Origin of the sequence: Rahnella sp. ATs2, from assembly GCF_051851855.1 — a bacterium.
Taxonomy (GTDB): domain Bacteria; phylum Pseudomonadota; class Gammaproteobacteria; order Enterobacterales; family Enterobacteriaceae; genus Rahnella; species Rahnella variigena.
This window is the reverse complement of record NZ_JBLYPL010000020.1, coordinates 57,672-99,267: the sequence shown is the minus strand read 5'-3', so window position 1 is coordinate 99,267 and position 41,596 is coordinate 57,672. Positions and strand designations below refer to the sequence as shown.

The window sequence follows — 41,596 nt, the reverse complement described above, 5'->3', positions numbered from 1 at the left end:
GACATCGATAAATTCGCCTTCAACCCGGCGGATAAGAGTCCAACCGGTTTCGGTCCATTCAATATCTTCCCAGTTGTAATCTTTTTCACCCGTTTCTGGGTCTGACCAGTTACTGCGTCTGATGCCCTGAGATGCAAGAACCGGCTGCCCAAAGTCCTCGGAAATAAACCGGGCTGCTGCAAATTTAATATCCGGAAGATAGAAGCCTGTTTGTTCGGGATTCTGTCCTATTTCTATTCTTACGGAAGGATCAAGTTTATAACAAGGTATTTTTGCTGGGAGTTCAATGTTTGAATATAAGCTTCCACAACCGGTATAGGTCAAATCCCCATCATCCCATGACCCTCGCAGCGTCATTGATAATCGCCTGTCAAGTTTTTTAGCCACAGATTCAAGAGCAGAAATTTTATTTATTTCATATTCAGTCATCCATCCATTCCAAAACTCAACAATACCTTTGCTAATATTGCTCATAGCATGACCGATATCGAATGCTTTGATGTCGTTATGTGTTCGTAGAATATAAGCTTTCATGTAACGTTCTTTCATCGGTCTGATATTAGGCATCACGCGAGTTTCCCATACTATATCTGCCTGCTGCCATTGTGGGAGTTTGCGGGTATTGAGAGGCATCTCCCGTTTATATCTTGCCAGGGCTTCTTCATGTGCATCGATATAAGCAATAATGGCATCACGGGTTTCGGCAAAATGTTCTGCTGAGATAAATTTTTCTAAAAAGTAACATTCCTGCGGATGTAAAATACCCATTATTCTTTTCCTTTTGGTTCATACCAGTTGTTTTTATTCTCTAGCTTCGGTAGCCCCAGATAAGGGCTGACAGGGTCACCGGCCACATCACCATAGCCCCAGCCGGTTTTACGCCGCTCACCGGTAAACTCTTTTCTAAGCTGCGACGGGTCCAGTACGATTTGTACCGCTCCGCCTTCAAGCGAATATTCTTTGGCATTCTCATTGATTTGTGTTGCAGCCCGGCCTTCCCAGACCTTGAGGGACTGTCCCGGCGGAACGGTGTAAACGACATATTCTCCGTTTTCATTCCAGCTTTTCCATACGGCAAAGTTTTTACGCCAGTCACTTTTCGACGTCAGCTTTTCAAACTCTGCCTTTCGCATCCAGCAGATGCTGTTGTCTGAAGAATTAGGGTCAATGACCCGATAGAGAATCTCACCAGGAGGAATTTCAACACCTATCAAGGAATTATCGAAAGTATCAAACTTGCCTTTTAAAACTACATTATTTGAATTTTCACTAATATCAGGCCAACCCTCAGCAATTTTCTTTGATTGCACAGTCGAAAGCTTACCTAGCGGTTTAAATTTTTCTGTTGGTGCCCCAACATCCACCCAATCCGGCTTTTCCTGCTTAAACATCTCCACTTCTTTTGCCGCCCGTTCACCGCCGTAGAGGTGTGCGTTGCTGCCCACATGCGCGCGGTAGGCATTGTCACCTTCAACACGCAGGCGGTTTGCCAGTTTTTCCAGTAAATCCGTGACGGGGGCGAGGGCTTTACTTAGCATCCGGTCCGCGTTGCGACGTACTGCCATCAGCATGTTCCACAAGGCGGCCACGGGTTGCTTTAACGATGCCGGGCCCCAGGCCGTGACTTTATCGAGAAGTTTTTTGGTGACGGAGAGGAGTTCATCAAAAACACTTAACAGATCGAAGACGTCCAGGCTGTCGATCACGCCGCGTAATTTTTCCTCGAGGAAACGGTAAGGGTTATAAATTTTCAGATACTTCAGCGCGCTGCGCGTGGCGGGCATATTCAGAAAATCGTTCAATAAGCCGATGGCGCCTTCAAGTGCACGGTAAAGCTGGCCGGGGTTGTTTAGCTGATCCAGATGACTTTTGCGCAAATACAAAAACAGGACTTTAAATCCGCCCTTGCACAGCGACCCTAACACCGGGAAGCAGCCGATCAATGTCAGGCATAACGCAACCCATGCCCAGGTGTCGCTGTCGTCTTCATTAATTTTTTTGCAGTTAGCCACCAGATCGCGGATATCGCAGAGCTGATCCACAAAAGGGATCATGGAAATCACCGTCCCTGTGACGACCTGTCCGGTAGTTTGTTCTGTATTGAAATCTCCCTGCAGGGTTTCCCAAATCCATTGGCCTGCGGCCTCAATTTTTCTTTGTCCGCTGTAGACCCAGCTGTCAGGTGGCGGAGTGAAAAATGCCAGCGCCTTTTCGAAATCGTCATCCATTGGTGATTGTCCCTGTTATTTCGTTAAAAGGCTGTCCGTTGCCGCATCAAGTGAGGTGTAGCGTTCCCAGTCCGGATCCGGTAAGGGTTCGGGCAGAACGTATTCCACGCTGGCTGATTCAAACGGCACATTTTTATGCAGTGCATATCCCTGTTCATCAAGCTTGCCAGCCAGTACTGAGCCGCTTTCAAATGTGATGCGGTAACCCGCGTTCGCTATGGCATTTAAGTCTTGATCCCTGAAATCCAGCGCCAGGTCGTATTTTCCGCCTCCAGGCAGATAGGGCATTTTCAGCCGTACAGGATTCGCCACCGTCAGCACCGTGTGCGGCGTTTTCCTGAAATATTCACCGGCCGTGCCGTACTCAATTTTGCCGTCCTGCAGGATGAGGTAGCTGCCGCCACCAATCAACGTGATGCGCTTTTTCGCGCTGAACAGGATATCGCCGTCCACCGCCGTGATGCTCACTTTTTTGCCCGCCGCAAGCGCCAGCCGGTTGTTCTGCGTCTGAACGTCGACCCTGCCTTCGCTGGCCTTCAGGCTCATTTCGCCCTTCAGCGCAAAGAGGCCCATTTCCTCACCGGTGTTGACGGTCAGGTTCTTAATCACCCCGATATCCGCATTGTTACCGGCGTTCAGTATCATGTTTTTGGCGGCGGCCAGCTGCATATGTTCGCCGCTGGTCAGTGCAATCCCTTGTGGCGCGCTGGCCAGCACCACCTGATTTATCGGCTTCAGCCGTTCGCTGAACATGGCGATTTGCGCCGCGATGTCGGCCTCCAGCGCGCTGGCTTCGGCGGCGGCCTGGCTGAGGGCTTTCACCTGACGCTGCAGGTAGTCGATTTCAGCCATCGCCGCGCTGTTATCCAGCACCTGACCCTGCGCCTGCGGCTGGGCGTCCGCGCTGAGAAAGACGCCCCTGCCGCCGCGCAGGACGCCGTGTTCGTCGGTGCGCAGCTCAAAACCTTCGCCGCGCGGCGCGTTTTGCGCATCGACGATATGCCCGCTATTCAGCTGGGTTTTGCCGTATTCGGTGGCGAGCTTGATGTGCTCCTCACCGCGCCGGTCCTCCATCCGCAGCTTGTTATTTGACGGGGTGCGCAGGACGTTGCGGGTGTGGTTCCTTTCGGTCACGTGGTCGGGATGTTCGGAGTCGTGCAGCGCGGCGGCGATGTACGGCCGGTCGGGATCGCCGCCGTCAAAGGCAATCGCCACTTCGGTGCCGTCGGTCAGCGGCATATGCCAGCCGTAGCCGTCGCCGCCGTAGGGTTTGGCGAGGCGCACCCACAGGTACGCGTAACCGGCATCCGCCGGGGCACGGTCGCCGTCAATGCGCACGCGGTAACGCCCCTGATTATCCAGCCACGCGTAGGTGTCGCCCCGGGTCGGGCTTTCCACCCGCGCCGGTATCGTGCCGCTGAGCACCGGCCGCGCCGGTGGTTCGGGGCGAAAGCCAATCGTTTCGCGGTAGGCCATGCCCCAGATATTGAGGCGGAAGTGGTCGGTGCGCGAGCCTTTGGCGACGATGCGGGTAATGAGGATGCCGTCCGGCAGGTCGCTGAACGGATAGGCCTGCGGCTCCAGCACCTGACCCGGCGCCAGCCCGCTGCCGGTGGTGCGGGCAAAGATGCGGCACTGATGATTGAGTTTACGTTCATGGCGGATGCGGGCGTAGAACGCGCCGGTTTCAGCGGCGGCGTCCACGTCCTCACCGGCCTCGCGGTAGGGTCGGGCATAAAGGTAGCTTTCTCCGGTCACCGGCGCGGCGCTGCGCACCTGCGCGCTGGCGTCAAGCGGCGTGGTCGCTTCGCGGTAGTTATAATCGCGTTTGAAGATTTTGCCGGTCACGGCGTTCCAGTGGATTTTCAGCCCCCAGACGCTTTCGGCGTGGCCGTCGCTCATCCCCGACGGCTCGCAGTACGGCAGAGTCACGCCAAACTGGTACTGCTCCGGCCCGTCGCCGAACAGCACCTTTTCACACGTCAGGCGGGTGTCCGCCTCAAAGCGAAACCAGATACCGACCTCGGCCAGAATGCGTTTTATAAACTGCAGGTCGGTCTCGCCCCACTGGGTGATGAGCTCGCGGTCGGGGTAGGTCTGGCTGAGGCGAAACTCAAAATCCTGCCCCTCCAGCCCGTGCTTGCGCAGGATAAACTCCGCCACTTCAGGCACCGACTGGTTCTGAAAAATAAAGCTGTTGGTGCTGTTTTCCAGCAGCCGCAGGCGCGGCACCAGCTCAAGGCGGTACAGGGTTTCGTCGGCGGAGGTCGACAGGCGCTGAAAGTCACGGATAACGCCGTACACGGCGCGTTCGGGCTGGAAAGGCGTGCCCATAGTGAAGCTGGCGAACTGGCGCAGCATCTGCGCGGCGTCGATATCCGGTTCGGGGCAGGTGACGTCAACGGTGTAGGAAAAGGTCTCGCTGAGCTGTTCCTCGCCGCGAAAGTTCAGCACGTCCAGACTGTAAGGGCTGTTCCAGATATCAAGTGAGTAGCGGGACAGACCTGTCGCATCAGGGAGAAGATTTTTCAGGATATCAACCACAGAAACCTCCATTTAATCTTTGAGTGGTAACAACGTAAGCTGCCCGTTACTGAGTTCCAGCGTGCGGGGCTTGTCGGGATCAAGCTCTTCCCGTTTCAGGACCACCCGCCAGGTATCGTGTTGTCTGTCCGGGTTGCGAAACAACGCCACCACGGCGACAAACTGAGCATCGGGTTCCATGGGCATATCCAGTGATACATCACCGCCCGGCATCACCAGCACTTCCTTAGAGGCCAGGGCATCGGCTTTTAACAGGTTGTCGGCCTGAAGCAGCAGCTTTTCATAATCCGCGGCGTCAAAGGCTTTGCGATCTTTAAGCTGATAAACACGCACCATGGTGGCAAGTGATGACTGATCGCCTTCATCTGTGTTCATAGAAGTGCGCGAGGAAAAATCGAGATGCAGTGTTTTAATTTGCTTATAGAAAATCGCTTTGGTCACGCCTTTGGTGCCATCGACCACTTTCTGAGTCAGGCCACATCCGCTAAGCAGAACCGCGAGCAGAAACAGGCTGAAATACTGCCATCTTATAGGTGAGGAAATTATTTTTGCCATCAGGGCATCCTTTTTCTTCATTCGCAAAAAATACTGTGTCCCTGCAATGTCTTGATTGCAGGGTTAACGGAACCGGTATTCTCCCGACTCAGCGGGTAGCAAAGGTTCTTCATGTACACCCTGATAGGTGCCGAGGCTGACGGTCATACTTTGCGGCAGGCTGTCACGTTTGCTTTCCTGTAAACCCAGCACACCGGTACGCCCGAGCTGTATCCGTCGGGACCCACCGAGCCGGGGTTCCGGCAGCAAGCGGGTAGGGACGGTGAGTTGCAGACGGGCATTGCACCGGTAGCCGAGATATACCCGCATCAACACGAGTAAATCGGTATGCAAATGGCCGCCGGGTAGTGCCGGACAGCAGCGGTAACAAGGGATCGGGAAAAGGCAGAGTTGCCACGCTCTCTGATTGCAAGGGCATCAGCGCATTCAGTGTGGTACGCCGCGTCAATGCTGCAGACCAAAGGTTATCGGGCACACCCGACACGGCGTCAAACCTGACACCCACGGCCACGGGAAGAACCGGCGTGCTCAGGGTTTGAGGATGCTGCATTTCATTAAGCACAACGTCCCGAAGCCATGAACAGGCTGCTTCAAGACAGATAGCCTGAGACTGGCGAGCGGGCTGCATATTGATGTCTGACGAACTCAACCAGTCACTCAGCCGTGTTGCGCCTTCATCGTCGTCCCTGACGATCATTTTTCCGTCGGCAGCGCCCACAAACCAGGGCGACGCCGTTCCGTTCAGCCGGCAACTGACCAGCACGGGAATGCGGCATCCGATGCGCTTTTGCAAACGATAAAACTGCTGACGCCAGCTTTTAATTGCGGCACGGCAGACAGCTTCATCGGCATGAATTTCCGGCGAAACGCTGTACAGTACGGCCATCTGGCGGATCCAGCCGGGACGTTGTGATAGCACCGCATCAACGAAAATGGATAACGGTTTTGCGATGTCTGTTTTGACATAACAGGCAAGTGGGGTAATCCGTACCGTAGTTTCACCAAACAGCGCATCCAGCTTGTCCCCGCAAACAAGAACGACCGGCTGCGAAAACGATATCTCTGGCAGGTTTTCCAGTCGTGTCGTCTCATCGATGAACACATCATGGCGCCTTCCCCACAGCATCAGTCCAGCCATTAAGATCACTGTGATGAGGGTAATGACTGATTTTGTAGAGGTGTCAAATGGGCTGAATCCCCAGCACAACAGAAGTGCCAGACATCCTGTCATCCCGGTCAGGCAGTAAACTGATAAACGAGAACCGATGCGCATATCAGAACTGCCCCGGCAATTGCTGATTAATCAGATGTTGCAGCCAGACATGCCCGCCCCACCAGACACCGGACACGATCACAATAGCAACCAGAACCCAGAACCAGAGTGAGCGTAATAATGCCCCGCCACGTACCCGTCCTGTTTTACTGAGCAATGCACCTGGGAGCACCACGTTGAAGGGAGTGACCCGCCCGGCAAGGGCGGCGAGGGTTTGCTCACGTTGCTGAGGGTTGATGGTTTGAGCGCTATATTGCCCCTGAAAGCCCAGCAATAAGACCCGATGAAAACAGCTCAGCACAGTGATATCGGGAGCCGGTTGACGCAGCACAGAGCGGATCCGTTCATATAACGCTTCACCTGCCTGAAGAGAGCCAAAGAAACGCGCCTGTAACGGTGCCCGCTGCCAGGCAATATGTCCGTTATCAGGCGCCTTGTCCTCATCCTGTCGACCGAGTGCGGTTTCATCCAGCAATGCACATTGGGCATAAGTGATATGTTCAACGCTTTCGCTATCGTAACCGGCCAGCTGTAATTGGTCCTGAACTCGCTCTACCTGTGCGCGGCAGCGCTCGTATAAAGCCTCGCCTTCTTCTGCAACCACTCCATTACGTAACTGCACAACGGACAGCCAGGTATCGGCCAGCAACTCATCAATATCTATTTCATTTCTCATGACCGAAGCACCGCATAGAGTTCCAGTTGCAGTTCACCGAGAAGTTCCGGTACATAGAACATGCACGTACCCGAATCCAGCATGGCCTGTGCAGAAGGATGTTTGAGATCCAGGGCGAAATATTGATTTTCCAGCCGAAGAGGGATTGCCGCAGGGACATGGCTTAAAGCGATCAGTGGCACGCCATTAAGTGCGACGTTAACAATATTATTGACATCGTCCGGAGCCCCGACTTTACATAAAGCAGGGAACTGGGAAATCAGCTGATAAGCGGGCAGTGTTGAGCGCACTGACAGGTAGAAGTCTGCGTCTTCACGCAGGCGACTGTCATTAAGAGGCGCTTTCCACTGCTGGCCATTGATCCTGTGCATTTCCAGCGAGATAACGCGCGAGGGAAGGCTGGCTTCCAGTAACTCCCCGATCAGGTCAAGTAAAGGCGGGAAAACGGTCTCTGGGGACGCATGGTCGTAAGCCGGTATCGCTTCGATATCATGTTCCAGGGAAAACGTCAGCAGGCTCCCCGCCAGTTTCGATAATTCAAACCAGACTTGTTCAGGGTGTCGCGCCGGATTTTTAACCAGTTCAGATAATGCTGAAACATGCGTATTGAGGGCATTAAGCAGCCAGAACAATGACACATCTGCGACGGCGAAATCGGCCATACGCTGATTGCTCTCACGACGCATCCCCATCAGGCGGCGGCGTTTAGCCTGCAATTGTGTGAGAATTTGCTCCATGTCCAGGACCAGGCCGTGATGAGCGGACATTGCCAGCAACGGAGGAATAAATGTACTGTCATTTCTCCAGCCGCCTTGACCGTCGCGAACCAGACGTAATACAGGACAGATCAGGTATTCCTCGTTTTGTTCTGTGTCAAAACGCAGAGACAAAGCGTAACGGGCCACAGCCATGGACTCTTCTTCCTGACCGAATGCATCCTGAACATTTACCCATTCCTGACGATAACGGAGCGGGCGATCCCCCGCATTGTCAGTGAGTTGTACGTTGCTGCTGTTTGCCTGCAATAACGGCATTGCCAGCATCACCGTAAGCTCATTGACTTGTGCCGGAATATCCTGAGATAAATCCCGGGCAGGGGGGAGAAGATCGCTGCTCCCGGTATCTATCAGAGAACCGTCAGGCAGACGCACGGTCAGCTGTAGTGCCTGCAGACGTCTGACACTTAGCAAGCCTTCATCAAATTCAGCTGTGGCTACGCCCCAGGGATTAACAACGGACAGGTGGGCAACACATTGATTACTATGTGCTTCCCATAAAGCCTGCTGCTGGAACTGCTGAGGGGACAGCAATGCCCCCTCACTCCATAGTGGTCGATAAATTTTCATTACCACTCCGGCCTCTTACGCTTTCGCTTTAGGCATCTGAGAAACCAGTGACAGATTCACGTCCATCCCTTCCACCTGGAAGTGCGGTACGGCGTACAGTTTTACGCGGAAGAAGCCCGGGTTGTCTTCGATATCTTCTACGGTCACTTTGGCATCACGCAGCGGGTGAGAGGCTTGCAGGTCATCGCCCGGATCGGTCATTTCAGTGACCAGCGTGCGGATCCAGGTGTTCAGTTCCAGTTCCAGCAGGCGGCGATCTTTAGTGGTGCCGATGTTTTCACGCTGGATCAGCTTCAGATAATGCGCGATACGTGACAGCAGGAAGATGTACGGCAGACGCGCATTGATGCGGCTGTTTGCAGTGGCATTCGCGGTGTCATACAGCGCCGGTTTCTGTGCGGAGTTGGCAGAGAAGAAGCAGGAGTAATCGCGGTTTTTGTAGTAAGACAGCGGGATGAAGCCCAGGTTGGCAAACTCAAACTCGCGGGTTTCAGGGATCATCACTTCTGACGGGATTTTCACCTGATTGCCGGTGCCGAGGTCATACAGGTGGATCGGCAGGTCAGTCACCGCACCGCCAGCCTGCGGGCCACGGATTTGCACGCACCAGCCATTTTTGATGAAGCTTTTCACCATGTTGGCGGCAAAGGAGAACGCTGCGTTGGTCCAGAGATATTTCTCGTGATCCGGACCTTTCACTTCTTCAACGTAGTTGAAGCTGCGAACAGGAACGGTATCCGGACCATACGGCAGACGACCCAGCACGCGTGGCATAGTCAGACCGATATAGCGGGAGTCGTCAGAATCACGGAAGGATTTCCACTTGATGTATTCCGCGCGGTCAAAGTAGTTACCGATGTCTTTAATCGCAGCCACTTCTTCCATGGAATCTTTCAGGAAGAATTTAGGACCGACGGCGCCAACGAACGGCATGTGCGCGGCAGCGGAGACTTTAGAAATGTTACGCAGCAGCGCAACATCCTGGGCTGACGCGTCAAACTCGTAGTTGGAAATCACAGAACCGATGGGTTCGCCGCCCGGTGTGTCATATTCCTGAATGTAGGTGTGGCGGTACAGGCCGCTCTGGATGATTTCAGGGCAATCTTCGAAGTCCTGACGCAGGTCGTCTTTAGAAACGTCCAGCACTTCAATTTTGACGTTCTGGCGGAAATCGGTGCGGTCAACCAGGAACTTCAGACCACGCCAGCCGGATTCCACGCGCTGAAAATCAGGGTGATGCATCACAGCGTCGAGCTGACGGCTGATCTGATTGTCCAGTTCTGCAATATGGTGATCGAGCAGCGTTTTATCCAGACGCTCAACGGTCTGGCCAGATTGCTTCAGACGCTCAAGGAAGACCTGAACGGCTGCCGTCACACGCTGATCGGCGGTCACATCAGCCAGGGCAGCGGTGTCCTGGAAATCATTCAGGTCGCCCAGTGAAGTCACCGGCGTCAGATTAATTTTATCAAACAGGGAAGCGTAAACGGTACCCGCTTCAGGGCGTTCAAGAACAGTAGTCTGGCTTGAAGAAGAGTTTTCAGTATTGACTGACATAAGCATTTTCTCGCATTAATCCGTTAAGTGGAGGCTGTTATGCCTTGGGTGCCAGAGCGTTCAGTTCACTGCGAAGCTCATTGCTCAGGGACGGATCTTTAAGAATGGTTTCGAGTTCTTTGCGGAACGTCGCGTTGTCCAGAAGATTGGATTTGAGATCACGCAGCAAATTGCGCATGGCCAGCATGGCGCGCAGTTGAGGGATCTGGCGTGCAACCTGCTCGGGTTCGAAATCTTTCATTTCGTTGAAGTTCAGAGAGATGTTTTCTTCGCTATGATCGCCAGCCAGCGTATTTTCAACGGTCAGATTAAGTGAAGGGCTGAACTCAGCCAGAACGCTGTTAAAGTTATTTTTATTGATGTTAACTTTTTCGCGTTCAGACAAAGGTCGGTCTTCTTTGCCATTGCTGTAGTCTCCCATTACCATTAATTTTAAAGGTAATTCGACTTTCTTCTGTGCGCCGCCCGTGTGGAGATCTAATTTAATATTAACGCGGGCTTTGGGGATTTCTTCCTGAAAACTATTAGACATGCCTATCCCTTACTGTGGAGTGATAAACGCTGCCAATGAATCTGAAAAATACATTGAGGCTGGCAACCCTGCCATAAAAATTTGTCCATGCCGCATCATAATAACGTGCGAATAACTTCAGGGTCACAAGCGAGCTGATATTTTTCGGAGCATTTCGCAGTGTGTATTGAATTTATCTGAAAAAGTAAAATTTCAGATAAGTACCTGTCGCTGGCATTTTAGAAACATTAGTGATTCTATTGAAAATCATAATTTGTAACTAAGTATTACATCGCTTGGATCGCAGGATAACGGATCATCATATTGAAATATAGGAATTTTCTCTTAATACCCTCGCAGGCAGCATGTGATAAGGCATTGAGGCTGATCGGTTTGTAGAAAAAAATAGAAAAGTGAAAACTCCATCAGGATTATTAATGAAAAAACGCAGGAAATATCTGAGAAAATTTTTCTTTCATGAAAAAATTTTCATTTCATTGCGACGGTTAATTCATAGGAATTTTCATGTTTTCCTATGGGAATATTCATATGCCGAATGAATATTCTATTTGTAAAACGAAGGTGACACACGCATGGCATAATTTTATTTGATGTTTATTAGGATCTTTCCTGCAGGAATAAATACCTATGCAGGTTCTGTGTAAGAGATTTGAATGCGATTTTCATTAACGTAAAAGTGTAAAGAAATTTTTTAGTTTTGCGCTGTGTCGGCAGTTGAAGCTGCCTTTAAGTGGAGAGCGGTATCAGATATAGCTAAAAATTTGATGGCGGGCCGATCATCGTCTGTTAAATTCCTGATAGGGTGAAGCAGTCATTAAACCTTTTAAGCCAAATGCCGATAAACAGATCCTTGCTCTGTTTTGAGAATCTACCGATGTCGCTTAAAAAGTCCTCTTTACTCGTTCTTGTAGTCCTTTTCGCTCTTTTTTTCACCAGTATGTTATCAAATATCTGGTTGCTAACCCAAAGTAATCATTCCCTTGATGACGTCAACAAAGAAATCCGTGTCGTCCTGTCCGTGATTGACCCCATTAATCATAGCCGTACCTCACGTGTACGCGTTATGGAGTACATGAAGGAAATCGAGAGCAGCAATGGTCAGCAAAACGGCGCTGCACTTGACGGCGTCAATGAAGTTATCGTGAAGGCCGATGCCGCATTTCAGGCCTATATAGATGCACCTAAACTGCCGGGTGAGGATGAACTGGCCCAGGCATATCGCGCCACTTATCTGGAATATCGTCAGAACGGAATACAGCCGCTGATCGATGCCGCGAAAGCGGGTGACCAGGCGCGGTTTAAAGCAAAGATCCCGACAGTCATAAAACTCGATCGACAGTATGAAATCGTCCTGGATAGAGTGCTGGCGCTGCACGAGCAGTACGCCAGAAATCTCAACAATGATGCGCAGGATAATTTCAAATTTGGCATCGGGTTGACCATAGGTTTTGGTCTGCTATTCCTGATCATCATTATTGGCGTGGTGATTTTGCTTAAACGTTTCGTTCTGACGCCGCTTCTGAATTCACGTGATCATTGCCGGCAGATTGCAGAAGGTTATCTTGATACCCCGGTGCCGGTTAATGCCCGTTCACGCAGCGAAATTGAAGAACTGATGCAGTCTATTGAGCATATGCGACAGTCGCTGACCCGCATTATCGGCCAGGTGCGCGACACCAGTCATACCGTTGCTCATGCATCGCAGGAAATTTCGGCTGGGAACATTGATCTGGCTTCCCGCACAGAACAACAGGCGGCTGCACTGACACAAACCGCGGCCAGCATGGAAGAACTTGGGGCGACCGTAAAACAGAATACCGAGAATGTCACCCGTGCGAGTGGCCTGACACGTGAAGCCGTTAAAAATGCGCGTGCAGGTGAAAAGGTGGCACAGGATGTGATCGGAACGATGAGTCGTATTAACAGCAGCTCTAAGAAAATCGAAGACATAACAGGCGTCATCAACAGCATTGCGTTCCAGACCAACATTCTGGCGCTCAATGCCGCCGTTGAAGCCGCACGTGCCGGCGAACAGGGGCGTGGATTTGCGGTGGTCGCCAGCGAAGTGCGCAGTCTGGCGCAGCGCAGTGCTGTCGCAGCGAAGGAAATTGAAAGTCTGATCTCTGAATCCGTTGCCAATATAAAGGAAGGATCTGAACAGGTATCGCGTACCGGGGATTCTATCTCGGCAATTATTTCTTCCGTGACTCAGGTTGATGTGCTGATGGAACATATCTCGACCGCATCTGATGAGCAAAGCCGTGGGATAAGCCAGATTGAGCAGGCTGTGACCGAAATCGACGGCGTAACTCAGCAGAATGCGGCGCTGGTGCAAGAATCCGCAGCAGCAGCGGCCTCACTTGAAGAGCAGGTGTTATATCTGACGCAGTCTGTCTCGGCCTTCAGGTTGGCGACAGCGTAACATAGCCCATCAGTTCAGGGTGTTTGCACGCAAATACCCTGACGACTAATTTGGTTATTATATTTTTATGGCCGAGTATATTTTGAATGTTATTAGGAGAACTTTTTATATAAATAACTATTAATTAACCCTCCCCAAAATTAAACTCTGCCTATTCAAGTAACTTGTATTGCTTATCATAATTTTCGGTATATGATGCGTGACGTTAATAATGAACTTCTGTATATATTTATCTGTCGGATTGATGAAAGACTTATTATATATTGATGCCATCATTATTAGCTAGTGATCAATCCTTACGTATATAGGGAAGTGCATATGTATAATACTAAACACGTCATACCCATGCTTGCGTTAGTCATAACATCTACGTTTGCTGCGTCGGCAATGGCGGTCGATGGAACTATTACTATTAATGGCAAGGTAACAGATACTACCTGTTCAATTGCTGTTAATGGTGGAAGTGAGGATGCGACCGTGACATTACCTACTGTTTCAGCAAACAGTTTGAAAGCGCCGGGGGAAACTGCCGGTGCGACACCTTTTAATATCTCACTGACAAGTTGTTCAGGTACGGCTTTAGGCACGGCAAGCACTTATTATGAACCCGGTACTTATGTTGATAGTGCCACCGGCCGTCTTAATATAGATACCACCGCGTCGGATGCAGCAAAAAATGTTCAGGTTGAATTACTAAATGCCAGTATGGAGTCAATAGTCGCCGGATCTCCGGTAACCGATGGCCAAAATGATATTCCGGTTGATATCAGCGCCGGCAGCGGGACATTGAATTATTTCGCCCGCTATTATGCCACCGGAGTTTCTGTGGCAGGAACGGTCACCACGCAAGTTGATTACACCATGACATACGAGTAACCGATAAAAAGGGGTGAAGCAGGAATTTCACCCCTGTTTCAATAAAGAGGAACTCAGGGATGTGTAAGTCTATATTCATCAGTATTATTTTAACCTGCTTCTTTTCCTGTAAAGCGTATCCGGAAGTTGTCATTAACGGAACGCGGATTGTGTTCCATGCTCAAGATAAAGAGTCAGTAATACAATTAATGAATAAGGGTAAAAAACCCTATCTGGTACAAATGTGGCTGGATGATGGCAATCCGAAAGCCCGGCCCGGTGAAGTCAATGTCCCATTTATTGTCAATCTTCCTGTCATTCGCATCGATCCAGAGAAAGGTCAGGCGATACGGCTGATGGCACTGAACGAGCATTTACCACAGGATCGGGAATCGCTGTTCTGGTTTAATCTTTTGGAAGTGCCTCCAAAGCCGACACAGAGGATTCAGGCAGGTGATAATGTATTGCAAATGGCATTTCGTACCCGGGTTAAGTTGTTATACCGACCAGATAACTTAGTACCTTCGCCACTTCAGGCTTATAAACAGTTAAAAGTATCAGTGATTGGCAACAAACTAACAATTATCAATCCTTCACCTTACTTTATCACTTTCAGTAAGCTGGAAGTCAGACACTCAAAAACATCACCGGTACTTTCCCGTGTGGAAAATTTTACGAAGAGAATGGTTGAGCCTGAAAGTGAAATAGAATTCAATCTGAAGTCGAATGAGAATAAAGATATACGGGGCGAAAAGTTATTCTATAGCATCATAAATGATTATGGCGGGGAATCAGTCAATGAACAGATATTATGAAATGATATCTGGCTCGCTTAAAAATTCATTCACCATGGCGATATTAAGAACAACAGCTTGGTCTGCACTGCTGTTCTCTCACGTCGTCTGTTATGCAGGTTCTGATACGGTTATTTTTAACAGTGCATTTATGCGGTCAGCAATAGACGTTAATGATTATGCGCAAGGAAACCCTGTACTACCCGGAATACATCGGGTGGATCTGTATGTAAATGAGAGGTGGAAAGGGCGTACAGACGTTAATTTTTCACTTCCTGATAATCAATCAAAAATAGCCCATGCGTGTTTCAATATAAAATTGCTATCAGATTTGGGTATTGATAGTGAAAGACTCGATGAAAATGTCGTTTATCAGCTTAAAGATCCCCATCAATGTGCTGATATTAATAAATTGCTTCCCGGACTCGATGCCAGTTATGACGTTACCACTCAACATCTTAATGTGACAGCGCCGCAGATCTATTTACTTCGCCATGCCAGAGGGTATGTCAGCCCCGAACTTTGGGATAAAGGTATCACAGCGGCAACATTAGAATATGACTATAACGCCTATCATTCAGAAATGTCAGAAACGCAAAGTATCTCTACTCAATATCTCGGACTTCTCGGTGGTATAAACTGGGATGTTTGGCGTTTGCGATATAAAGGGTCTTTTAACCAGAGCGATGAAAATGGATGGGAATATGATAACGCCAGCACTTATCTCGAACGTGCGATAGTGCCGATACGCAGTAAGCTGGTGATCGGTGAGTCTATGACGGAAGGACAGGTCTTTGATAGCGTGGGTTTTCGCGGGGCCATGCTGGCATCCGATGACCGGATGTATATGGACTCGCAGCGCGGATACGCACCGGTGATCAGTGGCGTGGCGAATACTAATGCATTAGTTCAGATTTCACAGCGCGGCACGCGTATTTATGAAACCACGGTTCCACCTGGCCCGTTCGTCATAGATGAACTGTATCCGACGGGCACTGGAGGAGATTTGCTGGTCACAGTGAAAGAAGCGGATGGCAGCGAGCGTAGTTTCACTGTGACCTATGCGTCGATCGCTGAACTATTAAGGCCAGGGACAACCCGCTACACACTGATGAGCGGGACTTATCGTAATTCGACCGTGAATGAAAAACCCCTGATTGCGATGGGCACTATACGGCACGGTTTTACCAATCTGATCACGGGTTACGGAGGTGTATTAGGAGGAGGAGAGTATCAGTCGGTGGCCGGGGGGATTGCACTGAATACTTCGCTGGGTGCGATATCTTCGGATATCACTCATGCCCGTACTCAGCTACATAACGAAATCTCAAAAGAGGGGCAAAGTTACAGTCTGGCTTTCTCAAAAATACTGCCAGTGGTGAACACGAATATCACGCTGGCGAATTATCGTTATTCAAGCGCCGGTTACTACAGTATTGATGATGCAATGTTGATACGGGACCAGCAAACCTCTGCCGGAAACGCTTTTTATTCCAGCAGTATCAATCGTAAAAATCGCGTGCAGATCAGCGCAACACAGGATTTGTCGGAGGTCTGGGGAACATTGAATATCAGTGCAAGCACCCAGGATTACTGGAACAGAGGCGGGCGTGATACTGAATACCAAATGGGATACACCAACACTTTCTCATGGTTCAATTTGAATATTAATGCCAGCCGTACCCGGGATCTGGTGAAAAATATCTGGGACAACAAAATTGCCGTAGGGATTTCACTACCTCTGGGTAGCAGCGCAAATTCGGCTTATTTCAATTCCACCTATGTACAGGAACGTGATCATCAGGGGATTCAGAATTCGGTCTCGGGTTCCGCTGGCGATGAGCGTCAATATACTTACAGTGCTTTCGGCAATGCAGATCATTATTCATCGATGGGTAACCGCAATACCGCAGGCGCCAGTGGGAACTGGAATTCACCTTATACCCGGTTAGGAGGAAGCTTTTCAGCCGGACAAGGCTACCAGCAGTATGGGGCAACGCTTTCGGGCGGCGCAATTGCATACGGAAATGGTGTAGTGTTCACGCCGATAATGGGCGACACCATGGCAGTTGTGGAAGCGAACCATGCCAGCGGCGCGAAAGTGGCGAATAATTCAAGCCTGGCTTTGGATAAATCAGGTAAAGCCGCGGTGCCTTATTTAACACCGTATCGGCAGAATAGCATCGAACTGGATCCAAAAGGGCTTTCCAATGATATTGCTCTCGACGTCACCCGCCAGAATAGCGTTCCGACGGCCGGTGCGGTGGTGTTATTGAAATATGAAACAGATTTTGGTTATTCCGCTTTGTTGCAAATCAGCTCGGTTCGTAACGAGGAAATTCCGTTTGGCACACCTGTTACAGATGAGAAGAACGAGAGGGTTGGATATATCGCACAAGGAAGCCAGAGTTATATTCGGGTAAAAAATAGCGAAGGAAAACTCAATGTGAAATGGGGAAGTTCGCCGTCGCAACAATGTGAATTATTGTACCAGCTGCCCGCTGATAATCTGTCAGAGGAAGATAGTTTCAGGCGTGCAAACGTGGTGTGCCAGTAAACAGGGAAGAAATGTTATGGCAAAAATTTTCAGGTCAATTCTCTTTATCGCGTTCGCTGGTATAAGTCATCCGGTATGGGCGGATGGTACGTGGGTTAATTGCAACCGGACAAGTTCCTATTACCAGTATTTCTCTTCAACCACCATTCAGATTGGGAAAGATGCTGTTGTGGGAGACCTGTTGGGCGGGTGGGTAACATCATCAGATCCGACCGCGTGGACCTGTGCGCAAAGGAACACCTATCAGACGATTTCACCGCAACTCGCGGTTCAGGGTTATCCTCCTTACACCATCTGGAATACGACGACGACAGAAGGCCAGGCCTACAGTGTTTATAATACTGCGGTGAAAACCGGGCTTGGTTACATCGCCCGCTGGCGTTATACCGTGAAAGGGCAAACCAGTGCCTGGTATCCGCTGACTGTAGCTGGTGGTATTTATCAAACACCAGCAGAACTCTTCCCTGTCACCTACGACAGCGGACGTTCATTTAATATCGGGGTTGATGTACAAATTCGTTTTGTAAAGACAGCAAATACGCTGACTGCGGGTACTACGCCTGTTTTTGATCCGATGTATACGCGGCATTATCAGTTTTACAACGGCGCTTCCAGCACAGGTGGGGGTACTTATATGATTGCGGAGTTCCTTGCGGGGGGGCTGGTCATTAATACCACGGGAGGCACCTGTACAACACCCAATGTGGATGTGACACTCCCGCCAGCCGCGCGGTCTGACTTTAGCGGTCCAGGCTACACAACATCCAGAACAGACTTTAAGCTCAATTTCACGCAATGTCCTGCTGGGCTGGCCAGCATCAGTTATTCGTTTATGCCAACAACAACGATTAAAAATAATTCACAGGGAGTGTTTGCGCCGGACAGTACTTCAACGGCAAGCGGCGTCGCGTTGCAAATGCTCACGGATCAGGATATTCCCGTGACGTTCAATACGGATTATCTGCTGACCAGTTATGATTCAGGAACGGCCAATACAAATTACTCTGTTCCTCTCAGGGCAGGTTTGTATCAAACAGAGAATACTGTATCTTCCGGCAATGTGAGTGGTTCAGTAACTTTTACGCTGAAATACAAATAACTAACAAAAATATTTTTTCTATGAAAATCCTATCATCATTACCCTGTTTTATTTTAGCTTCAGTATTATTTTGGACAATGACTACAGAACAGGGAATAGGTGAAACTTACATTAACCGAACACGGTTAATATTCAGCCAAAAAGCAAATGATGAGTCCATAAGCATTATCAATGAAGGGTCGAAACCTGCACTGATGCAATTATGGATTGATAAAGAAGAGCCTGAAGAAAAACCTGAGCATATTTATGTACCCTTTGTTGTCTTGCCGCCAGTAGCAAGGCTTGAGCCAAAAAGTTCGCTGGGTATACGTGTATTGTTTACCGGTAAAGGGCCTTCCCTTACGGCTGATTCGGAGTCCTTGTTTTGGCTGAATGTTCTTGAAGTTCCGCCGAAAATGCCAGTGTCGGAGGATAACCCTGTGTTACAAATGGCCATCCGCACCAGAATTAAAATTTTCTATCGTCCCAATACTCTGGGAGATATAACCAGCAGTGACGCGGTAAAAAAATTACATTTTTCATACGTCAAAGATAGTAATAAGTCCCGACTCCAAATTGAAAATCGTTCGCCGCTGTACGTGACGCTGACACAAATAAAATATGGAGAGGTGCATTGGGAAAATAATTTACCTCATGACGGAATGATCGCACCATTCAGCCATATCAGTCTCCCTGTTATTCAATTTACTGACAGCCGAAAATTGTCGATGACCGTCAGTTACATTGATGATTACGGTGTCATAAGTGAATATCATGCTGCAGAAATTGAATAAAATAGCAGCGATTATCCAGTGACCTGCATCAGGATAACTGGACTGCTTGTCCAGTTTGTAGGTTTTTTAACCCGTCAATGACGTCATAATCCTTCTGCTAACTCCTTTATTTTTCCTTATAGATTGCCGTAGTGACTCCAGACTTAATAGGTCTGGAGTCATAAACCTTTTGCCTAAGATCCTATGACTTGTTATAAAACCGCCCTGTGATTTTTTCAGGTGAAATAGGGCTGATGAGCAACGCGGTATCCGGAACGATCAACGAAACACATTTTGCTGCCGAGAATGTTGGCCGGCATGTGCTTGCCTATCTTCAGAATGTGAAAATGACGCCGCTCGCAAAGCTGGATGATTTTGACGAAGAGGGTAATGCGACGGTTGGGCAGGTGATCAATGTCTGGATCCGGCTTTCGTTGATCCTGACACGTCGTCGTCCGGAAATTGCCGTGTCCTCTTTAATGAAACATGTCCTGCCGGTGATTGGCGATGTGCCACTCAACAAAATTACCCGCCTGCGTCTGAATCGCTTATTCAATGTGTTGTTAGCGGACGGAAAAATTTCCGAAGCCAAAAGGGTATTTGCCCTGTGTAAGCAATTTTTTGGCTGGGCGGAAACGCAGGGATATCTCGGCCATTCGCCCTTGAGTTCCATGAAACGCCGTGACGTCGGGGGAAGAAATACGCCGCCCCGCGAGCGGGCATTAACCGATGCTGAAATCTGGATTTTCTGGCATGGCCTTGATTTATGGGATATTTCGGAACAATGTCGCTGGGCGCTACGCCTTTGTTTACTGACTGCCAGGCGTCCGGATGAAATCGTACGTGCCAGAAAAGAGGAGTTTCACCTGCGAATTGGCGTCTGGCGGCAGGGCACGCGTAATAAATCAGCCCGCGATCATAGCCTGCCCCTGACATCTTTAATGGTGACCTGTGTGGAAGCATTGTTGGCGGCCAGTCCAAAAAATAGTCCGTGGCTGGTTCCGTCGCCGCTCGATGCACAAAAACCGTTATCGCGGGGCGCCGTCACTCAGGTAATCCGCCGTATGTTACGTGCAGAAAGAGGGCTGGGTATTGAGCCATTTGCAACACGGGATTTGCGCCGGACGGCCAGATCCAAATTATCCTCCCTGAATGTCCCTAACGATGTTGCCCGTAAAATCATGAATCATTCGCTCGAAGGTATCGACCGTGTTTACGATACCCACGACTATCTGCCGCAAATGAAAAAGGCGCTGGAAGCATTTTCTGACAATATTCAGGGCATTATCAGCGCGCCGGATTACTTCGATTTGTGCCATCAATTTGAGGGTGAATGCCTGCAGGTTCCGGCGATATCGCTGCTATATATGGAAAGATAGGCTTTTTTTTTAGAAATAGAAATATCTGCAATTTTTTGTGATTTAACGACGAACAGACCGGCCCGCACGCGCCGGAAATAAGCCGCTGATGTCAGCTGCTACACTTGAGTATTGATTTGGCGTTGCCAGAGGACAGAGGAATTAAAGATGCTTTCACAACCAGAGAACGCAAACGGCTTGCCGGAACCGACGCAGACAATTTTACTAAGCACAGGAACGGCGGAACAAAAACGTCAGGAAATACGTGATTACTATATTCAGACCTGGGAACTGTATGAAAGCCTGTTCGATTGTCTGGCGGACGAACGCGCTTACTTCAACAAAGCGATTTCCCTGCGCCATCCGCTGATTTTCTATTTTGGTCATACCGCCACTTTTTATATCAACAAGCTCATGGCGGCAGGTTTAATTCCTGAGCGTATTGATTCCCACATCGAGGCAATGCTGGCGATTGGCGTGGATGAAATGAGCTGGGACGATCTCGACGATCAGAACTATCACTGGCCATCTGTCCCCAATTTACGGACATATCGCAACAAAGTTCGCGAAGAAGTGCTCGCTATTATCGATACGATGCCGCTGAGTTTACCGATCGACTGGAACAGCCCGGCGTGGGTGATCCTGATGGGTATCGAGCATGAACGCATCCATCTTGAAACGTCCAGCGTACTGATCCGCCAGTTACCGGTGGAATGGGTCAAACCTCAGGCACACTGGCCTGCCTGTGAACTGGCAAGACATGACCGGAAAACGGTGCCTGAAAACGAAACAGTAGCCGTTAAAGGTGACGTTGTCACACTAGGTAAGCAGGACGACACGTACGGCTGGGACAACGAATACGGCACGTCAGAGCATAAAATTCAGGCATTTAGCGCCAGTAAAATGCTGGTGAGCAACGCCGAATTCTATACTTTCGTCGAGGCGGGCGGCTACCAGAATCCTGAGTGGTGGGATGAAGAAGGTGCAGGATGGCGTGAGTTTGCGCAGGCGGAAATGCCGACATTTTGGGTCGGTTCGCCGCGTGAACCTGAGCAACTGAAATTACGTCTGATGACTGAAGAAGTGCCAATGCCGTGGGACTGGCCTGCAGAAGTCAATCAGCTTGAGGCGGCGGCATTTTGTCGCTGGAAAGCGAAACAAACCGGTGAATCTGTTCAGTTGCCGACCGAAGCAGAATGGATGATTTTACGTAATCAGGTGCCTGGCGATCAGCCAGATTGGCAGACTGCGCCGGGTAACATCAATCTGGCCTGTTGGGCTTCTTCTTGTCCGGTAGATCATTTCGCACAGGGCGATTTTTACGATATTGTCGGGAACGTCTGGCAATGGGCATCAACCCCCATCAGCGGGTTTGATGGTTTCCGTGTGCATCCGTTATATGACGATTTTTCGACGCCGACTTTTGATGGTAAACACTCGATGATCAAAGGCGGAAGCTGGATTTCGACCGGTAACGAGGCATTGAAATCTTCCCGTTACGCGTTCCGCCGTCACTTCTTCCAGCATGCAGGTTTCCGTTATGTGGTGTCCAGTCATCAGGAACAGATCACGGTGAATCCGTATGAAACCGATGGTTTGGTGGCTCAGTATCTGGATTTCCAGTACGGTCCGCGCCACTTTAACGTGCCAAATTACGCCGAACAACTTGTTGATATAGCTGTAAAAAATGTCAGTCAGAAAGGCAGGGCGCTAGATATCGGCTGTGCGACCGGCCGCGCCAGTTTCGAGCTTGCACGTCATTTTGATGCTGTCGTGGGCATGGATTATTCCGCGCGGTTTATCGATGTCGCTCTGGCTTTGGCGAGAGGCGAAGCTTGTCGTTATGTGATCCCGGAAGAGGGTGATCTGGTCGATTATTGTCAGGCGACGCTGGCAGATGTAGGGATCAATGCGCAGCAGACAGAACGTGTCAGTTTTGTGCAGGGTGATGCGTGCAATCTTAAACCGCAGGCTGAATTGTATGATTTGGTTCTGGCGGCAAACCTGATTGACCGTCTGCGTGAACCTGCGCGGTTCCTGAAAGACATCACACCAATGATTCGTACAGGCGGATTGCTGATGTTGTCATCGCCGTATACCTGGCTTGAAGAATTCACTCCAAAAGAGAATTGGGTAGGGGGTTTCCGCGAGAACGGTGAAGCAGTGACCACCCATCAGGCATTGCGCCGCCTTCTGGCCAGTGATTTTGAGGAAATTCAGCAGCCACAAGATGTGCCATTCGTTATTCGGGAAACGGCAAGAAAATTCCAACATACCGTCGCGCAGTTAACGATATGGCGTAAACGATAAGACGTTTTTTGAGAACTCAGGCGGTCGCTTTGCGACCGCTTTTTCATGTCTTCGGAGATCGTATTGGTCATAGCTGGAGTTCATTCCCTGCTAGACGGAAAGTTAAAATGAAGTTGATTTAGTCACTGTTATTGATGTTGAAATAATTAGAATGTTGTAACTAAAAACCATGGGTTAAACCATTTACCCTTCAAACAACAGCGGGCTCGCGTCACACAAGCTTTGAAAGCAGACGCGCTAGTTCAGCGCAGCCGTCAGACTGTCGAAGGTAGGCGATCCGCTGGGTCTACAAGATAGAATCGGACCAATGGCTGTGTGAAAAAGAGTGGGTATTGTCGCGAACTCTCGCACTTTGGATGCGTGAATTCATAAATACTCATGCAGTTTGGGCAAAGAAAGCCGACTAAGCGCATCATCGATACGTGAACAAACGCAGTTGAACAAGCATCAAAATTAGTGGGTTATCTCATCGTGGCAGGTAACCGCAGTGAGAAGGTACCTGCGAATGAAAGATGGAAAAGTTTTATTAATTACCTGTAGACGACTGGTCTAATAACTGTTAGCTTACACACATGGCACGGCAACTAAGCGACATAGCACAACAGCCGTTCCGGTATAAGGAACAGCACACAGAGTTGGCCTGAATAGCAGGTACGGGTAAATTTTTTATTTAAGAAATGGTTAGACGACCGGTCTAATGCAATAATTCATACAAAATACAGGAAATTAATCATGTTCAAAAAAACATTGACTACTCTGGCTTTAAGCCTGGTTCTGTCAGTTTATGCTCAGTCTTCAATGGCGGCGCCGGTTAAAAACATCGTTTTGGTACACGGTGCTTTTGTGGATGGTTCAGGTTGGGCTCCAGTGGCCCGCATCCTGAATAAAGCAGGCTATAAAGTGTCGATTGTGCAGGAGCCTCAAACCTCGCTGGCTGATGATGTCGCGGCGACTCGACGCGTTCTGGCGTTGCAAAGTGGTAAATCATTGCTGGTTGGCCATAGCTACGCCGGAATGATCATCAGTGACGCGGGAAATGATCCCTCTGTTGCCGGCCTGGTTTACATCGCAGCATTTCAGCCGGAGCAAGGTGACTCATTGCTGAGTTTGGCCAAAAAATACCCGCCAGCCGCTCAGTCTATTACTGAAACGCCAGATCACTTCCTTTATATCAAACCGGAAAATTTCCACGCGGACTTTGCCGCTGACTTGCCAGTCAAAGAAACAAATCTGTTGGCGCAATCTCAACTTATGCCTGCAGTAGCAGCATTTAGTGCCCCGGCAGGCGTTCCGGCATGGAAAACGAAGCCAAGCTGGGCCGTAGTGGCGACGCAGGATCGTGCTATTAATCCAGAACTGGAGCGCTTTATGGCAAAACGCGCACACAGCACCGTTACTGAATTGAAAGGCAACCATGCCATTTACGCCTCGCAGCCGGAAAAAATTGCGAACCTGATCGAAAAAGCGGCACAAAGTTTATCTCAGTAAACATCAGTTAAATGCTTTCCAGGCCAGTCATTCTGTGAATGATTGCCAGGTGTAAAAGTAAACAGACGAAAAAAACACCTCTACATTAAATGCTCCGCCCATGAGGCGTCGCCAACAGAAAAGAGAATAAAGTGATGAAAACTATTCAGGTGAAAGACGGTTCTAAGATTGCTTATAAAGACTTTGGCAAGGGACAAACCATTATTTTCTCCCACGGCTGGCCATTATCAAGTGATGCATGGGACGCGCAAATGTTGTTCTTCGGTCAGCAGGGGTTCCGTGTAATAGCTCACGATCGCCGCAGCCATGGCAACTCAAGTCAGACGTGGGAAGGCAATGATATGGATACCTACGCTGAAGATTTATCATCACTCATCGAACAGTTAGATCTCAACGATGTTGTTCTGGTTGGACACTCTACTGGCGGTGGTGAAGTCGCACGGTATATCGGTACGTATGGCTCGGCACGCGTCAGCAAAGCAGTACTTATCGGCGCAGTGCCTCCGGTTATGCTGCAAAGCGAGAAAAATCCTGGCGGTCTGCCTATGGCAGTGTTTGATAGCATCCGTGCTGCGGTCGAAAAAGACCGTTCTCAGTTCTATAAGGATTTGACCACGCCGTTTTTCAACTACAATCGTTCGTCAGAGACGCCTTTTGATGGTGTGAGAGAAAGCTTCTGGCTTCAGGGAATGAAGGGTGGGATCAAAGGTCAGTATGACTGTATCAAACAGTTCTCTGAGGTTGATTTCACTGATGACCTTAAGAAAATCGATGTGCCAACCCTGATCATGCATGGTGATGATGATCAGATCGTTCCGCTGGCCGACTCTGCCATTCTGTCCGCGCAACTTGTCAAAGATGCGCAGCTCAAGGTCTATGCGGGATTTGGCCACGGGATGACAATCACCCAAGCCGGGACGATTAATGAAGACCTGCTGCGATTCATTGAAGAGTAATGCGATGTGGAGAAATCTACAAATAAGCTTTAGCAAAATGGAATGCTTTTAACTTGCCTGGAGACGACTGGTCTACATTTAGATTGTTAATCTAAAACACAGGTGATTTATTATGAAACTCTCATTGGTTAAGCAGGTTAGTACATAACTGTTGACGAAAATTATCGGCAACGCTCTAAAAGGCAGGAGGGTGCCAGCGGTATCTGCTGGACGTTTTAAGAAAGTATTAAGAAACAGACGTGTTATTAAATAAATGCCGGGCATCATCGCCCGGCATATTTTACACTGAAAATAACATTATTTTTCAGTCGGGCCGCAACCACCAATCATTTTAGAAATTGAAATGGCAGGGTGAAGTAAGTACATGTAATCACAGTTTTTTTCTTTGTTATAGACGCTACCCGTACAACCAGAAAGCGTAGAGACCACAGCAGCCAGGACAAACAACTTGACTAAAGACTTCATGTAAATTCCTTTTCAAAAAAGTTGATTAATATTAATCGCACCCGCAACCAGGCAGGCGGCAGCAATATACCTTTAATTACCAATAAGAGACAAATTAAAAATTAGATTTATTTCATTCACCATGACAATATCAAACATCCAGGCATTTATATCATTCATTAAAATGATAGTTCACAATGGGGATATTATTTTAATTGCATAAAGTCTGGTGTAAAAATATAAAAACCCGTTCTACTCATAAATAAGGAGGCTATTAAACCTGAGTTCATTTGTTTGCGTGATGAGATGCGTATGCCATATCCATAATGTCGTGAGTGACTAATTCCTGCACGGAGGGCTGTTTTCGCAGATCATTTAATGACAAACTGCCACTTTTACGCAATGGGATAACAGCTGTCTGATGAATGCGCGTTTTTGTACTTTTTGTTTTGCGTTGTTCTTCGCTAATTTGTTCTCAGCAAATGTAGCCGAAGCGTCCCCGGCAGGTATAAACCAGTCGCAATGTGTGGCCCTAAAAAATTCCCGCATCGATGCTGCCAAAATAGGTTTACCAACCCGCGGCGCGTTGGTGACCAATGTTGCGATGGCCGGTCATCCCGGTAATCAGCACTGCAAACTCGAAGGACTGATTAAACCCATTGATGTGACAGCACCTGATATTAATTTTCAGCTTTATCTGCCCCTCATATGGAATGGTAAAGCCTTGCAGCTCGGCGGCAGCGGATTCGACGGTGCCGTTAAGGATGCCGATACAGCCCGGCTGGCGCCAGCCGCTACACCCGGCGCGCTGAAACAAGGTTACGCGACTTTTGGCAGCGATTCCGGGCATCAGGGCGGCGTATCCGATGCGTCTTTTGCTCTCAACCAGGAAGCCTGGGATAATTTTGCCGGTGCTCAGATTAAGAAAACCCACGATGTTGCGGTCGCACTCATCACACAGGCTTACGGTAAAAAACCCTCGCGCCTGTATTTTCAGGGCAATTCTCAGGGCGGACACGAAGCACTTGCTGCAATTCAGCGCTTCCCGCTCGACTACGACGGCGCGATCGCTATTCATCCGGTATACAACGTCGTCGAACTGCACATGGCGGGTATCCGTATCGGGCAAGCTATTTACAACACGCCGGGTGCGTGGATTTCACCTGCAAAAGCCGCGCTGATTGCCAACGCCGTGACCGGTGCCTGCGATAAACTGGACGGTCTGGCCGACGGCGTTGTCGCTAATCCGGATGCCTGTAGTGCGACATTTAAAATAGCGCATCTGCGTTGTCCGCAGGGCAAAGATACCGGGTCAAATTGTCTTTCTGACACGCAAATAGCGCTGGTCGGCATGCTGAATAAGCCCGTACAACTTGGCATAAACCTGCCTACCGGCGATCACTTTGCGCCCTGGCCGATATTACGCGGTGCTGACGCTTCCGCGCTGGTCAGCGTATTTGGCTCCGGCGCAGACAAGCCGAAACCCGAAGCTACAAATATCATTATTTCCTTTCCTTATATGATGGGCGATCAGGCCGTCCGTTATGAAGTCATGCGTAATGCGGATTACGACTCTCTGAAATTCGACCCGGCCGCACATCAGCAGCGGCTCAAAGAGCTGGCTGCGCAGGTCGATAACGACGATGCGAACCTCCGCGCCTTTGTGCAACATGGTGGTAAGTTGCTGCTGATGCACGGTACCGCAGACATGGCAGTACCACCGGGGAATACCGTGGCGTATTACGAAAAACTGAAAGCGGAATTCGGCGAGAAAGAGCTCCGTCAGTTTGCACGCTTCTACCTGGCACCCGGCTTTACCCACAGCAGCGGAACTTTTCGTGCGAGCTGGGATTCACTCGGCACACTGGATAAGTGGGTCGATCATGGGATCCCACCCGGTCAGCAAGTTATGATTGATGTCAACAAACCGACGGCAGGACGTGAAATGCCCTTATGTGATTACCCGTTGTATCCGAAATATAACGGGCAGGGTGATATCAGGTCAGCGTCGAGTTTTGTGTGTACTGATCAGTAAGTGGCCTGAAACGTCAGGCTGCTGTCATTTTTGGTGGGTACAATTTTCACAGAGATTGCAAGTCATTTACCTATATAAAATCACAGGTGAATGAACGTTCTCAAAAAATCTTGAACATCCGTCCAAGTCTTGGCATTATCCTCATCTGCCTACTCTGCTTCGGATTTTTCAGTGGTCTACCTGTGTAAAGAAGCCCGCCGCAATACTATTCTGGAAGCTGCTGCGCGAATTGCCCGCCGTGAAGGACTGGCCGCGACCACCGTTCGTCGTGTCGCGCAAGAAGCCGGTGCGGCAACCGGTCAGGTTCATCACCATTTTTCCAGCGCCGCTCAGCTGCGGGCTCAGGCCTATACGCAGGTGATGAAAATCCTCAAAGCCCAGCTGGAAGAAAAGTCTCTGGCTCTGACAGCCCGCGAACGGCTGAACCTGTTGCTGGTTGATCCGCAAGACGAAGAATCTCTGATGGCGATCCCACTGTGGCATGAAGCCATGTTGCTGACCGAGCAGGAGCCGCTGATGAAAGCTGCATTTGCGCTTTCAGTGTCTGACTGGCATCAGCTGGTGTCTGATGCCATCAGCTTTGGCAGACAGAAAGGGGAGTTTGTGCAGGGCGAATCGCCGGAGCATATTTCCTGGCGCCTGATTGGCCTGAGCAGCAGCATGGATGCCATGTCGCGACTTGAAACTCTTGGACTGAGCCCGACCTGCGCGCAATACAACCTCGGCCGCGCCATTGAAAATGAGCTGTATGCTCATAACTCTTGCAGTAAGGAAACGACAGATGTTTAAAACATATTTGCTTCTCGGACTGGCTATTGTGGCGGAAGTCATCGCCACCAGCAGTCTGAAAAGCTCGGAAGGATTCACCCGTTTATGGCCAAGCGTCGTTACATTGCTGGGCTATACGATTGCCATCTTCTTATTATCTCTGACTCTGAAAACCCTGCCCACCGGTATTGCTTATGCCATCTGGTCCGGCGTCGGTATTGTTCTGGTCTCTGCGATTGGTTGGTTTGGTTACGGACAAAAGCTTGATACGCCGGCGATTATTGGCCTGGGGCTAATCATCGCGGGCGTCATCGTAGTGAACGTGTTTTCAAAATCTGTTGCGCACTAAGCCGCGCAACTTTATAGCAGCACAGGGAGTTCATTTTGCAGAGCGAACAAAAACCTGATTTTCACGATGACCTGATCAAAGAGTTACTCTACTGGATCGAAGTCAACTTAAGTGACCGTCTGACCATGGAAAAAGCCTCGAAAAAAACAGGCTATTCTCCGTGGTATCTTCAGCGTTTGTTTAAAAGTAAAACGGGTTACGCACTGGGCAAATACATCCGTGACCGCCGTCTGACCATGGCGGCGATCGCGTTACGTCTTACCAATATGCCGATCCTCGATATTTCGTTGTATTACTCTTATGACTCGCAGCAAACATTCACCCGTTCATTTAAAAAGAACTTTGCAGAAACACCGGGGATGTACCGCCGCAATGCGTCATGGACAATGAACGGGATCACCGCACCGCTGACCGTCGATGAGTTTCCTCAACCTAAATATGAGATTGTCGATTTGCCAGAAATGGCGTTCGAAGGGGAAACCGTCGTCCATTCGTATCCGATAGAGGCTTTGTTCAACAGTAAAAACCACGTTCATCGTGCCGAATTATTGCGCTATCTGGAAACGCCGGAATCCCTGCTGGCACCAGTTTGGGGACTTTCAGATTGCCGCCCCGATACTCACGACGAAGTCGCCAATGCCCTGCAGATGGAATACACCGTAGCGCATCAGGTAAAACTCAGTGACAGCCACACAATCCTGGTTCCGGCCAGCCGTTATCTGAAGATCAATTATCCTTACGATCTCAGCCGGTTGAATGATTTTATCCTGTATCTGTATTCGGTATTTTTACCGACACTGGGTCTGGAGTTCATCATGCAGCCCGACCTTGAAAAGTATTCACGAGAATCCGCACTGAACGGCGTGACCTGCGAATACTACATTCCGCTGGCACAACTCTGAGCGGGTTTGTAGTGGTCAGGAAAGCGTTAGGCTTAAAAAAAAGCCTCCCGAAATGAGAGGCTGGGCAGGCGGGAAGGGGATCAGTTAAAGACCATACCGCCGTCAATCAGCAGTGACTGACCGGTCATATAATCTGAATCCGGGCCTGCAAGATAAGAAACACAGGCAGCCACATCTTCAGGTTCTGAAAGACGTTTGAGCGTGATGTTTTTTGCAAACTCCTGCGTACCATAACCCGCCGGTTTTCCTGCAGCAGCAGAAACCTGACGGTCAATTTCTTCCCACATCGGTGTTTTGACGATCCCCGGACAGTACGCATTCACGGTAATCCCCAGATATGCCAGATCGCGCGCAGCAGTTTGCGTCAGGCCACGTACCGCAAATTTACTCGAGCTGTAAATCGCCAGTTCAGGATTGCCTACATGTCCGGCCTGCGAGCAAGCATTGACGATTTTACCGCCATGCCCGGCAGCTTTGAACGCTTTTACCGCCGCCTGAATACCCCAAATCACACCTTTCACATTGATATTATAAACTTTGTCTACAATTTCAGGCGTGATGTCTTCGATGAGGGTTGTCGGCGCAATACCGGCGTTATTGACGATAACGTCGAATCCGCCAAGTTGTTTAGTCGCAGCCTCAACCGCAGCAAAAACTTGTTCGCGGTCTGACACATCGGCAAGCAGGGCAACCGCTTTGCCACCAGCATGGTTAATTTCCTCGGCGACTTTATTCGCCGTGTCTGCGTTATAATCCACGACAGCGACGGCAAAACCATCCTTCGCCAGACGCAGCGCAATTGCCCGGCCAATCCCCTGACCACCACCTGTCACTAAAGCCACTTTTCCATTTTTAGACATACCACTATCCTCTATGTATTCGGTATCTTTTCAGGTGCTGCGCGCAAGGCACGGTTTGACCGACCCGATCGCCTTACGTGAGCTACTTACTGGTTTACGCCTGAGTGCCGGGATGTGCAATTGTTAGCCACGGTCATTAACTTATAGAATTCAAATAGGTAGCAAAGTACATTTACGCAAATAAACCAGAAGCGCACTGAAATGGGGAATACCCGGGATAGAGAAATGAGCCATACCGATGTTATTGCTTTTCGCGAGCGTCTGACCACGCTTGTACGCACGTTACAAATTGCCCCACAGGTTGCGGAGAATCAGGTGCTCGACCGGATGGCGTTAAGCTTTAGGAAATTGCTTAACTTTTTAGCAGAAGATGATGCACGCACCCAGCAGGCCTTTTTGTTACCTCCTCAGGCACAGGAAACGCAAAGATTATTGTGTGATCTGATGGCTGAAAATCTTACAGTCAGTCAGGAGGATAAGCTGTTTCGTGACGATATTTCCGCCGTGCTGTTGGCACAATGTTTTACCGGCATTCTGGTGCAACTGGCACAAACTCCAGGGGATCCGCAAACGCGTCATCAGAATAGTCTGGCGTGTGCGAAGTTGTTCTGCGAGGGTGTCTGGCCGGGGAAGTTATAGTCCAAAACTTCATAAAGAAAGCATAAATCGTTGGTTCTGTTTGCAGGAAGAAAAAGGTTAACTGAGGTCATTCCAGCAGAAGATACTTTCTGCTACGAGTCTGTAAAGCTTGTTGCATAAAAGCTTTAAACAGAAAGCCGTGAATAACCGGAGGCCTGTATGTCAACGACCGCTCAAACTGCTGAACACCGCTCCTTATGGCAGCGCATTACTCAACGTAAGCCGCACCACCAGACTGAAGAAATGGCGCAGGACACGTCGCGTCTGCTGGAAAGTTTTCTGGCAACCGGTTGTCTGTACGGTATTGATGTGGGGAACAGTGATCCGGCCTGGTTTCGCCGCCCCTGACCGCTATATACGTTTAATGCGCTTCAGCTACTGGAACGAGCTGTGCGATTAACCTTAGTTTCTCCTGATAGTGCTTGTTGTACCCTTAATAACCGGTGTTGCCCTTGTGCCTGGCACAATGTCAGCCTCCGTTATGAAGGTTGTTGTGGAAAGTCTCTCTGACCTCGTCGTAGAAATTTTAGTTCTCTCTCAATTGTTGAGCCCATAACTTTCGCCGGTTATGGGTTTTTTTATGCAAAAAAAACCCCGCAGTCAGGCGGGGTAAATGGTAAAGCCGCTAAGGGGGATGCGGCGCGTTCTATGAAGTTACAACCAAGGAAGGGTAAATCGAATTCCAGTGATGATGCCGGAACTCAGAAATTAAATTATCACACTACATAGCTCGGCTATAAATATAAATTTTGTATGTATTTTAATGAATTATTCAGGGAATATATTAAAACGCCACCGGGAAATAATTAGCAATAAATAATAAAACCAAAAGAGATAATTTATCTACTGAGCAATGGAACTCTGTAGGTAGTATTAACACGAGCTTAGACTCATTGATAATGTATATATAATAAATTCTAGTATTCAATTAAATGATAAAGGAATGACATCATGAAATTAAAAGCATTGGCGATTATTATCCCGGCATTACTGGTTGCAGGCGCAGCTCATTCAGCAGAAATCTATAACAAAGATGGCAACAAATTAGATCTGTACGGTAAGGTTGATGGTTTGCATTATTTTTCTGACGATGCTGGCGCAGACGGCGACCAGACTTATGTCCGTGTCGGTTTTAAAGGTGAAACAGAAATCAGTGATCTGCTGACTGGTTACGGTCAGTGGGAATACAACATTCAGGCCGATAATTCTGAAGGCAATAGCGGTACATCAGGTAATGCGACCCGTCTGGGATTCGCGGGCCTGAAATTTGGTGAGTATGGTTCTTTTGACTACGGTCGTAACTACGGTGTTGTATACGACGTTGAAGCCTGGACCGATATGCTGCCTGAGTTTGGTGGCGATACTTACACCACTGCGGATAACTTCATGGTGGGTCGTACCAACGGCGTGGCAACCTACCGTAACACCGATTTCTTCGGCGAAGTGAAAGGCTGGGACTTTGCACTGCAATATCAGGGCGCAAACGACGGTGATATCACAGGAGAAGGCACCAATAACCGTGGTGGTCGTTCCATGCGTCAGCAAAATGGCGATGGCTTCGGTATTTCTACTTCCTATGATTTCGGCATGGGTGTGAGTGCAGCGGCAGCTTATGCCTCTTCAGACCGTACTAACGATCAGGTAAATCTTACAACAGCAGACGGCGATAAAGCGGACGTATGGACTGCAGGTCTGAAATACGATGCTAATGGTCTCTATCTGGCTACTATGTATTCCGAAACCCGTAACATGACGGGTTACGGTGATCGTGATGATACGATTGCAAACAAAACTCAGAACTTTGAAGTGACGGCACAATACCAGTTCGATTTCGGTCTGCGTCCTTCTATTGCTTACCTGCAATCCAAAGGCAAGGATCTGAACTCAGATATTCATCTGAACTCAGACTGGAATGATAAAGACTTGGTCAAATATGTTGAAATCGGCACGTCTTATTATTTCAACAAAAACATGTCTACCTATGTTGATTATAAAATCAACCTGCTGGATAACGATGATGACTTCTACAAAGCAGCCGGTATTTCTACCGATGATATCGTAGCAGTCGGTCTGGTTTACCAGTTCTGATGCTCGTGATTAAGATGCTTGTGATTTAAATCGCAAATATCAATATTGAAAGCCCATCTTCGGATGGGTTTTTTTTTCGCATTACTGATTTTCATGAACAGTTTGTTAATATTATATTGATAAGTCTAATCATAATAACACTCTTCTGTTTCCCCCTTTAACCGCACAATCCTTTTCACTCGAGCCAGTGAGCTTGTGATAGACAAAGCCCAGAAATAACCAGAAGCCCGATGGAGTTCTTCTTCAGGAGCCTGAAGAATGAATGTGTGCGAGTGACTGGTTACGTAAGCTTCTGCGATGCTGCCCATGAAATAACAGATTAGCAACCTGGGCTCCCGTCAGAATGCGGTCTCCAGTGTCTCCAGCACGTTGTAATTCTCATCGACCAGCAGCAGCGCTTTCCATTTGTCGAAGGTCAGACAGGGGTGAGAGGTGCTGAATACCAGAATATCCTCCACCTGCACGTTGGCATCAGGAGCCAGTTCCAGCATCGCGTGCTGGTCCATAATTCCCGTGGTTTTGATGCTTTTTGCCGTCAACGGAAGTGCTTTACCCTGACGGTAATGCGCCACCGGCTGCGGCAGACCTGCGTCGAAGGCGCTGTCGCGCTTGCCGAAGTTCACAATCGCACGGCCACTTTCCGGCACCGATTGCACCATTGCAACCAGTTCCAGCGCTGAAATCAAATCACCCCCCAAATCACAGGCCACAGGGTCGCGGGCCATCAGGTCGTCTTGTGCCTGCTGATAAATGCCTGAGTCGTGGGTGATGTAGCAGCCGGGGCGAATCACCACACGGCAGTTTGCCGGTTTTTGTACTTCCAGCCAGACGTTACACACTACGTCATACCAGACTGATCCTGCGCCCGTGAGGATAAATTCCCCTTCGACATAGCGTTCAAGCTGGCAGGCAAGGCCTGCGGCATCGCGTAACAACGCTTCCACTTTGGGCTGCGGATTGTCACCGTGCAGCACCCCCTCGTAAAGTTCGAGGCCGCGTAAATGTAAGCCCGGCAAGCCAGAAATCTCTTCTGCCAGCAGCAGGGCCTGCGCGGTGGTACGGCAGCCGCAGCGCCCGCCGGGTACGCCCAGCTCGATCAAAATATCCAGCTGCTGGTTCTGCGCGCTGAAAAATGCCGAAAGGGTTTTGGCATTGGCAAGGCTGTCAACGCAGCAGAGGTAATCTACGTCCTGATATTCATTTTTGAGCGCTGAAATCAGCTGCATATTCGCTTTGCCCACCAGCTGGTTAACCATCAAAACCCGCTTCATGCCGCTTACCATCGCGATACTGGCTTGCCAGGCGCTGCCCACGCCAACGGCCCAGGCGCCGGCACGCTGCTGTTGCTGAAAAATCCACGGCGTCATAGTGGTTTTGCCATGAGGTGCCAGCGATACGCCACGGGTATCAGCATAGCGTTGCATCCACTGAATGTTATTTTCCAGAGCGGATTTTTTGATCACAGCGGCGGGCAGGCAGACGTCTTCATTCAGCATGTTGGCTGGGGAAACCAGTAGCGCTGACTTGTGCGGAACGAGGTTACCTTCTTGGTATTTCATAACATAGTTCCTTTCATTTTTTTAATCTTTCATTATAAATATCAATATTAACTTAATGAAAAATAGGTATTTTTATTTTAATTAAGCAATTTTATGAATAAAAGTATCAGGTAAGCATGTGTGTTTTGTGTAGTCTTCCACTGTTTTCCATCCTTGTAAATGGTTAAATTTAACCCAGAACACTATGAAGGGCAGGAACGTATGAAGTTTGATTATCTGTTCAGAAACGTTACGGTCATTGATGGCAGCGGAGGGGAACAATACCGCGCCGATGTTGCAGTGCAGGGCGACCGTATCGCTGAAATTGCACCGGCAATCCGTGGTCAGGCTGTGCATGAAATCGACGGTACCGGCCGCGTGCTGGCGCCGGGATTTATTGACGTGCATACACACGACGACATCAATGTGATCCGGCTGCCGGAGTATCTGCCTAAGATCAGTCAGGGCATTACTACGGTGATTGTTGGCAACTGCGGTATCAGTGCAGCCACGGCGACCATCAAAGGCCACGTGCCAGACCCGATGAATTTACTCGGTGAGGCAAAGCATTTTATCTACCCGACGGTGAGTGCTTACGCTCAGGCCGTTGAGCAGGCGAGACCGGCGATTAACGTCGGTACGCTTATCGGCCACACGGCATTGCGTAATAACCATATGGATGACCTGTTACGCACCGCGACGGCAGAAGAAATCAGCGGGATGCGCGCAGAGCTTAGACTAGCGTTGCAGCAGGGCGCGTTGGGGCTGAGCACCGGCCTGGCTTATGCTTCGGCATTTCACTCTTCGACGGAAGAAGTGATGGCGCTGGCAGAGGAACTCGCTGCACAGAAGGGCATCTATACCACCCATTTGCGTTCCGAGTTTGAGCCGATTCTGGAGGCACTCGATGAGGCGTTTCGCATTGGTCGTCACGGCAACGTGCCGGTGGTGGTGTCCCACCACAAATGTGCAGGAGCGAAGAACTGGGGGCGTACGGTGGAAACACTGAAGCTGTTCGATAAAGTGCGCGAAACGCAGGATGTCTCCTGCGATTGCTACCCGTATTCGGCCAGCTCTTCTACGCTGGATCTCAAACAAATCACCGACGAGTTTGAAATAGTCATCACCTGGTCTGAGCCGCATCCGGAAGTGGCCGGACAGTCGTTACAGCAGATTGCGCAAAGCTGGTCGATGTCACTTCACGAAGCTGGAAAATTACTGATGCCCGCCGGAGCCATTTACTACAACATGGACGAGCGCGATGTCCGGCGCGTGCTGAGTTATCCGGTCACAATGGTGGGTTCCGACGGACTGCCAAACGACCCGATGCCGCATCCGCGTCTGTGGGGCGCATTTCCCCGGGTGCTTGGCCATTACAGCCGCGACGAGAAACTTTTCCCGCTGACGGTGGCGGTTCATAAGATGACGGGCATGTCCGCGGCACGTTTCCAGCTTGCTGAACGCGGGCTGGTCAGACAGGGCTATTTCGCCGATCTGGTGATGTTCGACCCGCAAACCGTGCGCGATGTGGCCAGTTTTAGCGATCCCCAGCAGCCTGCGGCGGGTATCGAAGCGGTGCTGGTCAACGGCGTAATGAGTTATGGCCTGGATAAAAAGGTTATCGGTCGCGCCGGGCGTTTTTTACGCCGGTAGAATTTTGCGGGGAGAGCCAGACGCTGTCCCCTGAGCACGCATTTATACGTATGCATAAGGAGCAATGATGAGTATTAAACGTTACGGAGTGGGCGGGAGTACGGGAACGGGCGGGCAGCCACTGCCGTTTGCCAAGGCCGTAGAGGCGGGCGGCTGGCTTTATGTTTCCGGGCAAACACCGATGAAAGATGGCGAAGTGGTGGAAGGGGGCATTATCGAGCAGTCGCGGCTGGCTATCCAAAACTGCGTGGACATCATGGAGAGCGCAGGCTACACCCTGGCGGATGTGGTGCATGTGAAGGTGTTCCTGACCGACGCGCGTTATTTCCAGTCATTTAACAAAGTGTTCAGCGAGTTTTTTTCCGCCCATCCTCCGGCCCGCGTCTGCTGCGTTGCGGATCTGGTGGTGGATTGCAAAGTAGAAGTGGACCTGACCTGTTATAACGCTGAACGCGTGAAGTAATTATTCCGTGATCAGGCCGGATGCCCTCTGCGTGCGTCCGGCTTATTAAAATATATTTATAAATAACTCAGGTGCGCTACGAACGTGCCAACGGGCTTTCTTTGTCTTTTTTCAGGGAGCCATTGCAACTTAATTAATCTGGAAGTGAGCCATGAATAATTATTCTTTTCTTATTTGGTTTGCAATATATGCATGCGCCATGATTACACTGGGCTGGTATGTGTCACGTAATCAGAAAAATGGCGATGACTTTTTATTAGGCGGACGTTCATTACCCTTAATTTTAACGCTGGGATCCACCGTAGGCACGATGGTCGGTACGGGGTCGAGCGTCGGCGCGGTGGGCTTCGGTTACACCAACGGCTGGGCGGGCATGCTGTATGGTCTGGGCGGTGCGGTAGGTATTCTGCTGCTGGCCTGGTTGTTTGCGCCGGTGCGAAAAATGCGTTTTATGACCATGAGCGAAGAGATCTCTTATTACACTGGCGGCAATAAAATCATTAAAAATGTCGTGGCAATATTAATCTTTATTGCATCTATTGGCTGGCTGGGGGCGCATATTCTTGGTGGTGGTTTATATCTTTCATGGGCAAGCGGAATTGATATTAATACGGCGAAAATTATTATTGCAGCAGCTTTTGTGGTTTACGTCGGTATTGGTGGATATTCCGCAGTGGTATGGATTGATACCGTGCAGTCGTTAATTCTGTTTATCGGTTTTATCCTGATGGCAGCGCTGGCGGTACATCACGTTGGCGGGTGGAGCCATATCCAGCAGGCCGTCGATCCGGCAAAGCAAAGCCTGTTTGGAGTGGATAAACTCGGCATCCTGCCTGCTTTTTCTCTGGCAATGGTAATTGGCGTCGGAGTACTGGCCACGCCTTCCTACCGCCAGCGTATTTATTCCGCCAAAAACGTGGGCACGGTGCGTAAATCCTTTGTGATCACCGGTTTGCTCTATCTGGGCTTCTCCTTCCTGCCCGCGATCATTGGTATGGCCGCTTACACGATGAATCCAGCACTGGCAAACAGCGGCTTTGCCTTCCTGTTCGCCACTCAAGTTTTGCCACCGGTGCTGGGAATGGCGGTGCTGATTGCGGGTATGTCAGCCAATATGTCTTCGGGCAGTTCTGACGCGATTGCCGCCGTCTCAATCATGCTGCGTGACCTTTACACTCTGATCACCGGTCATATGCCCGCACCAGAAAAGGCGATCCGCATGTCGCGTATTTCCCTTGTGCTGGTGATCGGGCTGGCGCTGATCTTCGCGCTGACCTCCAACGACATCATCAGCTACATCACCAAAATGATTTCGATGATCATGTCCGGCCTGTTTATCTGCTCAATACTGGGGCGGTTCTGGATACGTTTTAACTGGCAGGGCGCGATGGCTGCGCTGATTGGCGGCGCCGAGACCTCACTGGCGATGCTGGTAAACGACAGCTGGATGAATTTCTGGGGTAACCCGGTGGTGCCGTCTGTGTTGATGAGTCTGGGCTGCGCGCTGGTCGTGACGCTGGTAACGCCGGCCAGCAAAATGAGCCGTGAAGAGGCACTGGAGATGATCACCCGCGAACGCGAAAGCCAGCCTGAGCCGGTACCGGTGCCGTTGGGCAAACGCGCCACCGGGAGCGCACGATGAGCGGGGATTATATTGCCGTTGACTGGGGATCATCGCATCTGCGCGCCTGGTTATACCTGAACGGGCAGTGCGCGGATAGCCAGCAACTGCCTTACGGCATCAGCCGGCTGGTGGATCAAACCGTCTGTGACGTGTTCGCGCAATATATCCAGCCGTGGCGCGGTAAAGAAACTCTTCCCGTGATAATGGCCGGTATGGTCGGCAGCGATGCAGGCTGGCAAACGGTGCCTTATCTGGCTTGCCCGGTGTCGTTACAAACACTGAGCGCGCAACTTTTTGAGGTCGCGCCGCAGGTCTGGATTGTGCCGGGTCTGAACACGCTACACAACGTCATGCGCGGTGAAGAAACGCAGTTGCTCGGCGCGATGCAGCTGGCCCCTGACACCTGTTACGTTATGCCCGGTACGCACAGCAAATGGGTGCAGGTGGCAGAGGGGGCAGTCAGCGGGTTCACCACGGCGATGACGGGCGAACTGTATCACCTGCTGATGCAGCATTCCCTGATTGGCAGAGGCTTGCCGGCACAGCAAGATGATAACCGGGCGTTTCAGGCTGGCCTGCAACGCGGGCTGGAATCCCCTGCATTAGTGAACAGGCTGTTTGAAGCGCGTGCGCGGCGGGTGCTTGGCGAACTGGCTCCGGGATCGGTCGGCGACTGGTTGTCCGGGTTGCTGATAGGTGCGGAAGTGGTGGCATTACGCAGTGAATTATCCGTCAGTCAGGTCACTCTGGTCGGTGGTGAGTCGCTTTGTCGTCGTTACTGGCTGGCCTGTGAACAGGCGGGCATAACGGTGAATGAAATTGCGGGTGACACCGCTTTCCAGCAGGGAATAAGGAGCATTCTTGATGCACGACGCTAAACTTTTGGTCGCGATTTTACGCGGCATTTATCCTCACGAGACCAGTGATCATGTCGGCGCACTGATTGAAGAGGGCTTCCGTTATATTGAGATCCCGCTGAACTCGCCGGACTGGCAGAAAAGTATCGCTGAAATGGTCACGCGTTACGGCGACACGGCGTGCATCGGAGCGGGAACGGTGCTAAAGGTTGAACAGGTCGATTTTCTGGCGAATATCGGGGCAAAGCTGGTGGTGACGCCGAATACGCAGCCCAAGGTGATCCGTCGGGCTGTCGATGCCGGAATGTGGGTTTGTGCCGGTTGCGCCACCGCTACCGAAGCGTTTACCGCGCTGGAAGCCGGGGCACAATGGCTGAAGATTTTCCCCTCGGTGGCATTCGGTCCGGCGTACATTTCCTCCCTTAAGGCGGTGTTACCGCCGGAAGTCCCGGTACTGGCGGTGGGAGGCGTCACGCCGGATAATCTGGCGGAATATTTACGCGCCGGTTGTGCCGGGGCAGGGCTCGGCGGCGATCTGTACCGTGCCGGTCAGGATGTCGAAACCACCCGCCTTCAGGCACGGCGGTTTATGGCAGCATGGCGGAGTTAAAACCCCGCGAAGCGCACGTCATCTCTTCCTAATCCCCTAACGGCTGGCGGTCCACGCCGCCCCGGTGCCCGTCCAGCGCAAGCTTAATGCGTCTCAGACGGTCTTTTGCCTGTGTTTTGTTGGCCATCGCCAGTTCGGTGGCCAACACATCGATCATCGCCAGCATGGCGTAGCGTGAGGTACTTGGCTTAAAAATGTAGTCATTTTCCCGCACGATCAGCGGCAGCACGATGTCGGCATTGGCCGCCAGGGGTGAATCCTGCGTGGTGATGGCGATGACTTTGGCCCCGTACTGCCGGGCTATCGCCACACTCTCAATGATTTCCGGCGTGTAACCTCCCAGCGAGAGCGCAAGTACCACGTCGTTTGGCGCAACGGCTGAGCACATCATGCGCACCAGCAGGCCATCGCTCTGGCTCACCACCGGCAGGCCAAGGCGGAACAGGCGGTACTGGACTTCCTGAGCGCAAATCGTAGAGCCACCGCCCATCCCAATCGCCAGAATTTGCCGGGCATTACTGAGCCATCCGACCACTTTTTTGAGTGAATCCGGGTTAAGCGCGCGCCGGTTGATGTCCAGCACATTAATGATTGTTTCGTAGATCCCCTGAACGCCGTCCAGATCCGGCACGTCCAGAATAAAACGCTGACCTACCGCCAGTGACTGCGCAAGTTTTACTTTCAGTTCACGCACGTCTTTGCAGCCGATAGCGCGGGCAAAGCGGGTGACCGACGCCTGGCTTGTCCCGGTAAGATGCGCCATTTCTGCAATCGGCAGCGTGGAGGCGAACTGCACGTCATCCAGAATAAATTGCGCGATACGCTTTTCCGTCGCGGTAAGTTCCACAAAGCGGTCGGTGATGCAGGAAATAATGTCGATGGAGAAGGCCATTGCGCGTCTCTGAATGGGTAAGTGAATAGCCGATACTTTGTACCATAAATACGCATACAGGAGTATGGCGGCTGCCAGAAAGGGGTGTGATGAACGTCGTGTTATATTTTGGTTAAGTATCGCGTGCTGTATTCGTCTAAAAACTCCACAAATGCTTGCCTGATCCTACTGAATTTTCTTACAAGCGCTTGAATTTAAAGAGGTGAAAAGGGGATTTTGACGGGGCTGTTTATTAAGCGATTTGTGCCCTACATGATTGAAATGTATTGATAAATCGCGTGTACAACGGCGTGTCTTTTTGTTATATTATTGACCAGATCACGGACAGGGTAATTCCTCTGTGATAGGGTGCTTAACCTAAGACTTGGTTTCTCAGGACAATGACATGTTAGATTATCGCTTTCCGACAGCTATGCAGATGGTGTTTTGTATCGCTCAGTCCCAAAAGGCTGAACAGCGGTGCACCAGTGCGATTTTAGCAACGGGTCTGGAAGCCAACTCCAGTTTTATCCGCAAACTGATGGTGCCGCTGACGCAGCACGGCATTATTGTTTCCACACTCGGTCGCACCG

At 50.0% G+C, this 41,596-nt stretch carries 35 protein-coding genes and 1 pseudogene (1 of these 36 running past the window's edge); 23 read left to right on the top strand and 13 right to left on the bottom strand.

The features are described 5' to 3' along the window. The 9 genes and pseudogenes from ACJY2G_RS20040 to tssB form a co-directional block, all read right to left on the bottom strand. Positions 1-768 (bottom strand): type VI secretion protein ImpA (locus ACJY2G_RS20040; protein WP_439292030.1); only part of this gene is annotated, 768 nt, incomplete at its 3' end. After that, positions 768-2,228 (bottom strand): hypothetical protein, encoded by a 1,461-nt coding sequence (locus tag ACJY2G_RS20035; protein ID WP_430319326.1) that lies wholly within the window; start codon positions 2,226-2,228, stop codon positions 768-770. The genes ACJY2G_RS20040 and ACJY2G_RS20035, both read right to left, overlap by 1 nt. Before the next feature lie 15 nt (positions 2,229-2,243). Then, complete coding sequence (locus ACJY2G_RS20030; RefSeq protein WP_439292029.1) at positions 2,244-4,784, bottom strand: type VI secretion system Vgr family protein; 2,541 nt, start codon at positions 4,782-4,784, stop codon at positions 2,244-2,246. Continuing rightward, positions 4,785-5,327: a type VI secretion system lipoprotein TssJ gene (gene tssJ / locus ACJY2G_RS20025; protein ID WP_439292028.1), complete on the bottom strand. Its 543-nt coding sequence runs from the start codon at positions 5,325-5,327 to the stop codon at positions 4,785-4,787. Positions 5,328-5,390: 63 nt separating this feature from the next. Next, positions 5,391-5,675, bottom strand: a pseudogene (locus tag ACJY2G_RS20020) (type VI secretion system baseplate subunit TssG); the annotation flags it as partial. Between the two features lie 926 nt (positions 5,676-6,601). Further along, positions 6,602-7,276 (bottom strand): type VI secretion system protein TssL, short form, encoded by a 675-nt coding sequence (tssL, locus tag ACJY2G_RS20015; RefSeq protein WP_430320653.1) that lies wholly within the window; start codon positions 7,274-7,276, stop codon positions 6,602-6,604. Next, positions 7,273-8,622, bottom strand: coding sequence for a type VI secretion system baseplate subunit TssK (tssK, locus tag ACJY2G_RS20010; RefSeq protein ID WP_430320654.1), 1,350 nt, complete (start codon positions 8,620-8,622; stop codon positions 7,273-7,275). Before tssK ends, tssL begins: the two co-directional genes overlap by 4 nt. Before the next feature lie 15 nt (positions 8,623-8,637). Next, positions 8,638-10,185, bottom strand: coding sequence for a type VI secretion system contractile sheath large subunit (gene tssC, locus ACJY2G_RS20005; RefSeq protein WP_113876422.1), 1,548 nt, complete (start codon positions 10,183-10,185; stop codon positions 8,638-8,640). A gap of 31 nt (positions 10,186-10,216) precedes the next feature. Then, positions 10,217-10,711 carry a type VI secretion system contractile sheath small subunit gene (tssB, locus tag ACJY2G_RS20000; RefSeq protein WP_112289522.1) on the bottom strand — a complete coding sequence of 165 codons (495 nt, stop codon included), beginning with the start codon at positions 10,709-10,711 and terminating at the stop codon, positions 10,217-10,219. Between the two features lie 874 nt (positions 10,712-11,585). On the opposite strand from tssB, the gene ACJY2G_RS19995 reads away from it, so the two are divergent. The 10 genes from ACJY2G_RS19995 to ACJY2G_RS19950 all read left to right on the top strand — a co-directional run bounded on the left by ACJY2G_RS19995 (position 11,586) and on the right by ACJY2G_RS19950 (position 25,302). Next, on the top strand, positions 11,586-13,133 hold the full coding sequence (locus tag ACJY2G_RS19995) for a methyl-accepting chemotaxis protein (protein WP_430320655.1): 1,548 nt from the start codon (positions 11,586-11,588) through the stop codon (positions 13,131-13,133). 318 nt (positions 13,134-13,451) lie between these two features. Further along, positions 13,452-14,009, top strand: a complete 558-nt coding sequence (locus ACJY2G_RS19990) for a fimbrial protein (RefSeq protein WP_430320656.1) — start codon at positions 13,452-13,454, stop codon at positions 14,007-14,009. Positions 14,010-14,068: 59 nt separating this feature from the next. Next, on the top strand, positions 14,069-14,803 hold the full coding sequence (locus tag ACJY2G_RS19985) for a fimbria/pilus periplasmic chaperone (protein ID WP_430320657.1): 735 nt from the start codon (positions 14,069-14,071) through the stop codon (positions 14,801-14,803). Further along, positions 14,787-17,339, top strand: coding sequence for a fimbria/pilus outer membrane usher protein (locus tag ACJY2G_RS19980; RefSeq protein ID WP_439292027.1), 2,553 nt, complete (start codon positions 14,787-14,789; stop codon positions 17,337-17,339). Before ACJY2G_RS19985 ends, ACJY2G_RS19980 begins: the two co-directional genes overlap by 17 nt. 16 nt (positions 17,340-17,355) lie before the next feature. Further along, positions 17,356-18,438 (top strand): fimbrial protein, encoded by a 1,083-nt coding sequence (locus ACJY2G_RS19975; RefSeq protein WP_430320659.1) that lies wholly within the window; start codon positions 17,356-17,358, stop codon positions 18,436-18,438. Between the two features lie 20 nt (positions 18,439-18,458). After that, on the top strand, positions 18,459-19,211 hold the full coding sequence (locus ACJY2G_RS19970; RefSeq protein ID WP_430320660.1) for a fimbrial biogenesis chaperone: 753 nt from the start codon (positions 18,459-18,461) through the stop codon (positions 19,209-19,211). 233 nt (positions 19,212-19,444) lie between these two features. After that, positions 19,445-20,569, top strand: a complete 1,125-nt coding sequence (locus tag ACJY2G_RS19965) for a tyrosine-type recombinase/integrase (RefSeq protein WP_439292026.1) — start codon at positions 19,445-19,447, stop codon at positions 20,567-20,569. Positions 20,570-20,716: 147 nt separating this feature from the next. Then, the gene (gene ovoA, locus ACJY2G_RS19960) at positions 20,717-22,858 is read left to right on the top strand and encodes a 5-histidylcysteine sulfoxide synthase (RefSeq protein ID WP_430320662.1); all 2,142 of its coding nucleotides are present in this window, start codon (positions 20,717-20,719) and stop codon (positions 22,856-22,858) included. Between the two features lie 732 nt (positions 22,859-23,590). Then, positions 23,591-24,346, top strand: coding sequence for an alpha/beta fold hydrolase (locus ACJY2G_RS19955; protein ID WP_430320663.1), 756 nt, complete (start codon positions 23,591-23,593; stop codon positions 24,344-24,346). 134 nt (positions 24,347-24,480) lie between these two features. After that, positions 24,481-25,302: an alpha/beta fold hydrolase gene (locus ACJY2G_RS19950; RefSeq protein WP_439292025.1), complete on the top strand. Its 822-nt coding sequence runs from the start codon at positions 24,481-24,483 to the stop codon at positions 25,300-25,302. A 297-nt stretch (positions 25,303-25,599) separates the two neighbouring features. On the opposite strand, the gene ACJY2G_RS19945 is transcribed toward ACJY2G_RS19950, so the two are convergent. Continuing rightward, the gene (locus ACJY2G_RS19945; RefSeq protein ID WP_120163809.1) at positions 25,600-25,767 is read right to left on the bottom strand and encodes a YhfL family protein; all 168 of its coding nucleotides are present in this window, start codon (positions 25,765-25,767) and stop codon (positions 25,600-25,602) included. Between the two features lie 505 nt (positions 25,768-26,272). Here ACJY2G_RS19945 and ACJY2G_RS19940 point away from each other — a divergent pair. From ACJY2G_RS19940 to ACJY2G_RS19925, 4 genes are all read left to right on the top strand, one after another. Then, the gene (locus ACJY2G_RS19940; protein WP_430320665.1) at positions 26,273-27,781 is read left to right on the top strand and encodes a tannase/feruloyl esterase family alpha/beta hydrolase; all 1,509 of its coding nucleotides are present in this window, start codon (positions 26,273-26,275) and stop codon (positions 27,779-27,781) included. A 171-nt stretch (positions 27,782-27,952) separates the two neighbouring features. Beyond that, positions 27,953-28,570 (top strand): TetR family transcriptional regulator, encoded by a 618-nt coding sequence (locus ACJY2G_RS19935; protein ID WP_430320666.1) that lies wholly within the window; start codon positions 27,953-27,955, stop codon positions 28,568-28,570. Next, positions 28,563-28,898, top strand: a complete 336-nt coding sequence (locus ACJY2G_RS19930) for an SMR family transporter (protein ID WP_113878269.1) — start codon at positions 28,563-28,565, stop codon at positions 28,896-28,898. Before ACJY2G_RS19935 ends, ACJY2G_RS19930 begins: the two co-directional genes overlap by 8 nt. 35 nt (positions 28,899-28,933) lie before the next feature. Then, on the top strand, positions 28,934-29,800 hold the full coding sequence (locus tag ACJY2G_RS19925) for a helix-turn-helix domain-containing protein (RefSeq protein ID WP_120163806.1): 867 nt from the start codon (positions 28,934-28,936) through the stop codon (positions 29,798-29,800). A gap of 80 nt (positions 29,801-29,880) precedes the next feature. On the opposite strand, the gene ACJY2G_RS19920 is transcribed toward ACJY2G_RS19925, so the two are convergent. Further along, positions 29,881-30,660 carry a (S)-acetoin forming diacetyl reductase gene (locus tag ACJY2G_RS19920; protein ID WP_120163805.1) on the bottom strand — a complete coding sequence of 260 codons (780 nt, stop codon included), beginning with the start codon at positions 30,658-30,660 and terminating at the stop codon, positions 29,881-29,883. A gap of 225 nt (positions 30,661-30,885) precedes the next feature. Here ACJY2G_RS19920 and ACJY2G_RS19915 point away from each other — a divergent pair, with 225 nt between their 5' ends. The 3 genes from ACJY2G_RS19915 (at position 30,886) to ompC (ending at position 33,387) form a co-directional block, all read left to right on the top strand. Next, entirely contained in the window at positions 30,886-31,299 is a 414-nt protein-coding gene (locus ACJY2G_RS19915) for a hypothetical protein (protein WP_430320667.1), read from the top strand. A 159-nt stretch (positions 31,300-31,458) separates the two neighbouring features. Next, positions 31,459-31,647: a hypothetical protein gene (locus tag ACJY2G_RS19910; protein WP_120163803.1), complete on the top strand. Its 189-nt coding sequence runs from the start codon at positions 31,459-31,461 to the stop codon at positions 31,645-31,647. A gap of 603 nt (positions 31,648-32,250) precedes the next feature. Then, positions 32,251-33,387 (top strand): porin OmpC, encoded by a 1,137-nt coding sequence (gene ompC, locus ACJY2G_RS19905; RefSeq protein WP_120163802.1) that lies wholly within the window; start codon positions 32,251-32,253, stop codon positions 33,385-33,387. A 338-nt stretch (positions 33,388-33,725) separates the two neighbouring features. Here the strand turns inward: ompC and ACJY2G_RS19900 are convergent, their stop codons facing one another. After that, positions 33,726-34,946: an amino acid deaminase gene (locus ACJY2G_RS19900; protein ID WP_430320668.1), complete on the bottom strand. Its 1,221-nt coding sequence runs from the start codon at positions 34,944-34,946 to the stop codon at positions 33,726-33,728. Between the two features lie 201 nt (positions 34,947-35,147). Between ACJY2G_RS19900 and ACJY2G_RS19895 the strand changes: the two genes are divergently transcribed. The 5 genes from ACJY2G_RS19895 (at position 35,148) to ACJY2G_RS19875 (ending at position 40,132) form a co-directional block, all read left to right on the top strand. Further along, entirely contained in the window at positions 35,148-36,578 is a 1,431-nt protein-coding gene (locus ACJY2G_RS19895) for an N-acyl-D-amino-acid deacylase family protein (RefSeq protein WP_430320669.1), read from the top strand. Between the two features lie 67 nt (positions 36,579-36,645). Next, on the top strand, positions 36,646-37,041 hold the full coding sequence (locus ACJY2G_RS19890) for a RidA family protein (RefSeq protein ID WP_112286688.1): 396 nt from the start codon (positions 36,646-36,648) through the stop codon (positions 37,039-37,041). Positions 37,042-37,192: 151 nt separating this feature from the next. Further along, entirely contained in the window at positions 37,193-38,683 is a 1,491-nt protein-coding gene (locus ACJY2G_RS19885; protein ID WP_430320670.1) for a sodium:solute symporter family protein, read from the top strand. Further along, positions 38,680-39,543 carry a 2-dehydro-3-deoxygalactonokinase gene (locus ACJY2G_RS19880; RefSeq protein WP_439292024.1) on the top strand — a complete coding sequence of 288 codons (864 nt, stop codon included), beginning with the start codon at positions 38,680-38,682 and terminating at the stop codon, positions 39,541-39,543. The genes ACJY2G_RS19885 and ACJY2G_RS19880 overlap by 4 nt, the downstream gene beginning before the upstream one ends. Next, positions 39,530-40,132, top strand: a complete 603-nt coding sequence (locus ACJY2G_RS19875; RefSeq protein ID WP_430320673.1) for a 2-dehydro-3-deoxy-6-phosphogalactonate aldolase — start codon at positions 39,530-39,532, stop codon at positions 40,130-40,132. Before ACJY2G_RS19880 ends, ACJY2G_RS19875 begins: the two co-directional genes overlap by 14 nt. A 28-nt stretch (positions 40,133-40,160) precedes the next feature. On the opposite strand, the gene ACJY2G_RS19870 is transcribed toward ACJY2G_RS19875, so the two are convergent. Beyond that, on the bottom strand, positions 40,161-41,024 hold the full coding sequence (locus tag ACJY2G_RS19870) for a MurR/RpiR family transcriptional regulator (RefSeq protein ID WP_112286684.1): 864 nt from the start codon (positions 41,022-41,024) through the stop codon (positions 40,161-40,163). A 385-nt stretch (positions 41,025-41,409) separates the two neighbouring features. On the opposite strand from ACJY2G_RS19870, the gene ACJY2G_RS19865 reads away from it, so the two are divergent. After that, on the top strand, positions 41,410-41,596 hold the start of the coding sequence (locus ACJY2G_RS19865; RefSeq protein WP_113878276.1) for an RrF2 family transcriptional regulator. It continues 299 nt past the right edge of the window; the window shows 187 of its 486 coding nt (coding positions 1-187); the start codon lies at positions 41,410-41,412; its stop codon lies beyond the right edge, outside the window.

What these genes read in the sequence shown, in the direction of transcription:
- ACJY2G_RS20035 (WP_430319326.1), bottom strand. Translation starts at nt 2,228, where the DNA reads ATGGATGACGATTTCGAAAAGGCGCTGGCATTTTTCACTCCGCCACCT.
- ACJY2G_RS20030 (WP_439292029.1), bottom strand. Translation starts at nt 4,784, where the DNA reads ATGGAGGTTTCTGTGGTTGATATCCTGAAAAATCTTCTCCCTGATGCG.
- tssJ (WP_439292028.1), bottom strand. Translation starts at nt 5,327, where the DNA reads ATGGCAAAAATAATTTCCTCACCTATAAGATGGCAGTATTTCAGCCTG.
- tssL (WP_430320653.1), bottom strand. Translation starts at nt 7,276, where the DNA reads ATGAGAAATGAAATAGATATTGATGAGTTGCTGGCCGATACCTGGCTG.
- tssK (WP_430320654.1), bottom strand. Translation starts at nt 8,622, where the DNA reads ATGAAAATTTATCGACCACTATGGAGTGAGGGGGCATTGCTGTCCCCT.
- tssC (WP_113876422.1), bottom strand. Translation starts at nt 10,185, where the DNA reads ATGCTTATGTCAGTCAATACTGAAAACTCTTCTTCAAGCCAGACTACT.
- tssB (WP_112289522.1), bottom strand. Translation starts at nt 10,711, where the DNA reads ATGTCTAATAGTTTTCAGGAAGAAATCCCCAAAGCCCGCGTTAATATT.
- ACJY2G_RS19995 (WP_430320655.1), top strand. Translation starts at nt 11,586, where the DNA reads ATGTCGCTTAAAAAGTCCTCTTTACTCGTTCTTGTAGTCCTTTTCGCT.
- ACJY2G_RS19990 (WP_430320656.1), top strand. Translation starts at nt 13,452, where the DNA reads ATGTATAATACTAAACACGTCATACCCATGCTTGCGTTAGTCATAACA.
- ACJY2G_RS19985 (WP_430320657.1), top strand. Translation starts at nt 14,069, where the DNA reads ATGTGTAAGTCTATATTCATCAGTATTATTTTAACCTGCTTCTTTTCC.
- ACJY2G_RS19980 (WP_439292027.1), top strand. Translation starts at nt 14,787, where the DNA reads ATGAACAGATATTATGAAATGATATCTGGCTCGCTTAAAAATTCATTC.
- ACJY2G_RS19975 (WP_430320659.1), top strand. Translation starts at nt 17,356, where the DNA reads ATGGCAAAAATTTTCAGGTCAATTCTCTTTATCGCGTTCGCTGGTATA.
- ACJY2G_RS19970 (WP_430320660.1), top strand. Translation starts at nt 18,459, where the DNA reads ATGAAAATCCTATCATCATTACCCTGTTTTATTTTAGCTTCAGTATTA.
- ACJY2G_RS19965 (WP_439292026.1), top strand. Translation starts at nt 19,445, where the DNA reads ATGAGCAACGCGGTATCCGGAACGATCAACGAAACACATTTTGCTGCC.
- ovoA (WP_430320662.1), top strand. Translation starts at nt 20,717, where the DNA reads ATGCTTTCACAACCAGAGAACGCAAACGGCTTGCCGGAACCGACGCAG.
- ACJY2G_RS19955 (WP_430320663.1), top strand. Translation starts at nt 23,591, where the DNA reads ATGTTCAAAAAAACATTGACTACTCTGGCTTTAAGCCTGGTTCTGTCA.
- ACJY2G_RS19950 (WP_439292025.1), top strand. Translation starts at nt 24,481, where the DNA reads ATGAAAACTATTCAGGTGAAAGACGGTTCTAAGATTGCTTATAAAGAC.
- ACJY2G_RS19945 (WP_120163809.1), bottom strand. Translation starts at nt 25,767, where the DNA reads ATGAAGTCTTTAGTCAAGTTGTTTGTCCTGGCTGCTGTGGTCTCTACG.
- ACJY2G_RS19930 (WP_113878269.1), top strand. Translation starts at nt 28,563, where the DNA reads ATGTTTAAAACATATTTGCTTCTCGGACTGGCTATTGTGGCGGAAGTC.
- ACJY2G_RS19920 (WP_120163805.1), bottom strand. Translation starts at nt 30,660, where the DNA reads ATGTCTAAAAATGGAAAAGTGGCTTTAGTGACAGGTGGTGGTCAGGGG.
- ACJY2G_RS19915 (WP_430320667.1), top strand. Translation starts at nt 30,886, where the DNA reads ATGAGCCATACCGATGTTATTGCTTTTCGCGAGCGTCTGACCACGCTT.
- ACJY2G_RS19910 (WP_120163803.1), top strand. Translation starts at nt 31,459, where the DNA reads ATGTCAACGACCGCTCAAACTGCTGAACACCGCTCCTTATGGCAGCGC.
- ompC (WP_120163802.1), top strand. Translation starts at nt 32,251, where the DNA reads ATGAAATTAAAAGCATTGGCGATTATTATCCCGGCATTACTGGTTGCA.
- ACJY2G_RS19900 (WP_430320668.1), bottom strand. Translation starts at nt 34,946, where the DNA reads ATGAAATACCAAGAAGGTAACCTCGTTCCGCACAAGTCAGCGCTACTG.
- ACJY2G_RS19895 (WP_430320669.1), top strand. Translation starts at nt 35,148, where the DNA reads ATGAAGTTTGATTATCTGTTCAGAAACGTTACGGTCATTGATGGCAGC.
- ACJY2G_RS19890 (WP_112286688.1), top strand. Translation starts at nt 36,646, where the DNA reads ATGAGTATTAAACGTTACGGAGTGGGCGGGAGTACGGGAACGGGCGGG.
- ACJY2G_RS19885 (WP_430320670.1), top strand. Translation starts at nt 37,193, where the DNA reads ATGAATAATTATTCTTTTCTTATTTGGTTTGCAATATATGCATGCGCC.
- ACJY2G_RS19880 (WP_439292024.1), top strand. Translation starts at nt 38,680, where the DNA reads ATGAGCGGGGATTATATTGCCGTTGACTGGGGATCATCGCATCTGCGC.
- ACJY2G_RS19875 (WP_430320673.1), top strand. Translation starts at nt 39,530, where the DNA reads ATGCACGACGCTAAACTTTTGGTCGCGATTTTACGCGGCATTTATCCT.
- ACJY2G_RS19870 (WP_112286684.1), bottom strand. Translation starts at nt 41,024, where the DNA reads ATGGCCTTCTCCATCGACATTATTTCCTGCATCACCGACCGCTTTGTG.